At 64.9% G+C, this 54605-nt stretch carries 61 protein-coding genes and 4 tRNA genes (2 of these 65 only partly in view); 29 read left to right on the top strand and 36 right to left on the bottom strand.

The window, feature by feature from the left end:
* Window positions 1-374 carry the beginning of a DUF6541 family protein gene (locus AC5Y42_RS12595; RefSeq protein WP_499898493.1) on the bottom strand. The gene continues 1591 nt to the left of window position 1, outside the view, so 374 of the gene's 1965 nt are visible here — the first part of the coding sequence; it begins with the start codon at window positions 372-374; its stop codon lies beyond the left edge, outside the window.
* A gap of 110 nt (window positions 375-484) precedes the next feature.
* Between AC5Y42_RS12595 and AC5Y42_RS12590 the strand changes: the two genes are divergently transcribed.
* Window positions 485-1681 carry a cysteine desulfurase-like protein gene (locus AC5Y42_RS12590; RefSeq protein ID WP_499898492.1) on the top strand — a complete coding sequence of 399 codons (1197 nt, stop codon included), beginning with the start codon at window positions 485-487 and terminating at the stop codon, window positions 1679-1681.
* Between the two features lie 57 nt (window positions 1682-1738).
* Here the strand turns inward: AC5Y42_RS12590 and AC5Y42_RS12585 are convergent, their stop codons facing one another.
* The gene (locus tag AC5Y42_RS12585) at window positions 1739-2719 is read right to left on the bottom strand and encodes an NAD(P)H-quinone oxidoreductase (protein WP_499898490.1); all 981 of its coding nucleotides are present in this window, start codon (window positions 2717-2719) and stop codon (window positions 1739-1741) included.
* Between the two features lie 66 nt (window positions 2720-2785).
* Between AC5Y42_RS12585 and AC5Y42_RS12580 the strand changes: the two genes are divergently transcribed.
* Both AC5Y42_RS12580 and AC5Y42_RS12575 read left to right on the top strand, forming a co-directional pair.
* The gene (locus tag AC5Y42_RS12580; RefSeq protein ID WP_499898488.1) at window positions 2786-3283 is read left to right on the top strand and encodes a MarR family winged helix-turn-helix transcriptional regulator; all 498 of its coding nucleotides are present in this window, start codon (window positions 2786-2788) and stop codon (window positions 3281-3283) included.
* A 21-nt stretch (window positions 3284-3304) separates the two neighbouring features.
* Window positions 3305-3391 (top strand) — tRNA-Ser (locus tag AC5Y42_RS12575).
* A 41-nt stretch (window positions 3392-3432) separates the two neighbouring features.
* Here AC5Y42_RS12575 and lipE read toward each other — a convergent pair.
* Genes lipE through AC5Y42_RS12555 form a run of 4 tightly spaced genes read right to left on the bottom strand, consistent with a single transcriptional unit; the run spans window position 3433 to window position 6910 of the window.
* The gene (gene lipE, locus AC5Y42_RS12570; protein ID WP_499898486.1) at window positions 3433-4686 is read right to left on the bottom strand and encodes a lipase LipE; all 1254 of its coding nucleotides are present in this window, start codon (window positions 4684-4686) and stop codon (window positions 3433-3435) included.
* Window positions 4687-4709: 23 nt separating this feature from the next.
* Window positions 4710-5816 carry an Rv2629 family ribosome hibernation factor gene (locus AC5Y42_RS12565; RefSeq protein ID WP_499898485.1) on the bottom strand — a complete coding sequence of 369 codons (1107 nt, stop codon included), beginning with the start codon at window positions 5814-5816 and terminating at the stop codon, window positions 4710-4712.
* A 42-nt stretch (window positions 5817-5858) separates the two neighbouring features.
* Window positions 5859-6047 (bottom strand): hypothetical protein, encoded by a 189-nt coding sequence (locus AC5Y42_RS12560; RefSeq protein ID WP_065015757.1) that lies wholly within the window; start codon window positions 6045-6047, stop codon window positions 5859-5861.
* A gap of 38 nt (window positions 6048-6085) precedes the next feature.
* Window positions 6086-6910, bottom strand: coding sequence for a crotonase/enoyl-CoA hydratase family protein (locus AC5Y42_RS12555; RefSeq protein WP_499898484.1), 825 nt, complete (start codon window positions 6908-6910; stop codon window positions 6086-6088).
* 23 nt (window positions 6911-6933) lie between these two features.
* On the opposite strand from AC5Y42_RS12555, the gene AC5Y42_RS12550 reads away from it, so the two are divergent.
* Window positions 6934-7515 (top strand): TIGR03086 family metal-binding protein, encoded by a 582-nt coding sequence (locus tag AC5Y42_RS12550; RefSeq protein ID WP_499898483.1) that lies wholly within the window; start codon window positions 6934-6936, stop codon window positions 7513-7515.
* An 86-nt stretch (window positions 7516-7601) separates the two neighbouring features.
* Here the strand turns inward: AC5Y42_RS12550 and AC5Y42_RS12545 are convergent, their stop codons facing one another.
* Both AC5Y42_RS12545 and hisC read right to left on the bottom strand, forming a co-directional pair.
* Window positions 7602-8069, bottom strand: coding sequence for a DUF4334 domain-containing protein (locus AC5Y42_RS12545; protein WP_499898481.1), 468 nt, complete (start codon window positions 8067-8069; stop codon window positions 7602-7604).
* Window positions 8069-9121: a histidinol-phosphate transaminase gene (hisC, locus tag AC5Y42_RS12540; protein ID WP_499898480.1), complete on the bottom strand. Its 1053-nt coding sequence runs from the start codon at window positions 9119-9121 to the stop codon at window positions 8069-8071. Before hisC ends, AC5Y42_RS12545 begins: the two co-directional genes overlap by 1 nt.
* A gap of 87 nt (window positions 9122-9208) precedes the next feature.
* Between hisC and AC5Y42_RS12535 the strand changes: the two genes are divergently transcribed.
* Window positions 9209-9299, top strand: a tRNA-Ser gene (locus tag AC5Y42_RS12535).
* 74 nt (window positions 9300-9373) lie between these two features.
* Window positions 9374-9446, top strand: a tRNA-Arg gene (locus AC5Y42_RS12530).
* Window positions 9447-9591: 145 nt separating this feature from the next.
* Here the strand turns inward: AC5Y42_RS12530 and AC5Y42_RS12525 are convergent.
* Window positions 9592-9915, bottom strand: a complete 324-nt coding sequence (locus tag AC5Y42_RS12525; protein WP_499898478.1) for a protease inhibitor I42 family protein — start codon at window positions 9913-9915, stop codon at window positions 9592-9594.
* A 253-nt stretch (window positions 9916-10168) separates the two neighbouring features.
* On the opposite strand from AC5Y42_RS12525, the gene AC5Y42_RS12520 reads away from it, so the two are divergent.
* Window positions 10169-10741: a hypothetical protein gene (locus tag AC5Y42_RS12520; RefSeq protein WP_499898477.1), complete on the top strand. Its 573-nt coding sequence runs from the start codon at window positions 10169-10171 to the stop codon at window positions 10739-10741.
* A gap of 64 nt (window positions 10742-10805) precedes the next feature.
* Window positions 10806-11537 carry a sensor domain-containing protein gene (locus tag AC5Y42_RS12515; RefSeq protein ID WP_499898476.1) on the top strand — a complete coding sequence of 244 codons (732 nt, stop codon included), beginning with the start codon at window positions 10806-10808 and terminating at the stop codon, window positions 11535-11537.
* A 254-nt stretch (window positions 11538-11791) separates the two neighbouring features.
* Here the strand turns inward: AC5Y42_RS12515 and AC5Y42_RS12510 are convergent, their stop codons facing one another.
* Genes AC5Y42_RS12510 through AC5Y42_RS12485 form a run of 6 tightly spaced genes read right to left on the bottom strand, consistent with a single transcriptional unit; the run spans window position 11792 to window position 17628 of the window.
* Entirely contained in the window at window positions 11792-13048 is a 1257-nt protein-coding gene (locus tag AC5Y42_RS12510) for an amidohydrolase (protein ID WP_499898474.1), read from the bottom strand.
* A 3-nt stretch (window positions 13049-13051) separates the two neighbouring features.
* Window positions 13052-15292: a SpoIIE family protein phosphatase gene (locus AC5Y42_RS12505; protein ID WP_499898472.1), complete on the bottom strand. Its 2241-nt coding sequence runs from the start codon at window positions 15290-15292 to the stop codon at window positions 13052-13054.
* A complete protein-coding gene (locus AC5Y42_RS12500) occupies window positions 15289-15915 on the bottom strand; it encodes a SpoIIE family protein phosphatase (RefSeq protein WP_499898470.1) in 627 nt (208 codons plus the stop codon). Before AC5Y42_RS12500 ends, AC5Y42_RS12505 begins: the two co-directional genes overlap by 4 nt.
* Window positions 15908-16318: an anti-sigma regulatory factor gene (locus tag AC5Y42_RS12495; protein ID WP_499898468.1), complete on the bottom strand. Its 411-nt coding sequence runs from the start codon at window positions 16316-16318 to the stop codon at window positions 15908-15910. Before AC5Y42_RS12495 ends, AC5Y42_RS12500 begins: the two co-directional genes overlap by 8 nt.
* Window positions 16308-16694, bottom strand: a complete 387-nt coding sequence (locus tag AC5Y42_RS12490; protein ID WP_065015748.1) for an STAS domain-containing protein — start codon at window positions 16692-16694, stop codon at window positions 16308-16310. The genes AC5Y42_RS12495 and AC5Y42_RS12490 overlap by 11 nt, the downstream gene beginning before the upstream one ends.
* 31 nt (window positions 16695-16725) lie before the next feature.
* Entirely contained in the window at window positions 16726-17628 is a 903-nt protein-coding gene (locus AC5Y42_RS12485; protein WP_499898467.1) for an STAS domain-containing protein, read from the bottom strand.
* A gap of 177 nt (window positions 17629-17805) precedes the next feature.
* Here AC5Y42_RS12485 and AC5Y42_RS12480 point away from each other — a divergent pair, with 177 nt between their 5' ends.
* On the top strand, window positions 17806-18168 hold the full coding sequence (locus AC5Y42_RS12480) for an anti-sigma factor antagonist (protein WP_499898465.1): 363 nt from the start codon (window positions 17806-17808) through the stop codon (window positions 18166-18168).
* 14 nt (window positions 18169-18182) lie between these two features.
* Here the strand turns inward: AC5Y42_RS12480 and AC5Y42_RS12475 are convergent, their stop codons facing one another.
* Both AC5Y42_RS12475 and AC5Y42_RS12470 read right to left on the bottom strand, forming a co-directional pair.
* A complete protein-coding gene (locus AC5Y42_RS12475) occupies window positions 18183-19358 on the bottom strand; it encodes an acyl-CoA dehydrogenase family protein (protein ID WP_499898464.1) in 1176 nt (391 codons plus the stop codon).
* Entirely contained in the window at window positions 19351-20343 is a 993-nt protein-coding gene (locus AC5Y42_RS12470; RefSeq protein WP_499898668.1) for a phosphotransferase family protein, read from the bottom strand. Before AC5Y42_RS12470 ends, AC5Y42_RS12475 begins: the two co-directional genes overlap by 8 nt.
* A 63-nt stretch (window positions 20344-20406) precedes the next feature.
* On the opposite strand from AC5Y42_RS12470, the gene AC5Y42_RS12465 reads away from it, so the two are divergent.
* The 5 genes from AC5Y42_RS12465 (at window position 20407) to AC5Y42_RS12445 (ending at window position 23719) form a co-directional block, all read left to right on the top strand.
* Complete coding sequence (locus tag AC5Y42_RS12465) at window positions 20407-20793, top strand: nuclear transport factor 2 family protein (RefSeq protein ID WP_499898463.1); 387 nt, start codon at window positions 20407-20409, stop codon at window positions 20791-20793.
* A 186-nt stretch (window positions 20794-20979) separates the two neighbouring features.
* On the top strand, window positions 20980-21246 hold the full coding sequence (locus AC5Y42_RS12460) for a hypothetical protein (protein WP_499898461.1): 267 nt from the start codon (window positions 20980-20982) through the stop codon (window positions 21244-21246).
* The gene (locus AC5Y42_RS12455) at window positions 21243-21398 is read left to right on the top strand and encodes a DUF6131 family protein (protein WP_499898460.1); all 156 of its coding nucleotides are present in this window, start codon (window positions 21243-21245) and stop codon (window positions 21396-21398) included. Before AC5Y42_RS12460 ends, AC5Y42_RS12455 begins: the two co-directional genes overlap by 4 nt.
* A 112-nt stretch (window positions 21399-21510) precedes the next feature.
* On the top strand, window positions 21511-22215 hold the full coding sequence (locus AC5Y42_RS12450; protein ID WP_499898667.1) for a response regulator transcription factor: 705 nt from the start codon (window positions 21511-21513) through the stop codon (window positions 22213-22215).
* Window positions 22193-23719 carry a sensor histidine kinase gene (locus tag AC5Y42_RS12445; protein WP_499898459.1) on the top strand — a complete coding sequence of 509 codons (1527 nt, stop codon included), beginning with the start codon at window positions 22193-22195 and terminating at the stop codon, window positions 23717-23719. The genes AC5Y42_RS12450 and AC5Y42_RS12445 overlap by 23 nt, the downstream gene beginning before the upstream one ends.
* 12 nt (window positions 23720-23731) lie before the next feature.
* Here AC5Y42_RS12445 and AC5Y42_RS12440 read toward each other — a convergent pair whose 3' ends face one another.
* The 3 genes from AC5Y42_RS12440 to AC5Y42_RS12430 form a co-directional block, all read right to left on the bottom strand.
* The gene (locus tag AC5Y42_RS12440; protein WP_499898457.1) at window positions 23732-23935 is read right to left on the bottom strand and encodes a hypothetical protein; all 204 of its coding nucleotides are present in this window, start codon (window positions 23933-23935) and stop codon (window positions 23732-23734) included.
* 587 nt (window positions 23936-24522) lie between these two features.
* The gene (locus AC5Y42_RS12435; RefSeq protein WP_499898456.1) at window positions 24523-24924 is read right to left on the bottom strand and encodes a hypothetical protein; all 402 of its coding nucleotides are present in this window, start codon (window positions 24922-24924) and stop codon (window positions 24523-24525) included.
* A gap of 457 nt (window positions 24925-25381) precedes the next feature.
* Window positions 25382-25867, bottom strand: coding sequence for a lipoprotein LpqH (locus tag AC5Y42_RS12430; protein WP_499898455.1), 486 nt, complete (start codon window positions 25865-25867; stop codon window positions 25382-25384).
* Between the two features lie 158 nt (window positions 25868-26025).
* On the opposite strand from AC5Y42_RS12430, the gene AC5Y42_RS12425 reads away from it, so the two are divergent.
* Window positions 26026-27891, top strand: coding sequence for an alkyl/aryl-sulfatase (locus tag AC5Y42_RS12425; RefSeq protein ID WP_499898665.1), 1866 nt, complete (start codon window positions 26026-26028; stop codon window positions 27889-27891).
* Here AC5Y42_RS12425 and AC5Y42_RS12420 read toward each other — a convergent pair.
* The 5 genes from AC5Y42_RS12420 to AC5Y42_RS12400 are packed head-to-tail and all read right to left on the bottom strand — an operon-like array spanning window position 27881 to window position 32560.
* Window positions 27881-28861, bottom strand: a complete 981-nt coding sequence (locus AC5Y42_RS12420; RefSeq protein WP_499898453.1) for an NADPH:quinone oxidoreductase family protein — start codon at window positions 28859-28861, stop codon at window positions 27881-27883. The genes AC5Y42_RS12425 and AC5Y42_RS12420 overlap by 11 nt on opposite strands.
* A complete protein-coding gene (locus tag AC5Y42_RS12415) occupies window positions 28861-29502 on the bottom strand; it encodes a TetR/AcrR family transcriptional regulator (protein WP_499898452.1) in 642 nt (213 codons plus the stop codon). The genes AC5Y42_RS12420 and AC5Y42_RS12415 overlap by 1 nt, the downstream gene beginning before the upstream one ends.
* Complete coding sequence (locus AC5Y42_RS12410) at window positions 29450-30733, bottom strand: acyl-CoA dehydrogenase family protein (RefSeq protein ID WP_499898450.1); 1284 nt, start codon at window positions 30731-30733, stop codon at window positions 29450-29452. The genes AC5Y42_RS12415 and AC5Y42_RS12410 overlap by 53 nt, the downstream gene beginning before the upstream one ends.
* Window positions 30734-30747: 14 nt before the next feature.
* A complete protein-coding gene (locus AC5Y42_RS12405; RefSeq protein WP_499898448.1) occupies window positions 30748-31512 on the bottom strand; it encodes an SDR family NAD(P)-dependent oxidoreductase in 765 nt (254 codons plus the stop codon).
* Between the two features lies 1 nt (window position 31513).
* Window positions 31514-32560: a phosphotransferase family protein gene (locus tag AC5Y42_RS12400; RefSeq protein ID WP_499898446.1), complete on the bottom strand. Its 1047-nt coding sequence runs from the start codon at window positions 32558-32560 to the stop codon at window positions 31514-31516.
* Window positions 32561-32642: 82 nt separating this feature from the next.
* On the opposite strand from AC5Y42_RS12400, the gene AC5Y42_RS12395 reads away from it, so the two are divergent.
* Window positions 32643-33251 carry a histidine phosphatase family protein gene (locus tag AC5Y42_RS12395; protein ID WP_499898445.1) on the top strand — a complete coding sequence of 203 codons (609 nt, stop codon included), beginning with the start codon at window positions 32643-32645 and terminating at the stop codon, window positions 33249-33251.
* Between the two features lie 5 nt (window positions 33252-33256).
* Here AC5Y42_RS12395 and AC5Y42_RS12390 read toward each other — a convergent pair whose 3' ends face one another.
* Window positions 33257-33601, bottom strand: a complete 345-nt coding sequence (locus AC5Y42_RS12390) for a LapA family protein (protein ID WP_499898443.1) — start codon at window positions 33599-33601, stop codon at window positions 33257-33259.
* A gap of 149 nt (window positions 33602-33750) precedes the next feature.
* Here AC5Y42_RS12390 and AC5Y42_RS12385 point away from each other — a divergent pair, with 149 nt between their 5' ends.
* Complete coding sequence (locus AC5Y42_RS12385) at window positions 33751-34356, top strand: putative glycolipid-binding domain-containing protein (protein ID WP_499898442.1); 606 nt, start codon at window positions 33751-33753, stop codon at window positions 34354-34356.
* Here the strand turns inward: AC5Y42_RS12385 and AC5Y42_RS12380 are convergent.
* Window positions 34319-35263, bottom strand: a complete 945-nt coding sequence (locus AC5Y42_RS12380) for a prephenate dehydrogenase (RefSeq protein ID WP_499898664.1) — start codon at window positions 35261-35263, stop codon at window positions 34319-34321. The genes AC5Y42_RS12385 and AC5Y42_RS12380 overlap by 38 nt on opposite strands.
* A gap of 118 nt (window positions 35264-35381) precedes the next feature.
* On the opposite strand from AC5Y42_RS12380, the gene AC5Y42_RS12375 reads away from it, so the two are divergent.
* From AC5Y42_RS12375 to AC5Y42_RS12365, 3 genes are all read left to right on the top strand, one after another.
* Window positions 35382-35894: a tRNA adenosine deaminase-associated protein gene (locus AC5Y42_RS12375; RefSeq protein WP_499898440.1), complete on the top strand. Its 513-nt coding sequence runs from the start codon at window positions 35382-35384 to the stop codon at window positions 35892-35894.
* Window positions 35895-36000: 106 nt separating this feature from the next.
* Window positions 36001-36459, top strand: a complete 459-nt coding sequence (locus tag AC5Y42_RS12370; RefSeq protein ID WP_499898439.1) for a nucleoside deaminase — start codon at window positions 36001-36003, stop codon at window positions 36457-36459.
* Between the two features lie 29 nt (window positions 36460-36488).
* Window positions 36489-36579: transfer RNA gene (locus AC5Y42_RS12365), tRNA-Ser, on the top strand.
* A 229-nt stretch (window positions 36580-36808) separates the two neighbouring features.
* On the opposite strand, the gene AC5Y42_RS12360 is transcribed toward AC5Y42_RS12365, so the two are convergent.
* The gene (locus tag AC5Y42_RS12360) at window positions 36809-37993 is read right to left on the bottom strand and encodes a Fic family protein (protein WP_499898438.1); all 1185 of its coding nucleotides are present in this window, start codon (window positions 37991-37993) and stop codon (window positions 36809-36811) included.
* A gap of 478 nt (window positions 37994-38471) precedes the next feature.
* Between AC5Y42_RS12360 and AC5Y42_RS12355 the strand changes: the two genes are divergently transcribed.
* A complete protein-coding gene (locus tag AC5Y42_RS12355; protein WP_499898436.1) occupies window positions 38472-38750 on the top strand; it encodes a hypothetical protein in 279 nt (92 codons plus the stop codon).
* Between the two features lie 19 nt (window positions 38751-38769).
* Here the strand turns inward: AC5Y42_RS12355 and AC5Y42_RS12350 are convergent, their stop codons facing one another.
* Together AC5Y42_RS12350 and AC5Y42_RS12345 are read right to left on the bottom strand one after the other, a co-directional pair.
* Entirely contained in the window at window positions 38770-39090 is a 321-nt protein-coding gene (locus AC5Y42_RS12350; RefSeq protein WP_499898434.1) for a DUF4333 domain-containing protein, read from the bottom strand.
* Between the two features lie 484 nt (window positions 39091-39574).
* A complete protein-coding gene (locus tag AC5Y42_RS12345) occupies window positions 39575-40882 on the bottom strand; it encodes a neutral zinc metallopeptidase (RefSeq protein ID WP_499898433.1) in 1308 nt (435 codons plus the stop codon).
* 336 nt (window positions 40883-41218) lie between these two features.
* Between AC5Y42_RS12345 and AC5Y42_RS12340 the strand changes: the two genes are divergently transcribed.
* The 4 genes from AC5Y42_RS12340 (at window position 41219) to AC5Y42_RS12325 (ending at window position 45483) form a co-directional block, all read left to right on the top strand.
* Window positions 41219-42595, top strand: a complete 1377-nt coding sequence (locus tag AC5Y42_RS12340; RefSeq protein WP_499898432.1) for a DUF7159 family protein — start codon at window positions 41219-41221, stop codon at window positions 42593-42595.
* Between the two features lie 113 nt (window positions 42596-42708).
* Window positions 42709-44067 (top strand): WS/DGAT/MGAT family O-acyltransferase, encoded by a 1359-nt coding sequence (locus AC5Y42_RS12335; protein ID WP_499898430.1) that lies wholly within the window; start codon window positions 42709-42711, stop codon window positions 44065-44067.
* A 6-nt stretch (window positions 44068-44073) separates the two neighbouring features.
* Window positions 44074-44559 (top strand): NUDIX hydrolase, encoded by a 486-nt coding sequence (locus AC5Y42_RS12330; protein ID WP_499898427.1) that lies wholly within the window; start codon window positions 44074-44076, stop codon window positions 44557-44559.
* Between the two features lie 21 nt (window positions 44560-44580).
* Entirely contained in the window at window positions 44581-45483 is a 903-nt protein-coding gene (locus AC5Y42_RS12325; RefSeq protein WP_499898426.1) for a haloalkane dehalogenase, read from the top strand.
* Window positions 45484-45501: 18 nt separating this feature from the next.
* Here AC5Y42_RS12325 and AC5Y42_RS12320 read toward each other — a convergent pair whose 3' ends face one another.
* Window positions 45502-45975, bottom strand: a complete 474-nt coding sequence (locus AC5Y42_RS12320) for an Rv1443c family protein (RefSeq protein WP_499898425.1) — start codon at window positions 45973-45975, stop codon at window positions 45502-45504.
* A gap of 151 nt (window positions 45976-46126) precedes the next feature.
* Between AC5Y42_RS12320 and AC5Y42_RS12315 the strand changes: the two genes are divergently transcribed.
* The 3 genes from AC5Y42_RS12315 to AC5Y42_RS12305 are packed head-to-tail and all read left to right on the top strand — an operon-like array spanning window position 46127 to window position 48675.
* On the top strand, window positions 46127-47155 hold the full coding sequence (locus AC5Y42_RS12315; protein ID WP_499898423.1) for an ATP-dependent DNA ligase: 1029 nt from the start codon (window positions 46127-46129) through the stop codon (window positions 47153-47155).
* Window positions 47155-48183: a DNA polymerase domain-containing protein gene (locus tag AC5Y42_RS12310; RefSeq protein WP_499898421.1), complete on the top strand. Its 1029-nt coding sequence runs from the start codon at window positions 47155-47157 to the stop codon at window positions 48181-48183. Before AC5Y42_RS12315 ends, AC5Y42_RS12310 begins: the two co-directional genes overlap by 1 nt.
* A gap of 33 nt (window positions 48184-48216) precedes the next feature.
* Window positions 48217-48675, top strand: a complete 459-nt coding sequence (locus tag AC5Y42_RS12305) for a DUF5078 domain-containing protein (RefSeq protein ID WP_499898419.1) — start codon at window positions 48217-48219, stop codon at window positions 48673-48675.
* An 8-nt stretch (window positions 48676-48683) separates the two neighbouring features.
* On the opposite strand, the gene AC5Y42_RS12300 is transcribed toward AC5Y42_RS12305, so the two are convergent.
* From AC5Y42_RS12300 to AC5Y42_RS12290, 3 genes are read right to left on the bottom strand one after another with little or no spacing between them, the layout of a single operon-like run.
* Entirely contained in the window at window positions 48684-49367 is a 684-nt protein-coding gene (locus AC5Y42_RS12300; protein ID WP_499898418.1) for a TetR/AcrR family transcriptional regulator, read from the bottom strand.
* Window positions 49368-49424: 57 nt separating this feature from the next.
* Window positions 49425-52331 (bottom strand): MMPL/RND family transporter, encoded by a 2907-nt coding sequence (locus AC5Y42_RS12295; RefSeq protein WP_499898417.1) that lies wholly within the window; start codon window positions 52329-52331, stop codon window positions 49425-49427.
* The gene (locus AC5Y42_RS12290; RefSeq protein WP_499898416.1) at window positions 52328-52759 is read right to left on the bottom strand and encodes an MmpS family transport accessory protein; all 432 of its coding nucleotides are present in this window, start codon (window positions 52757-52759) and stop codon (window positions 52328-52330) included. Before AC5Y42_RS12290 ends, AC5Y42_RS12295 begins: the two co-directional genes overlap by 4 nt.
* Before the next feature lie 335 nt (window positions 52760-53094).
* Here AC5Y42_RS12290 and AC5Y42_RS12285 point away from each other — a divergent pair, with 335 nt between their 5' ends.
* Entirely contained in the window at window positions 53095-53427 is a 333-nt protein-coding gene (locus AC5Y42_RS12285; protein WP_499898414.1) for a DUF732 domain-containing protein, read from the top strand.
* An 18-nt stretch (window positions 53428-53445) separates the two neighbouring features.
* On the opposite strand, the gene AC5Y42_RS12280 is transcribed toward AC5Y42_RS12285, so the two are convergent.
* On the bottom strand, window positions 53446-54504 hold the full coding sequence (locus tag AC5Y42_RS12280; RefSeq protein ID WP_499898413.1) for an NAD(P)H-dependent amine dehydrogenase family protein: 1059 nt from the start codon (window positions 54502-54504) through the stop codon (window positions 53446-53448).
* Window positions 54505-54545: 41 nt separating this feature from the next.
* Window positions 54546-54605 carry the 3' portion of a lipid uptake coordinator LucA gene (gene lucA, locus AC5Y42_RS12275; protein WP_499898412.1) on the bottom strand. The gene runs 726 nt beyond the window's last position, so only the last 60 of its 786 coding nucleotides appear in the window; the start codon falls outside the window, past its right edge — the gene reads right to left on this strand; its stop codon occupies window positions 54546-54548.

Raw genomic sequence — 54605 nt, 5'->3', positions numbered from 1 at the left:
TGCCAGTGCGGGATGCCGCGCAGCGCTGCGTACCCAATCAGCAGCGCTCCCAGCAGCACTCCGGCAGCCACCGTCAGCGCCGGCCGGCCGGTGACCGCCCGCGATTCGCCCACCACGTCGCGGTAGCGGGCCAACCCCGCCCGCAAACCCGCAGCCAGTACCGCCACGACGACCAGCGCGGCCAGAGCTGTCCAAGCGTTCCAAGGGATTCCGACCGCGCCGAAGGGAATGATGGCCAGCGCGACGACGCCGTAGGTCAGCGCCGGGCCAACCGCCACGGCAATGGGCCAAGTTAGCTGAGCGCTGCGGGCGACGATTGCCCCCGGGACGATCAGCAAAAACAGTGCGATCAGCGTTCCGAACGTCAGCGCCACTGGACTAGTATGGCTGGCCGGGTGACCTGGCTCGGGACGGCGGGGACGCATCCGGGCGCCCCGCTACCGTCATGGTTTGCGGAATTTGCGGGATTCTTAAGGTGGCTGGCATGGCATACGACGTCGCCCGGGTGCGCGGACTACACCCGTCGCTGGGAGACGGGTGGGTGCACTTCGACGCGCCGGCGGGGATGCTGATCCCCGACTCGGTGGCCACCACGGTGTCGACCGCGTTCCGCGGATCGTTCCCCAGCGCCGACGGCCCGCATCCCTCGGCACAGCGCAGCGCCGCCGTCCTGGAGGCCTCGCGGGTTGCGGTGGCCGACCTGGTGGGCGCCGACCCGCGCGCGGTGGTGCTGGGCGCCGATCGCGCGGTTTTGCTGGCCTCGCTGGCCGATGCATCGTCCTCGCGGGCCGGCCTGGGTTACGAGGTGATCGTCAGCCGCCTGGACGACGAGGCCAACATTGCCCCGTGGCTTCGCGCAGCAAACCGATTCGGTGCCAAGGTGAAGTGGGCCGAGGTCGACATCGAGACTGGTGAGCTGCCGACCTGGCAATGGGAGAGCCTGATCGGCAAGTCCACCCGCTTGGTCGCTGTGACGTCGGCGTCGGGAACGTTGGGCACCGTCACCGACCTTCGTGCGGCAACCAAGTTGATTCACGACGTCGGCGGCCTGGCGGTGGTCGACCACTCCGCCGCGGCACCCTACCGACTGATCGACATCGACGAGATCGACGCCGACGTGGTGGCAGTGAACGCGGTCGGCTGGGGCGGTCCGCCGATCGGGGCGTTGGTATTTCGCGATCCCGCGCTGATCAATTCGTTCGGTTCGGTCTCGGCGAACCCGCTCGCGACCGGCCCGGCCCGGCTGGAAGTCGGCGTGCACCAGTTCGGGTTGCTGGCCGGATTCGTCGCCAGCGTCGAGTATCTCGCGTCGCTCGACGAGTCGGCTCGCGGAAGCAGACGCGAACGACTCGCGGTTTCGATGGAATCCGCCGCGTCGTACATGAGCCGGATATTCGATTACTTGATGACATCGCTGCGCTCGCTGCCCCTGGTGATGGTGATCGGCCGGCCAGAGACGCGGATACCCGTCGTCAGTTTCGCCGTTCACGAGGTGCCGGCCGAGCGGGTAGTGCAACGGTTGGCGGACAACGGGATTCTGGCTGTCTCTAATGCCAACTCGCGGGTACTCGACGTGATCGGTGTCAACGACGTCGGCGGGGCGGTCACGGTGGGTCTGGCGCACTACTCGACGATGGCGGAGGTCGACCAATTGGTGCGAGCGCTGGCGTCGCTTGGGTGAGCAGACGCAGAATCGCACGATTCGGTGCCCGAACGTGCGATTCTGCGTCTGGTCGCGCTACTCCAGCGTCAGCACGACCTTGCCGGTCACCCCGCCTGAGGTGAGCATCCGATGAGCCTCGGCGGCCTGCTGAATCGGCATGCGAGCACCGATGACCGGGCGGACGCGGCCGTCGGCAATCATCGGCCAGACCGACTTTCGCACCGCCTCGACGACGGTGCTCTTACCGCTGGGACCGGCCACCGGCCTGCCCCGCAACGCGGTGCCGATGACCCGGGCCCGTTTGCCGATCAACTTACCGATGTTGAGCTCGCCCTTGACGCCGCCCTGCATACCGATGATGACCAGTTGCCCGTCGGCGGCCAGCGCATCGATATTGCGGTCCAGATAGGCCGCGCCCATGATGTCCAGGATGACGTCGGCGCCCGCGCCGTCACTAGCCTCTTTCACTCGCGCGACGAAGTCTTCGTCGTGGTAGGCGATGGTGATCTCGGCGCCCAGTTCGCGACAGAGTTTCAACTTGGCCGGAGACCCCGCCGTGATCGCCACCCGGGCGCCCAGCGCGCGGGCGATTTGGATCCCGTGGCTGCCCACTCCGCTCGCGCCGCCGTGGATCAGGATTAGCTGGCCGTCGGTCAACCCGGCCGTCAGCACCAGGTTCGACCACGCCGTGCATGCGACTTCGGGTAGCCCGGCGGCGTCGTGCAGGTCGATACCGTCGGGGATCGGCAGAACCTGACCAGCAGGAGCAGCGACGTACTCGGCGTACCCGCCGCCGGCCAGCAAAGCGCAGACTTCTTGCCCGGCCGACCAGTCGGTGACCTCGTCGCCCACCTCGGCGACGACACCGGACACCTCCATGCCGAGCAGTTCGCTGGCGCCCGGCGGCGGCGGGTAGCGACCGGCGGCCTGGAGCACATCGGCGCGGTTGACGCCGGCCGCGCTGACCTTGATCAGCACCTCGCCGCGGCCCGGCTTTGCGTCGGGCACTTGCTGCCACAGGAGTTGATCGGCAGATTCAGCGACGATGGCGTGCATTCCCGACACGCTACTACCTGGGAATTCCTGCTGTTCCAAAGACGATGTGTCGCATAACATGACGTAATGGGCGGCCTCATCGCCGGCCGGACTGCCAGTGAGATGCCCGGGCTGGATATCGCCGAACAGAAGTCGTGGCAGAACTTCTTGGATTCTGCGCTGCGCTTGTATGCGACGCTCAACCGGCGACTGGTCGACGTTCATCAGCTATCCCTGATCGATGTCCGGGTATTGGACATGCTCTGCAACGCACCCGGCGGCTCAGTGCGGATGGGTGATCTGGCCGACGCGCTGCCGGCCTTGCCGAGCCGCCTGACCCGGCAGATCAGTCGCCTCGAGTTGCAGGGGCTGGTGCGGCGCGAGGCCAGCCGCGACGACCGGCGTGGCGTGGTGGCCACCATCACCGACAACGGCCGGGCGGTGGCGGCGCAGGCCCTGGTGACCTATGCCCAAGATGTACGGACCTATTTCCTCGGCCCGCTGTCGCGTTCTCAGATCGCCGCGACGGGAGAGAACTGTCGCCGGATCGCTGCCGCACTGAAGCTGTCGGGCGACCGGAGCTGACGTCCCGCTACCCTTATCGGCGGTGGCGTGGCAGAGCGGCCTAATGCACTCGCCTTGAAAGCGAGAGACGGCTAAAACCGTCCGGGGGTTCAAATCCCTCCGCCACCGCGTTGTGAGCTGCGGAAACCGTCCGTCGCGAGCGTTTCCGCCTATGCCGCAGCGCCGGCTACCCGCGGGATTTCGGCGGCAATGCAGTCCATCAGCGCGGTGTAGCGCTTGGGCGCGGAATCCCTGCCGGGTTTGCCGCTGCTGACCAGCCCGGCGGCCAGCCCGCGCCCGGGATCGGCCCAGATCGCGACGTTGACCAAACCCAGATGACCGAACGCCTGCGGTGCGTGGCGTCCGAACGGCCCGAACCTGTTGGAGCCCAACATAAATCCGGTGCCCCAGCGCAGCGGTGCCAGCCCGGTCGCGAAATCCGGTCGCAGTCGGCGGCATTCGCGTACCGCACCGCGCATCGTGTCGGGCTGCAGTACCCGCACCCCGTCGAGTTCACCGTCTCGGCGCCAGATTTCGGCAAACCGCGACAATTCATCAGCATTGGACACGGTGTTCGACGACGGGACAACCGTTGTCAAGAACAGCGGTGTGTTGGTGAGCGGGATGATCTGGTGAACCGTCCCGCCGATCGCCTTGCGAAAAGCCACCGCGATCGGGGCAGGTAGTTGCCTGCCGGTCGCGTGGCTGGGCGCAACCAGCGGCAGATCTTGTTCTGCCACACCGAAGTTGGTCCAGCGGAAGCCCAATGGGTCAAGGATCTCGGTGGCCAGAATTTCACGGATGTCCTTGCCCGTCGAGGCATAGACGATTTCGCGCATCAGCGGGCCCCACGTCAGCGCGTGGTAGATGTGCACCCGGCCCGGCCGGTAAAGCGGACGTAGCTTGCCGAGCTGCTCCTGCGCGTACTCGTGATCGTCTGCCCGTTTGAGGTCCGGCCGCGGTCCGGTCGGAAATGGCACCCCCGCGCTGTGCGTCAGCACATGCCGGATCGTGGTCCGGTCCTTACCATGGCTGGTGTAGCTGGGAATGTATTCGCACACCCGGTCGTCGAGCGAGAACTGCCCGCGCTCGGCCAGCATGTGCACGACGGTCGCGGTGATCGCCTTGGCCGACGAGTACACGCAGAACGGGGTGTCGGTTCGGACCGGGACCTTGTCGGCGTCCGGCGGGTCGGTCGGCGCATTGCCCCAGCCGTGCCCGATCGCCCGGTTGAGCACGACGCGGCCGTTATGACGCAAGCACAGCTGGATGGCCGGGTGCATGCCCGCCTGATACCAATACCGGGTCGCCGCCCAAATCCGTTCGACGGCTTTTGGGTCGATCGCGGAGTGGTCTTCCTCCCCCACCGCGGTGACCGCGTCGAGGTCGGCCGGCACCTGGATGCTGCCGTCAGAATTGTCCATCCCGCGAGGGTACGTGGAGTGGCTCAGTGCAGCGTCGGGGCGTATCGCAGCACCGCACCCACGCCGTCGGCCGGGTCGATGCGTTCGTCGGTGCGGACCAGCGACGCTCCGATCGAAACCGCGAGCAGTGGCAGCGCTTCGTCGGCCCGCAACGTCCGGGCCGGCGCAGCGCCCTGCTCGGAAAGCACGTCGGCGTTCGGCGCCACCGCTGTGAACTCCTCGTCGGCGACCACCGTCGCGTCGCCGATGTCACCGATGATCAACGTTTCCACCGCACCCTGACGCAGCGCCGAGCAGACCGGGCCGAGCCCCTCGGCGGCCAACCCGGATTGCCGGCCGATTTCGGCGGTGAAACGCTGCGCGGCTTCGTCGAGTACGGCCAACCGGCGCTTGAGCAGCTCCTCCTCGATAGCCTGCTGCACCTCGTCGAAGTCGTGCCCGCTGTGCCGGGCACCGACCTGCAGCGGCACCGCGAGGGCGCTCACCCGCGCGGCCAACGTCGCCAGCAGATCCGAGCGGGACCGGACCTCGCCGACCACGAAGACGGCGTCGGCCGACGCGTCGTCGACCAGTTCGGCGATACGGTCGGCGACCGCGCGGACGTTCTTGCGGCCGGCTTCGTCGGTGCGCAGTTGCGGATCGCCGTAGCCGGCGGTTTCAGCTCCCGACGCCTTGTGTACCGGATGACCGCCTCCGTCGACGGTCTCCGAGCTCAGCGTGCCGTCGACGTGCACGGTGATGTCGGCACCGGTGTGGTCCACCGCGACGAGCAGATAATTGGCGTCCTCGAAGCCCTGCTCGACGATCGGCACGATGTAGGGCAACTCGGACACTCGAACGACCGGCGCTGCGGTCGGGCGCAGCAGATGCTCGTTGAGCACGACGCCGTCGGCGCCGGCCACCACCGCGCGGCCGCTACGCCCGACCGGTGCGCGTAAATCCATCACGGCGCGTTCGATCTCAGCGGTCAGCGATTCGTCGAAGCCCTGTTCGGCGAGCTGGTCGCGCAGCCCTCGCCACTTGAGCTCAAGCTGAGTGGCGGCATCCTCGGTGTCGTGCGAGTCCTCGAAATACACCGATGCGAACGGGCCGCGGGTGGTCAGCAGCTGGCGGAAGCGTTCGGAATCCATGCCCGGTTGGGTTGCCCGCCGACTGGGCGGACAAACGCCACCTCAGGCGCGGTCGCCTTCGGTGTCGTCGAAAAACCGCCAGTCGCCGTCGATGTTGACCTCCATCCGCCAGCCGAGTTCGGTGTTATCGGCCTTGGCGTCGACGAACCACGCGTGCGCGTCGTCGGCGCTGGCGATGTCCTTGGTCGCAACGACGTCGCCCTGCGGGTTGAGCACTCGATAGGTAGACATAGCGGGAGGGTTCCCACCGCTGGCCGCGCCGAATCGTCCTACTCTCCGGTGAACTGCGGCGCGCGTTTGGCGAACGTTGCCGAGATTCCCTCGGACAGGTCCTTGGACGGCAGGAACGCCGAGTTCCACGCCGCCACATAGCGCAGGCTCGCCGACACCGTCGAAATACGTTGCTGGTCAAGGACATCCTTGATGCCATGCACCGTCAGCGGCGGATTGCCGGCGATCTCGGCGGCGGTGGCGTGCGCGGCGGACAGCGTGGCGTCGGCATCGGCGAATACGTCGTTGACCAACCCGATCTTCTCGGCGCGCGCGGCGTCGATGTCCTTGCCCGTCAGCGCCAGTTCCCGTAAGTGCCCGTCGCTCAAGATGAGCGGCAGCCGGGCGAGGCTGCCGACGTCGGCGACCATCGCCAGCTTCACCTCGCGGACGGAGAACTTGGCATCTGCGCTGGCATAACGGATATCCACCGCCGAGATCAGGTCGACGCCGCCACCGATGCACCACCCGTGCACGGACGCGATGGTCGGGGTGCGGCAGTCGGCGACGGCGCTGATCGTCTGCTGCATGCGCAGCACCTCGGCGTGAAAGTCGGCCCGCGGGCGCGCCGATGCGCCCTCGGACAGCACCGAGGCCAACGTCCCGCCCATTGCCTTGACATCCAGCCCGTAGCTGAAGTTGGCGCCCGACCCGGTCAGCACGATGGCGCGTACCTCGCGGTCGGCGTCCAGTGCGGCGAATACCTGGGGCAACTCCGACCAGAACGCCGGCCCCATCGCGTTGCCTTTGCCCGGGCCGATCAGCGTGACCTGCGCGACGTGGTCTTTGGTCTCGACAGTGACGGATTCGTACGGCTCACCCATGGCCAGACCGTACCGTGGAGGTCATGCCTTCCGACCTGCGGCCCGGCCCCGACTCACCGCCCACCGACGAACTGGCCAGCGCAGAAGCGACGTTGGGTGTGCTTCAACGCGTGCTGCATCCAATCGCGCGTGACGACCTGTCCAAGCGCACGCCGTGCTCGGAGTACGACGTGTCGCAGTTGACCGACCATCTGCTGAACTCCATCACCGTGATCGGCGGTGCGGTGGGCGCAGAGTTTCCCGACCGCGGCGCCGATGACTCGGTGGAGCGGCAGATCGTCGGCGCGGCGCGGCCCGCGCTGGACGCCTGGCACCGTCGCGGTCTTGACGGCACGGTGACCATCGGTCCTCACGAGTTGCCGGCCAACGTCGCCGCGGGCATTTTTTCGCTTGAATTCCTCGTCCACGCTTGGGATTACGCGAAGGCAACCGGTCACCCCGTCGAGGTCGCGGACTCCGTCGCCGGTTATGTCCTGGCCCTTGCCAAAAAGAACATCACGCCGCAGGGCCGCGCGACAGTCGGGTTCGACGACCCCGTCGACGTCGCCGACAATGCGCCGGCGCTGGACCGCCTGGTCGCCTTCACCGGCCGGGATCCCCGTTAGCCGCGCGCCCCTTGGCGCGAGCGTGCGTGTCCCCGGTGCGACACGCCGTGAATCAACCGGGAACACGCACCCTCGCGCGGAAACCGTCAGACCCGCTCTAAGTAGAAATAGAAGTAGCGGCCGTTATCGACGACGCCCTTGCCGTTCATGATGCCCATCACCGCGTCGTCGTCGATCCTCTTGAAGTGGTCGTGCACGGGTTGGCCGTCGTAGACCATGCTGGCGGTGACCTCGCCGCGGAATTCCTCCAACCACAGGCTGGCCTCGCCCTTGCCCATCTTGACGTTGGAATACTTGTTGCCGTCGTCGTCGAGACACACCAGCGGCTGCACGTCGGTGGCCGAGTTGAAGGACTTGCCGAACCAACGGGCCTTCTCCAGTTGACCATTCATCCGATGACCGGTGACGAACTCACCGCCCTTCCACTCGCCCAGCAGGCCGTCGACGGTCGCCGGCGGCAGACTCGCCCAGTAGTCGTCAAGCTCGGCGTCCTCGATAGCCCCGGTGCGCTCCTTGAACTCGGTGAACTTCTTGCGCGCCAACTCGTCGCTCATCAAACCCATCCTTTCGCGAACTTCAGCAGGGCGTCATTTTCCTCTGGCGCACCGATCGTGATCCGCACCCCGTCATTGCCGAACGGCCGCACCACGATCTTGGCGTCGGCGGCCTGCGCCACGAAATCCGGCGTGCGCTCGGCCAGCGGCAGCCAGATGAAGTTGGCCTGCGACGGCGGCAGGGTGAAGCCGGCATCGCGCAGTGCGCCAGAAACCCGCTCCCGTTCGGCCACTACCGCGTCGGTGCGGGCCAGCAATTCGTCGGCGGCGTCCAGCGAGGCGATCGCCGCCGCTTGCGACACATTGGTCAACGTGAACGGCACCACCACCTTGTCCAGGGCGGTGATCACCTCCGGGTCGCCTACCGCGTAACCCACCCGCAGCCCAGCCAGCCCATAGGCCTTCGAAAACGTCCGCAGCACAACGACATTGCTGTAGTCGCGGACCAAGCCGAGACTGTCGGGCAGCATCCCGTCGCGGATGTATTCGACGTAGGCCTCGTCGATGGCGATCAGGATGTCCGAGGGCACCGCCTCGACGAACCGGGCCAGCGCATCCGGGTCGACGACCGTGGACGTCGGGTTGTTCGGGTTGCAGACGAAGATCAGCCGGGTGCGGTCGGTGATCGCCGCGAGCATCGCGTACAGGTCGAATGTCTCGTCACGCAGCGGAACTTCGACGGGGATCGCGCCGGCCACCCGCACCTGCAGCGGGTACATCCCGAAACTGCGCCAGCCGTAGAGCACCTCGTCGCCGACCGACGCGGTGGCCTGGACGAGCCGTTGGCACAGCGCTACCGAACCGCAGCCGACGGCGATGTGCTCGGGGCTGAAGCCACAGTCCAGATGCTGCGCCAGCCGCAGCCGCAGCTCGACGTTGTGGTTGTCGGGATAGCGGTTGACATCGTCGACGGCCTGGGCGACGGCCGTCCGCACACTGGGCAGCGGCCCGTGCACCGTCTCGTTGCTGGCAAGCTTGATCGTGCCGGGGACCGTCTTGCCCTCGACGTAGGCCGCCAACTCGGCCAGCTCAGGGCGCAGGCGGGCAGTCATTTCGACAGCATATGAAACGACTGTGTACGCTGTGCTCCGCGGCGGTTCCGGGGCCGCGATCAGGGTCCGGTACCCTCAGGAATCCAAGGAGGCGTGCCAGAGCGGCCGAATGGGACTCACTGCTAATGAGTTGTCCTCTTACCGGGGACCGGAGGTTCAAATCCTCTCGCCTCCGCCACTGAGGCGATCGCGAGCGCGGCGTAAGCCGGGCGAAGCGGGTCGCCGCAAAGGTACGACAACAAGTGAACACAGGCGCCCGTAGCTCAACGGATAGAGCATCTGACTACGGATCAGAAGGTTGGGAGTTCGAATCTCTTCGGGCGCGCTCAGATCAAATGTATTGCCTCGTTTGCTAAGTGTTTTTGATCATCGACGGCAGTGGCATCGCCACTGCCGTTCGGCCGCCGTCCCCGCCTTGCCGGTAAGCAACGAACCCATGCCTGCCACGGCGTCACGCTCTACCTGCTCAACTAGCAAGAAAGGCCGCGTTGTTGAACTTGGGCCCTTGGTCTTCCACGAGACGGCCTCGATCCCGCTTTTGCCTGATGCACAGTGACATCGAGCGCAAAATGGCGAGCGACATGGGGCGGGTTCGCGTTGTTTTGCTGCACGAGTGTGACATGCACTGTTCCCGGACCTACAGCCTTAAACCTGCTCGTGTAGGTGCCTCCGCCGTTGTCACCGGAAGACGCCCGGCTGGGCTGATAGCGCGCCCCGAGGTATTTGAGGACCGCGACGTCGTACTTCTGCTCGTCGCGCCATTGACAGCCCGAGGTCAGGTAGTCGTCCTCCAAGCGATGTCGAAGGTCTGACCGCTGTTAATCTGAATACGCCGACCGTTGTCGGAATCATTCGCAGTTACGTCCGCCTCCGACGTGCAGCCAACCACCAACAACAGGCAGACCGACGAAATTGCCTGTTTCCAGCGCACGCCCAACACGCTAGCGGTTAGGTCGATCACCCTACACGCCGAGATCTAGCAAAGGAGCCAAGCAGCTGTGGGTGTTTCAACAGGCCCGCAGCAGGCTTTTCGACGACGAGGCGTGGTTGGGTCAAGCCGCCGATGCCGCCCACGCCAAACACCGCAAACAGATCGACAGGCTGCAATCCCACGTGCAAGGTTCGGCGACGGCCAGCAAGCTCTACCGCGATTGCGCCGCCGTGGTGGTCCACACCAAACAGCAGATCAGCGACAACGTGGAAAACACGCAAAAGCAGATCGCCCAAGTCGCCAACCACCCGCAGGCCACCGCCGAACAGAAGGACTACTTCATCGAAGGACTCGTCAACGCGACGCACAGGGAGAACGTGCAACTCGTCGAAGCCGGCGCCGCCAGGCTCGGCAAGCCTGGCGTATCCAACTTTAAGCAGGGACCAACACCAACTCCAAGCCCGTCTAAATGCGAAGATCCCACTGAGCTTTTGCACGATTGGGCTGATCTGCAAGCGGATATAAACGAGCACAACGCGAACCCGCCTGATCCCACCGATCTGGCCGCGGTAGCTGATTACGATGCAGAATACTGGCGACTCACCGCAAAGCTCACAGAGCTGTCGAGCAAGTTGCTGGACTGCGGAGTTCCGACGACCATAACCCCCGCACCCCCGCCGACTCGATGAGCCCGACAGGAGACAACTTTCCGCATAGCCAGGGATGAGAATCCGAAATTACACAGCTACGTCCATGCTCATCGCGTCCGCCACCGGATTCCTGCGGCCGCAGCGCCGGCAATCGAAAGCAGAGCGCATGTCAACACTTCCCAAAACCTTAACCACCGCTGCTACGGTAGCCGCACTCAGCTGCAGCACCGTAATGGCATTACCGGCTTGCAGCCACCCGAATACACGAGTGAACCCAAGCAGCAGCAAACCAGCGCCCGCGATCACCGCAGACTCACTAATCGTCAGCGTCGATGACGTGCGCCGCATTGCGGGAGTAAGCAACCTCGCCGCGGCGGCCGGATCGGACACGCACCAGCCACACCATAAGAGCTCGGACCTGCCGGCCCCATGCCAGGCAGTGTTTGACCAGCAGAGCGCGTTCGACGGTAACTGGAAACAATTTGCCTCGGCCACGTACAGCGCGGATATCTTCAAAGGACAGGGCCAAACTCAGGTCCGCGGAATTGCTGACGTCGGCCAAGCGGTTGCCGTCTATCCAGATGTGACCACGGCGCGTAACGCGTTTGACCGCCTGGTCACCAATCTGAAAGCTTGCCCCCCACTGCATGTGCGAAATTACGACTACACAATCGACAACACTGATCCCTCCGGGGTGGCGCTGAATAAAGAAGCATGGACAGTTATTTTTCAAGTGAAGTCCTCAACGCTTGTCAATGTCGCCGCGCTCGGTGTCGAACAGCCAGAGCAGACCGCTCGCACCGTCGCTCAGACAATCACCAACCGCATCAACTAGACGTATGGCGGGGCCAAATCGTGATCACCGCGCCGTGTAAATGCAGCCTGCCGATCAGCCCTGCGCGTAGCGCCAGCTGATTGTTCGGGTCTCGGCAGCCGGGCGCGGACGACCAGTCTGACGATAACGCTGACGACAGCCGGGCATCTCCACAACGCCAGCTACAGATCAGTAGGACTGCATCGTGCCAGGCCGTGAAACCTTCCCGTGCCAACGGATCAGAAGGTTGGGAGTTCGAATCTCTTCGGGCGCGCTCACTTCCCCAGCAGTTCCAGCATCATGTGACTCGCGATTTTCGTGCCGCACGGAATGGCGGCCAAGTCGACGACGTAGTCGGGGCTGTGCGGCGAATACGGAAACAACTTGCCGGCCGCCCACGCCTCTGCGCATACCTGCGGGTCGGCGACGCCGACCAGGAGATAGCTCAACGGAACGTCGGTGTGCGGACCCTTGAGCAGATGACAGTCCTCGGAACCCGCCAGCGGTGGGAAGTCCGTCACGACGTTCTCCGGGCCGATCACCCCGCCCAGCGCGGTGGCAATCCGCTCGCAGAGTCGTTCGTCGTTGACCAGCGGGGTGGATCCGCCCTTCATCGTGATCACCGGCAGCTGGTCTGCGGGCATCCCGTAGGTGCGGGCGATGCCCTCGCTGACCGCCCGCACGCCGCCGATCAGCTGCTCACGCACGTGCGGGCTGAACCACCGCAGATTGACCTTCACCAGCGCCTGGTCCGGGATGACGTTGTTGGCCGAACCGGCCTGCACCGAACCCACGGTCAGCACCGCGGTTTCCTGCGGCGCGATCGTCCGGCTGACGATCGCCTGGAACTCGACGATGGCCAGGGCGGCCATCAGGACCGGATCCTTGGTCAACTGCGGCATCGATCCGTGGCCGCCGACCCCCTTGAACACGATGTCGAGCTGGTCGGTGCCGGCCATTTTGGTGCCACCGGAGGCAACCAGCATGCCGACCGGGCCGGGCGCGGTGTGCATGCCGACCAAGAAGTCCGGCTTGGTCACGGTGTCATACAAGCCGTCGTCGACCATGGCCTGCGCGCCGGCGATCAACTCTTCGGCCGGCTGAGCGACCAACACCGCGGTGCCGCTCCAGGCATCTGTCGTTTTCGCCAGCACACCGGCCATTCCGAGCATCCAGGTCACATGGGCGTCGTGACCACACATATGCCCGACCGGTGACTCGCCGCCGTCGTCGCGACTGACCCGCACCGTGCTGGCATAGTCCAGGCCGGTGGCTTCTTCGACCGACAGGGCATCCATGTCCGCGCGATACATCACGGTCGGGCCGGGTCCGTTGCGCAAGACTGCCGCGACACCGGTTCCGCCGATGCCGGTGGTCACGTCGAAACCCAACGCGGTCAATGTTTGCGCGACGATCCCGGCGGTGCGCGTTTCCGCGAACCCCAATTCGGGGTGGCGGTGAAGGTCTTTGAACATCTCGACCAGACGCACGGTCTCGTCATCGACGAGCGTGTCGACGAACTCGGACGGCACTGGTCAGCTCCCCTCCGAGGCGGCATGGACGCGCTGCTCGGCCGGCAATCGGAAGGTCATCTCGACCGTCGTGCCCGACGGTGTGCAGTCCAGCTCGAGCCTGTCGCTCACCGAGCGGATCAGCAGCAGCCCCCGTCCGCGGTTACCCGGATCGGACGCGGCGGGTTTCCACGAGCCCGAGTCGGTGATCCGGATCTGCAACTCCGCCCCGTCAGATCCGGCATCTACCCGTACCTTGCCCGCCTGCTGCCCGCGGTAGCCGTGCTCGATGCTGTTCGCGCAGGCTTCGTTGACCGCCAAGACGACATCGGCGACCAAATCCTCCGGGACGGCGGAGTCCCGCATCCATGCCATGAGCCGATGCCGGATATCAGCCAATTCGTCTGCAATCGCCTCACTTTCGATGGCCAGCGAGGCATACGGGTGCCGATAGACCACGATCGCAACGTCGTCGTCGTACCCACCGGCCGGCGCCATCGCTGCCAGCGCGGCATCGGCGACGGCATCGACCGTCAGATTCATCCCGTCTGCCACGACGTCTGCGACGCGGGCGATTCCGTCGTCGATCGACGCGTCCCGCCGCTCCACCAAACCGTCGGTGTACAGCATCAACGTCGATCCCGGGTGCAGCACAGTGGATGCTTGGCGACGAGAACTGTTGCTGTGGACGGCGATTGGTAGCGACTGGGCGTCCGACAGCAATGTTGGCTCGGATTGCGGCGCCACCAGCAGGGCCGGCAGATGCCCGGCGCTGCTGTAACGCAACTCGCCCGATTCGGTATCGAGGATGCCGACAAACACCGTGGTACAGAAGGCGTCCGGGATGAACTCGGCGGCTGAATCGAGTTGTTCCAGCACTGTGGCTGGCTCGGTGTTGGTCAGCAGCAGAGCACGTGCAGAGCTGCGAAGCTGCCCCATCACCGCGGCCGCAGACAAGCCACGGCCCACACAGTCACCCACAATGATGCCGATTTGGTTTTCGCCAACCGGCAATACCTCATACCAGTCGCCGCCGATCTCCAGCGGCAGGACAGCAGGTTCGTAGCGCACCGCGAAACCTGTCGGAGGATCCATAGTCGGCAACATGACTCGCTGCAGTGTCAGCGAAGTCTCGCGGGCACTCTCGAACTGACGAACATGCTGTACTGCCAGACTGAGATGCCCGACCAGGACCGTGACCAGCAGCCGATCCTCTGCACTGACCCGGCGAGGTTCACGGAGTTCCAACCACATTGCCACGTCACCACTTCCGGAGAGCACCGCAACTATTCCGCGTGACTTGCCGGGGGTGTCGGCCCACTCGATCGGCTGCACGGTGAGCGGCAACTGGTGGCGAGCCTGCTGAAACGTCTCCTGCAGCAAGGGATCCAGTTCGTGCCACGATGAGGCGGCAGCTTCGGCTGCCACCTGGACGATCGGGTCTCCCCCGTCAGTGGGCCACGTGACGGCCACCACCCGCGTGACGTCGATCGCCGTTCGGCACTCGTCGAGGGTGATCGCAAGTACTTCGCTCACACTTTTCGCCACACCCACGGCGGTGGCCAGGCGCAGCACCGCGCTTTCCCGCGCAGCAAACGCACGCTCCGCAGTGATGTCGCGAATCGTTCCGACGTACACCACCCCATCGACACCTTGTCCCGCGACTCGGCTGATGTTTACCGCGACCCATGCCAGGCGGCCGTCGCAATGCCGGATCGGCGTCTCGTACTGGACATGACTCTCGGTGCCGAGCCGGGACTGTTGCACCCGCGCCGCCCTTTTGTCGACTAACCACGGATGCGGCCACTCATACGGCGCGTCATATGAGGGGTATCCGGTGATCTTGGCGAATGCCTCGTTGATTTCGATGACGGCGCCATTGTCGTCGGCGACGAAAAATCCCTCCTGCAGCGAATTGACCAGCGCATTGCGGAACTCGTCCCGATCGGCGAGGTCTTCCGCGCGGGCTCGCTGCTCCTCGTAACGCCTTGTGCCGTCGAGGAATCCGCGTGTCGCGACGTCCAACGGCGCAAAGGCTTGCAACAAGAATTCCAGAGCCGCCGATCTATCGACCGCGGATTCGCTCGCGAGTTCGTCGTTGACCAGCCGGAAGTGGTTCTCGATGATCTCGAGCATGCTGATGCTTTCCTGCAAGGCACGACGTCCGAGCTCCTCAGCGACGGCCAGGCTCGCCTCGGTGCGCACCGCCAGGTAAGACCGCAGCGCGGCGACATACTGGACGTGGAAGTCGTAGGCGTTCGTCATCCGGATGCGCCTCGGTGTCGCGCGGTGAGCACCAGCGCATCGTCGTTGTCTTTGCTGTATCGACTCAGAATCTGTTCGGCGATCGCCAAAGCAGGTGCGGCGAAATCGATCTCGTCGAGATGGTCATCGGTAATGCCGTCGCTGGCGATGACGAGCAAGTCACCGGGACGGATTGCGGCATCCTGGGGCTTAAGGATTTCGGGGAGCCGGTACCCGACGATGCCGCCGACCAGCCGCGCCGACGACCGCACCTCGACACCGCCCGGCTTTTTGGCGACAAGGTTGGCGCTGACGTTACCGATGCCGATCCAGCGGAGCGTGTTGGACGGAAAGTCGATCTGCGCCAATGTCATTGCGGCGCCTCTGGTGTCGGCTAGTGCGTGGTGGCAGCGCCGGACCAGGACATCGAGTGGCTCGGCGCAGGCATCGCGCAGGACTTCGACCCCGCACATCGCCGCTCTCGCCGCTTCTGCGCCGTGGCCAAGTCCGTCCAGTACGCCCATCAACGCCCCGGTTCCGTTGACCTGAACTGCGATCGGACGATCACCGCAAACCTGCTCGCCCGGCAGTGGGCGGCCTTTCGCCGCCCACTCGAACGGCCCGAGCCAGCCCTGCTCAGCCATTGGGCGGAATCCACTTCCACATCTCGATGGTGGTGCCCTCCCCGGGCGTGGACTCCACGATCAGCCGGTCCATCAGGCGGCGCGCGCCGGGCAGGCCCATGCCCAGACCACGACCCGTCGAATACCCGTCCTCGAGCGCCCTTTCGATGTTGACGATGCCCGGGCCGTCGTCTTCGGCGCGCACTACCAACGCCTTTCGCCCCTCCCGGTCGGCTACCATGACCCGAACCGCACCGCGACCGGCGTAGCTGGTGATGTTGCGTGCGATTTCGGAGATCGCTGTGGCGATCATGGTCACGTCGGTCAAGGAGAAACCCAGCTCGCGAGCCAAATGGTGGCCCGCCTGCCGCGCGGAGACGATGTCGTCCGGATTATCGATGCCGACTAGCACGTCATCCAGCACCGTCGGGTCCGATCGGTTTGCGCAGGCCCAGTTGCCGATTCAGCAGCGCGAGGCCTTCTTCCAGGTCCAGCGCGGTGTACATGTCGTCGAATACCAGCCCAAGCTGGACCATGGCGAATGCCACCTCCGGCTGCAGGCCCACAATCACGGTATCCGCACCGCGCAGCCGGGTCATGTGCGCGATGGTGCGCAGCGACCGAGCGGCGAACGAATCCATCACGTCAATGGCGGTGACGTCGACGATGATGCCCTGTGCGCGGAACCGGCTCACGCGTTCCATCAGGTCTTCGCGGAGCCGTTCGGTGTCGGAGTCGGTCAGGGCGGCCTGCACCGAAGCGATGAGGATCGCGCCCTGTTTCAGGATGGGTACCGGCATGGGCGCTCTCAATTGCTCTTAATTGCTGTGCTCACCCGCTCTTCTCGCCGGTGCGAGTGACTTCGTAGCCCAGCAGGCGTTCGGCTTCTTCGATGCCGCCCTGCAGGTCACCGACCGCGTTCATCTTCGAAAGGTCCAGGCCGATGGTCACCAGGGTCAGCGCGATCTCCGAAGACAGCCCGGTGATGATCACGCTGGCACCCATCAGCCCGGACGCGTCGACCGTCTGCACCAAGTGGTTGGCCACCGTCGAGTCGATGGTGGGGACACCGGTGACGTCGATGACCACGACCTTGGCCCGGTTGGCCCGAATCGCGCGCAGCAGCTGCTCGGTGACCTGCCGGGCGCGTTGACTGTCAAGGATGCCGATGATCGGCAGAATCAGCAGCTGTTCACGCACCTGCAGTACCGGCGTGGACAGCTCGCGGATGGCCTCCTGCTGCTGCCGGATGATGCGCTCGCGCTCCTGGACGAAGCTCACCGCGACGGTGTTGGCGATCCGGTTGGCGGCCGGCTCGTAGGCATCCAGCACTTGGTTGAGCAGGTCGAAGTCCGACTGGTACTTCTTGAACAACGAACGGGCAAGCACGTCGCGCAGCAGCAGTACGATGCCGACGACCTCGTGCGTTTCCACCCCGCGCGGAATGATTCGTTCGGACAAGTCGCGCGCGTAGTCCTGCAGCGCCTCAACGCTTCCGGTCTCGAGCACTTCGACGTAGTTGTCGTAGACGGCGGTGGCTTCGGAGAAGATCTCGTCTGGGCCCATTGCGGTGAGCAACTCCGCCTCGGTGATGCGGCCGGCCCATTCCTCGCGCAGGGCGGTGCGGTTCTGCCGCAGATGCTCAACCAGTTGCGGCAGCAAACCCTCGCTGGAGACCGCCACCGTCTGTGTGACGGCACTGGCTCCTGCAAAACCTAGCGATGGATCCGACATCGAACCTCCCGCTCTCGGCGATACCCGGCGGCAGCCCGCACAATATTTGGGGCAAGAGTAACTTAGTCTCCGCGGGGCATCCGGTGAAGTACTATTTCAAGCAGATTGCGACGGCGGGTCATGGGTCGGCACCGTCCCTGCCACGAGCGATACCACGCCACACAATAAGGATGGCCGTTGTCTGCTCCAGTTCCGATTACCACCTCTATTGGGCACCGCAACGGTGTCACGGTGGTCAGTATTGGCGGTGAAATCGATTTGAGCACCGCGGCCGCATTCGAGGCGGCGATCGCCGGGGCGATTGCCGAGGATCCGACGGTGCTCGTCATTGAACTGTCCGCGGTGCAATTCATGGCGTCGGCGGGGCTCCGGATCTTGGTGGCCACTCAGGAGAAGGTCAGCAAATCGGCTCAAGTGGCGGTGGTGTCGAACAACGCCGCGACCAATAGGCCGATTCAGTTGACCGGTCTGGACAAGGTCTTCTCGATGTACCCGACGCTGGATGACGCGTTGACGGCGGTAAAACTGATCGCCGACTAGACGGCGCGCCTCATCTACGGTGAGCGCAGCACCCGTCGGGCGATCGCGTACTTGTGCACCTCGGTCGGGCCGTCGTAGAGCCGGAAGGCTCGCATGTCGGAGAAGATCATGCCGACCGGCGTCTCATCAGAGATGCCGATGCCGCCAAGAATCTGCACACAGCGGTCAGCGACCTTGAACAACTCCTCGGACACGTAGGCCTTCACCATCGAGCTTTCATGCCTGCCCTTACTGCCGCTGTCCAGCGTCCAGCACGCCCACCAGATCGCCAGCCGGCATTGCTGCAAAGCGATCTCGTTGTCGGCGATCATGAAACTAACCCCTTGGTGCTCGCCGAGCGGCTTACCGAAAGCGGTGCGGGTGCGGGCGTGCTGCACTGCGATCGACTGTGCGCGCGTCGCGGCTCCCAGCCATCGCATGCAATGCGTCAACCGGGCCGGGGCCAGTCGCAGCTGCGCATAGCGCAGCGCCTGACCCACTTCCCCCAGCACCGCCGATGCCGGCAACCGCAGGCCGGCGAAGCGCACCACGCCGTGGCCCTCGACGTAGTTGCGGTCCATTGTCGACATCACCCGTTCGAGCTCGATGCCGGGCGTTTGCCCGTCGCATAAGAACAGGGTCGGTCCGTCGGGGCCGTGCGGGTTCGGCGCGACCCGCGCCATGACGATCCAGGTGCGCGCGCCCTGCGCCCCGGTGATCAGCCACTTGAGTCCAGTGATGACGTACTCGTCGCCGTTGAACTCCGCGGTGGTGGCCAGTTGGTCGGGGTCTGAGCCGGCGCCGTCGGGTTCGGTCATCGCGAACACCGACCGCTGCCGGCCGTCGATGACCGGCACCAGGAACTGCTCTGCCTGCTGCTGGCCGGCGACCTTGCCGAGCAGGTACATGTTGCCCTCGTCCGGGGCCGCACAGTTGAGGGCCACCGGGCCCAGCGTCGACCAACCAGCCGCTTCGAACAGCACCGCCTGCTCGCGGTGTGACGGCTCGCGTCCGCCGAAACGCTTGGGTGCCTGGAAGGTCAGGAGGCCGGCCGCGCGGGCCAACTCGACCAACTCGGCGCGCAGTTCATCGTTGGGACCGTGTCGGGTGAGGCGGGGATCGGACTCGTACGGAACGATCTGCTCAGCGACAAAGGACCGGATCTCAGCGCTCAGTGCGGCCAGGTCAGCCGGAATTTCGAAGTCAATCACTCATGAGCTCCAGAGCCTGCTCGAACAGCTTCACCGTCGCCGCGTGGAGTTGGTCGCCGACCTCCCGCGGTGCCATGCCGGCACAAGCGCGCGCCAGCGTGCCCTCGATCACGATGCCGAGCTTGAAGCAGGCCAGCACGGTATACCACGTGATCTGCGTCAGGTCGCGGGTGGTGTTGGCCGCGTAGCGCTCGATCAGGTCCTCGGCGCTGGCCAATCCGCCCACCTCGGTGAGCGTGTGCGCGAACACGCTGGATCCGTCAGTTTGCCGCCAGGTGGCCAGCAGCCAGCCCAGATCCAGCAGCGGGTCGCCGATTGTGCACATCTCCCAGTCTACGATCGCGACGACGTCCGGGCCGGTCCGGGAAAACATCACGTTCGCGGCGTGGTAGTCACCGTGCAAGATGCCCGGTTTCCACTGCGACGGCCGGTGTTGATCGAGCCATTTCGCGACGTCGTCGACGCCGGGAATGTCGGGGCCGGGGTAGTTTTCGAACTCGCTGTAGGACTCCAGCTCCGAAAGCCACCGTGGTACTTGGCGTTCCAAGAACCCCTCCGGCTTGCCGAAATCGGCCAAGCCGACAGCAACATGGTCGACGGCACCCAGCCTGGCCAACGCGTCAGCCATCGACAGGCCCATCCCGAACCGCACACTGGGATCGCCGGCGTGCAGCGCCGGCAGCTCTTCGCCAGCATTGAATCCGTCGATGGGTTCCATCAGATAGAAGACGGCATCGCCGAGCACGCTGGTGTCATCGCAGGTGGCGATCAGGCCGGGGTGGGGTACATCGGATCCGGCCAGCGCAGCCAATACCCGGGTTTCCCGCAAAATCACGGTATTGCTGCGCGGGCGCAGGTGTTGGGGCCCGCGCCGCAGCACATACGACCGTCCGGACCGGGTGAACCGCAGCATGATGTTCTGCGTCCCACCGCTGAGCTCGGAAACGTCCTCCAGCGCGCCTTCGCCTAGCCCCTGCTGCGACATCCAGTCCGCGACCGCTTCCAGGTTCTCCACGTTGCTGAAGCTACCGTCTGCAAGGATCGCGCTATGACGCCACCCGTGATGCAGCGTTGGACCGAAATCGTCGAGGCCGGCCGGTTCGACGAAATCGGCGAATTGCTGGCCGAGGATGCACTCTTCTACTCACCGGCCGTTTTTACTCCGCAGGAAGGCCGCGCTAAAGCCGTCGAGTACTTGACGGCGGCAGGAAAATTGTTCGCGAACAGCGACTTTCACTATGTGGAGCAATGGTACAACGACAGCTCGGCGATCTTGGAATTCGCGGCGAATATCGACGGAGTCTACGTTAACGGCATCGACATGGTGCACTGGAATAGTGATGAGAAGATCGCCTCGGTCAAGGTCATGATTCGGCCATTCAAGGCGCTGCAGGTGGTCATCCCGAGGATGGCCGAGCTGCTCGGTTACCGATGACGATGGTGCCCGCGCTGTTAGCAAGCGCGTGCGCGGGCCCTGCTCGGATTGAAAGGGGCGGTTAGAGATACGGACCTCGTAACTTGCTGCTCAACCGACCATCGCGCGCCACGGCCGGCTGAGGCCAGGTTTTGAAAACCGGGCGGCAGGGTAAACACGGGTCCAACAGTGCATTGTGTGGACACAATGGAGGTCGCAATGCGGTATAGCGGAGCTATCAGCACGCTTGTGCTGGTATGGCTGATCATCGGAGTCATTGCTGCTTGGCAGCGCGACTACTTCAAAGGCGGTGACACGAGTTGCGCCTCTGCGGGGACCATCGCCGTCACCGTAATTGCCGGACCGCTGAACTACGCCGGCATTAACCCGAAGGTGGCGGACTGTCATCTGCCGCAGCCCAGTTCGATGCCCGCAATTGACATCGAACACCTCGTTGAAATGGAGATGTCATGATCGTCCTCGGAATTATTCTCTTGATCCTCGGATTCGTATTCGGCATCCACTTGTTATGGGTGCTCGGAATCATCTTGCTGGTCGTCGGTGCGATTCTCTGGATCCTGGGCAGCGTCGGCCGGCCGGTCGGCGGCCGCCGATACTGGTATTAATCCCGCCGTCGGGCTCACAGCCAGCGCATAGGCTTGGCACAGTAACGGCTCATTCCTGCGCGCATACTTAGGTGTTGTGAGCCAGCCCCCGGCACCGGTCGAGCGTGTCGTGATGCGCCGCGCCGACGGCAACCCGATCAATGTGCTGGTGGTCGATGACGAGGCCGTGCTGGCCGAAATGGTGTCGATGGCACTGCGCTACGAAGGCTGGAACATCGCCACCGCCGGCGACGGGGCGTCAGCGCTCGCGGCGGCCCGCGCACAGCGTCCTGACGTTGTCGTCCTCGACATCATGCTGCCGGACATGAGCGGGCTCGACGTCTTACGCAAACTGCGCGAACACAATCCCCAACTTCCGGTGTTGCTGCTTACCGCCAAGGACGCGGTGGAGGACCGCATCGCCGGGTTGACTGCCGGCGGCGACGATTACGTCACCAAACCCTTCAGCCTGGAAGAGGTGGTGTTGAGGCTGCGTGCGCTGTTGCGCCGCACCGGGGTGACGACGGTCGACAGCGGTGCCCAGCTCGTGGTCGGCGACCTGGTTCTCGATGAAGACAGTCACGAGGTGACCCGCGCCGGCCAACCGATCTCGTTGACGTCCACCGAGTTCGAGTTGCTGCGGTTCATGATGCGTAACGCCAAGCGGGTGTTGAGCAAGGCGCAGATTCTGGACCGGGTATGGAGCTACGACTTCGGCGGCCGGTCCAACATCGTCGAGCTCTACATCTCCTACCTGCGCAAGAAGGTCGACAACGGGCGCGAGCCCATGATCCACACGCTGCGTGGCGCGGGCTATGTCCTCAAGCCGGCCGGCTAGCGCTCGGCGAACCTGGTCACTCCGGGTTCGGCTGTTGGTTGGCCAGGTCATCGTGCTGGCTATCGCGTGCGTCGGGATCGGCGCGGTGACCGAGCTCGCGTTGCACCAGTATCTGGTCGGCCAGGTCGACCAAGAACTGCGCAAGGTCGCGCACCGCTCGGCGGACATGTACAGTGCGCGACCGCCGCCGCCGCTGCCCTGGCGGCGCGACCACCGCCCGATCCACCGCCCTGGCCCCGGCCCGCTGTTCCTCGACGCGCCCGGTCAGCCCGTCGGCATCGTGGCGGCGGTTCTCGGTGACGGTGCCACGGTCGACGCGGGCTATCTCACCGGTCAGGGCGAGCGGGGAAATTTGACCGACACCGCCAAGGCTCAGCTGCGCGATGTCGCCCCCGACCGCCGGCCAGTGACTCGTGATCTCGACGGTCTGGGGCGCTACCGGGTGGTCGCCGCCTATGCCCGGCACGGTGGCAATGTCATCATCACTGGACTGCCCCTGACCACCGTCGACAACACCCTGATTCAGGTGCTGTTGATCTTCGGGGTCGTCACCATCGTTGCGGTCGCCGCCGCGACGACCGCCGGCGTGATGATCATCCGCCGTGCCCTGGCGCCGCTGACCCGGGTCGCACAAACCGCCGGGCAAGTGGTCAACCTGCCGCTGGACCGCGGTGAGGTGGCGCTGCCGGTGCGGGTGCCTGAACCAGACGCCAACCCGCACACCGAAGTCGGGCGGCTCGGGCTGGCGGTCAACCGGATGCTCGACCACATTGCGACCGCGCTCTCGACACGGCAGGCCAGCGAAACTCGAGTGCGCCAGTTCGTCGCGGACGCAAGCCATGAGCTGCGTACCCCGCTGGCTGCCATCCGTGGCTATGCCGAACTGGCGCAACGCATGCGACCAAGCGAGAGTGACAGCGATGCGGTGGCGCATGCCTTGAGCCGGGTGGAATCCGAGACCGAACGGATGACGTGCTTAGTGGAAGACCTGCTGCTGTTGGCCCGGCTGGACTCCGGCCGGCCGCTGGAGCGCGAGCGGGTGGATCTGTCCCGGCTGGCGGTCGACGCGGTCAGCGATGCGCACGTCGCCAGCCCGGATCATCAGTGGAAGCTCGACCTGCCCGCCGAGCCGGTGATCGTGGGCGGCGATGCCGCACGGCTGCAGCAGGTCCTGGGCAATCTGCTCACCAATGCGCGCGTGCACACCGGACCGGGCACCGTGGTGACGACGCAGTTGGCCGCCGACCCCACACACGCTGTGCTCAAGGTCATCGACAACGGCCCCGGGATCCCCGAGCAGCTGCAGTCCGAGGTGTTCGAGCGGTTCGCTCGCGGCGACACCTCGCGTTCCCGCAAGGGCGGCAGCACCGGCCTCGGCCTGGCGATCGTGTCGGCGGTGATCCGGGCCCACCACGGCACGATTGCGGTGCAAAGCGCACCCGGCCACACCGAATTCACCGTGCGCCTTCCCCTCGCCGCCGATGATGCATTAACAACCGGTTGAAGCAAGCCACCCCTACTCAGGTACCTGTGGTGTGATCTTTCGGATGAGATTGACGGCGGCCGAATTCGCTTGGTCCGCCGACAGCAGCCTCAGCACCGCCACCTGGACCGTGTTAGACCTATTGCCGGCGGCGAACTCGACTTGGCCGCCGCCCATGAAACGCATGCCATCGGGTCCGGGTTCGGGTTCGGGGAAACCCGCTTGCAGCGGGGGCAAGGTGTTATCGGGGGCCGTACCGGGGCTTCCGATTTCGATAGATACCGATTCCTCTGTCGTGGGATTCTTCCATCAGCAGTCACCCATCTCGGGATTTGCGAAGGCTGACTTACCTGGCACGACAGTCCCCAGTAGCCCCGAGATATCCTCCGAAGTGAGCATCGAATACACATCGATCGGCTTGGCGGCGTGCGTCGCGGCCCCGCCGGTCCTGGTTGGCCCACTTGGGCTGTCCTGATGGGATTGACAACCCGTCAGACAGCTCAAAACGATTGCAGCACAAGCCAGCCGAGCCAGTCCGATAAGCACGAATCGAGTGCCGATCCGTGCGGGGGTCTCATCGGACTGGCCCAGAATATGATTGAGTGTGTTCGCCATGAGCGTTCCTAATTTTTGGTTACGGATCATTTCCAAGCTTCGACGGTCGAAACAGGCGTTGTCCTATCCTTTTCGACATCCCGAGCGACCACATCGCTAATCACGGCTCGTTCGCGTGGCTAGCCGTCCAGCATTCAAAAGGACTTGACGTTCCAAACGTTGACGAACATGCCGTGACCGGTGCGGTCATTGGTGAACGTCGTGCCCTCCTAGTTGGCGGCGATGGCCCAGCCGTGTGCGCTGTAGAACGCATAATCCAACGTGACACGGCCCTCGAGTACGCCGAGATTGGCTTCGACCCAGTGGAAGTCGCCAGCTGCGCTGACACTAGCGACGTGAAAGGGCAGCCCGCGCGGCCCACGGGGCCAGTTGTTCGCTGAGGTTTGGCAGGCAACCAGTTCGGTCGTGATGGAACAGCCCGTTGCCCTCGATTTGGTTTCGACACGAACGTATCCGTGATCGTTCGGCGCCAGCGGAATCGCCGGCGGCGTGCGCGCTGTCGACGTCGAGATCAAGCTGTGATCGAGCCGCGTGGCGCACGACATTGAGCCCATCAAACAGGCCATCACGGCGATGGAGCCGACCACGCCGAATATTCCGATTGACAACATCTGCCGCCGTGCCTCGTGCGCGATGGGTCGCGAAACTTCGCGCGAGATCAACGGACACATACATCGACGTTGGAATCACTCACATTCGCTGGCGGTAAGAGCGCCGGAACGGCATGGGCCAAACCGGCCATCACCGCGGTCAGCGGTAACGGTGCCGAATCTTTGGCCGTGGTTTTCACGACTCGATCCTCTGCTCTCAGATTGCAAGCTCGCGGCTTGTCAAAAGCCGAGCCCCTGAACCCCTGCGACATTAGGCGCCCGACGCGCAGAGAGATATCCGACGTTTCCCTATCTTTTCATCGAAGCAATGCGACCTCGCTGGATAGCGGTTTGGCACTGACGCGCAACCGGTCCGCGGCGACCGCGGGCCGGTTGATGATTGACGTAGTGGCCGAGTCTCATACTGCAGACGGTTTCGGCGGCGTCGAGCGCCGCCGAACTCCGTCTGCCAACTGGGTCAGGAACAAGTCACGTCGATCTCGAAAGGCTTGTTCACCGGCTGCATCGGGTTGGCCATGTCGACTCCGGTCGCCGTCCCGCTGATCTTGTAGGTGTTGCCCTCCTTGCTCGCCGTCGCGTTGCCCTGCCCGGTACCGGGCGTGTAGCCGAGGGTGACGCCGTTGACGTTGCCCAGACCCACCGACTTCACCTCGGGTGGGTTGGCATCAGTGAGAACCGCGGCGATACCGGTCGCTTGCCCACCGATGGCAATGTTGACGTTGCCGCCCGCGGTGCTGCACACCGTCGTGCCTTGGACGTTCTGGTCCTTGCCGTCAATGGTGACTTTCGTGGTTGACGCGCCGGCTGTGCTCTGCGCCGACGCGCTGGACCCCTGCGACGAGGATTCTGTACCGCCCGTCGTCGACTTGTTACTCGTACAGCCTGAGAGACCCACGATTACGATCGCCGACGCTGCCGCAGCGATTGTGACTGACCGGTTCACCTGTACTCCTTCGTCATGTGAAAGACCCGTCGACTGCTGACGGATCGTTTCGGCAGTATGCGGGGTGAATCGACCGAAATAGTGAAATTGGCAGAATTGATTCTCGGAGAATTGCCTCAGAGCTCGCTGAATGCGGAGTAACCCTGCGGACGCGGCGGATCAGTGGCAGCGTCGTAACTGTGGAACCGCAGCCTTCGACCCCGCCACTACCCTTGGACGACACAAGAGATTTCACCGACGCCGACCGGGGATTCGTCGCGGCGTTGACACCCTGCATCATCAGGGCTGCCGACGGCCGCGTGGTGTGGGACAACGACGCCTACTCGTTTCTCAGCGGCGACGCACCGGCATCGGTACACCCCAGCTTGTGGCGACAGTCCACGCTGACCGCCAAACACGGCCTCTACGAAGTGGTCCCAGGTCTCTACCAAGTCCGCGGATTGGACCTCTCCAACATCAGCTTCATCGAGGGCGACACCGGCGTCATCGTCATCGACCCGCTGGTGTGCACCGAAGTCGCTGCCGCCGCGTTGACGTTGTACCGCGCCCATCGTGGTGACCGTCCAGTGATCGCGGTGATCTACACCCACAGTCACGTGGATCACTTCGGCGGCGTGTTAGGTGTCACGTCGCAAGCGGAGGTGGACGACGGGAGGGTGGCGGTGCTGGCACCGGCGGGGTTCACCGAGCACGCCGTGCAGGAAAACGTTTACGCCGGAACGGCGATGGCACGACGCGCGACCTACATGTACGGCACTTTGCTCGCCCGCCATCCGCAAGCACAAGTCGGCTGCGGGCTGGGTCAGACACCGTCAACCGGCGAGGTCGCCCTCATCGTTCCGACGATCGACATTCGGTCGACCGGCGAGATCCACACCATCGACGGCGTGCAGATTGAGTTCCAAATGGCGCCGGGCACTGAGGCTCCCGCCGAAATGCATTTCTACTTCCCACAGTTCCGCGCATTATGTATGGCCGAGAACGCGACCCATAATCTGCACAACCTGCTGACCCTGCGCGGCGCGCTGGTGCGAGATCCACACGCCTGGTCGGGGTACCTCACCGAGGCCATCGATGCCTTTACCGACCGCACCGACGTGGTATTCGCCTCGCACCACTGGCCGACCTGGGGACGCGATCGGATCCAGGAATTCCTGTCGCTGCAGAGGGACTTGTACGCCTACCTGCACGATCAGACACTGCGACTACTCAACCAGGGTCACACCGGCGCGGAGATCGCCGAAATGCTCGAATTGCCGCCTGCACTGGAGCAAGCGTGGCACACCCACGGCTACTACGGGTCGGTCAGCCACAACGTGAAGGCGATCTACCAGCGCTACATGGGCTGGTTCGACGGCAACCCCGGCCGACTGTGGCCGCATCCTCCCGAGGCGTTGGCCAGCCGCTACGTCGACGCGATGGGCGGGATCGACCGGGTGGTCGAGTTGGCCCAGCAGGCCTTCGATGCCGGCGACCTCCGTTGGGCGGCAACGTTGCTCGACCACGCGGTGTTCGCCGACAGCACACATTTTGGAGTCCGAGCGCTCTATGCCGACACCCTCGAGCAGTTGGCATACGGTGCCGAAAACGCGACCTGGCGGAATTTCTTCCTGTCTGGTGCGGTCGAGTTGCGCGACGGCAACGTCGGCACCGCGACCCAGACGGCCTCCCCGTCGTTACTATTGCAGCTGACACCAGAGCAGGTTTTCGATAGCTTGGCGATCACCGTCAATGGGCCACGTTCCTGGGAACTGGACCTTGCGCTCGACATCACCTTCGCGGATCTGGACACCAACTATCGGGTCACACTGCGCAACGGTGTGCTGGTGCACCGCAGGGCTTCCCCCGATGCCGCGACAGCCTCGGTGACGGTGCGGCTGGAAACCAAGTCCCGGTTGCTGGCAGCCGCCGCAGGCGATTTCACCTCACCCGGCCTGGAGATCTCCGGAGATCAGCAGGCGCTGCAAGCCTTCTTGGGCTCCCTCGATCGCCCCGACCCGGGGTTCAACATCGTCACGCCATAGCGTCGACGTCGATGACGACCTTGCCGATCGCCTTGCGCTCGGCGACGTGCCGTAACGCCGCTGCCGTGTCGGCCAGCGCGAAGCGTGCGCCGATGTAAGGCCGGACCCGACAGTCGGCGAACATCTGCTCCAGTTCGCGCATGTCGCGCATCGCCTCCTCGGGGTGATCGGCGATGAACGTGCGGATTTCCATGCCGCAGATCGTGATGCCCTTGAGCAGAACGAGATTGAGCGGGATAGCCGGAATGGCTCCGGCGGCGTAGCCGAGCGTGACGAAAACCCCGCCGCGAACCAGACCGCGCAGCGCCGGTTCGGCATACGCTCCGCCAACCGGGTCGATGACAACCCGGGCGCCGCCTTCGGTGACCTCACGGATCCGGGTCTTCAGATCCTCGCGGTCGTAGTCGACTGTCGCTTCAGCCCCGCGCTGTCGGCACAGTTCGAGCTTTTCCGGCGTCGACGCCGCGGCTAGTACCCGGGCGTTCATGGCGACTGCCAAGTCGAGGGCCGCCGAGCCGACACCGCCGGCGGCGCCGAGCACGACGACCCAATCCCCTTCCGCGACTGCGGCAACCGAGCGTAGCGCGTGATAGGCGGTGCGATACGTGACGCCGAATGCCGCGGCGGCAGCATAGTCGGCGCCGTCGGGTATCGGCGATACCAACTCGGCTCGAAGCAGGGCCTGCTCGGCGAAGGCACCGACGAACGTCGTACCGACCACCCGGTCGCCGGGTGCCAAGATGACACCCTCGCCAACGGCGAGCACGTCGCCAGCCAGCTCACTACCGGGTGTGAACGGCACCGGAATCTGAACCTGGTAATTGCCGCCGACCAGCAGCACATCGGGAAAGTTGACTGCCGCGGCCCGCACTCGCACCACCAGCTCGCCCGGCCCCGGCGTCGGGTCGACAACCTCCTCGAGGACCAGATCTTCCGGCTGACCGTAGCGTCGACAGACGACCGCCCGCATCAGACGCCCAGCCCGCCCAGACAAAACCGCACCAAATGCGCGACGTCGTCGGCGCCGGGCCGCTCGGCCGAATCCAGATAACGGCGCATGGTCGTCGCGGTGCAGTAGAACACTGCGTCGGCGTCGCGCTGAACGTCTCTGCTGCCCAACGCCGCAACCGGTTCGGTCAGCAGATCACGCATCGGCCGCATGATCTCCTCGGTGACATTGCCGCCGGCAGACATCTGCCCGGCGGCTGCCCGGCTCATGCTGATCAGGTGCGGGTCGGCGACCTGGGCCAGTGCACCCTCGATCCAGCGCGCGATCTTGCCGTCCGGGGACGGCGCCTTGGCCATCTGGTGCTGAAGGTAGGAAACGACGATCGCCACGCCGCGTTCCATGACCGCCAGGATGAGGTCGTCCTTGCCGGCGAAATATCGGTAGAACGCCTTGTTCGACGATCCGGCTTCGGTCACGATGTCGCTGACGCGCGGCGGCTCGGGTGCCGCCCGCTCCATTACCCGCACGGCGGCCGCCAAGATCCGTTCAACCTCCTCGGTGGCCTCGCGTTGTCGATCATCGAGCGCACGCTCGACGGCTGCGGTCACCCTACTGGTCAACGAGAGCACCGTATTTGGCGCGCAGGGCCTCGCGACGAACATCCAGCATCTCGCTGGGCCACTCCGCGCTCTCGGCCTCGACGCCCTTGAGCAGCATCCGGGCCAGGTTGACCTTGTGCGCTTCGGTCGGTCCGTCGGCCAGACCGAGCGCGATACCGCCGAGCAGGACGTTGACCAGCGGCAGCTGATCGGTCAGGCCGAGGGCACCGTGTACCTGAATTGCCCGCAGCGCAATCGATTTCAGCACCTGAGACGCCAGGATCTTGCACGTGGCAATTTCGGCACGAGCACCGTGCTCGTCACCGCTGTCGATCAGCCATGCGGCGTGCAGCACGGTCAGCCGGAACGGCGCTAGCTCGGTGTAGGAGTCGGCGACGAACTCCTGCACCAACTGCTTGTCGGCCAGCAAAGTCCCTTGAGTGAAGCGGCTTTTTGCCCGCCGGGCCATCATCTCGACGGCCCGCTGTGCCATGCCGATCGAGCGCATCGCGTGATGTAGTCGGCCGCCGGCCAGCCGGGTCTGCAAGATCAGGAAGCCCTGTCCGGGCTCACCGAGCAGCGCGGCGGACGGCACCCGCACGTCGTCGTAGTGCACCAGCGAATGGCCGGGCTCGTGCGGGTCGGCGCCGACCAGGTGGTGGTTCGCCTCGACCTTGAGGCCGGGAGTGTCGGCCGGGATCAGGAAAGTCGACGCCCCGTGATGCACCGCCACGTCGGGGTTGGTGATTGCGACCACGATGAAGAACGACGCGACAGAGGCATTGGAGGAGAAGTACTTTCGTCCGGTGATCACCCAATCGTCGCCGTCGCGGACGGCGCGAGTGGTGAACACCCGCGGGTCGGCGCCGCCCTGGGGCTCGGTCATCGAGAAGCAGGAGAAGATTTCGCCCGACAGCAAGCCGGCAAGGTAGCGATCCTTTTGGTCCTGCGTGCCGAACCGAGCGATGATCTCGGCGTTGCCGGTGTCGGGCGCCTGGGTTCCGAACACGATCGGCGCCCACGGGCTTCGGCCCAGGATCTCGTTGATCAGCGTCAGTTTGACCGCGCCGAAGCCCTGCCCGCCGAGTTCGGGCCCCAGGTGCGGCGCCCACAGTCCCTGGTCGCGCACCTGCTGTTTGAGCGGGTCGACGATGCGGCGACGCTCGTCGGTCAGCGGCAGGAACTCGCAGCCCGGAAAGAGCACCTCAAGCGGTTCGACCTCCTCGCGGACGAATTCGCGGATCCAGTCGAGCTTCTTCTCGAACTCCGGCTCGGTGGAGAAATCCCATGCCATGTCGAAACCTCCGCTCAGGGGATGCCGCCATCGGCCCGCAGAATCGAGCCGGTGGTGAAGCTGGACGCGTCAGAAGCCAGAAATAGTGCGGCACCGACAATTTCGGCGGGATCGCCGGCGCGCTGCAGCGACAGGTGCGAAAACGGGTTCTGCGTCGCCTGCTCCAGATTCCACGCCTTGCTGACGTCGGTCAAAAACGGGCCGGCCATCAGGGTGTTGACCCGCACCGCCGGCCCGAACGCTTTGGCCAGCGCCTCGGTCATCGCGTTGAGACCGGCCTTGGCAGCCGCGTACGGGATGATGTCCGGAGTGGGGCGCAGCGAGCCGGCGGTGCTGACGTTGATGATCGAACCCCGGCCGGCGGCCACCATGCGCTCGCCCACCAACGCCGACAACCGGAACGGGCCCTTGAGGTTGAGGTTGAGCACCGCGTCGAAGAGCTTCTCGGTGACGTCGGTGAGCTTGTCGTAGATCGGCGACATGCCCGCGTTGTTGATCAGTGTGTTCACCTTGCCGAACCGGTCGTAGACCGCATCGACGAGCCCGTCGAGCTGATCCCACCGTCCGACATGCACCTGGTATGGCATTGCCGTACGGCCGGTTTTCTTTTCGATCGCCGCGGCGGTGGCCACGCAGTTGTCGATGTTGCGGCTGGCGATCACCACGTCGGCGCCGCAGCGGGCGACGGCGAAGGCCATCTCACGCCCCAGGCCCCGACTCCCACCGGTGATCAAGACCACCTGGCCGGTCAGGTCGAAAAGCTGGTCGGCGTAACCCATGTCAGCGCGTCGCCGATAGCGACCGGGACAGCCCGGCAGCGGTGGCGATCAACTGCGGGACCATCGCGCCCATCGCCGCGCCCACCTTCGGATCGACCTTGTCGGATTTCACCGAAGCAGCGTAAGTCTTTTCCAGCACGATGCCGAGCTTCCAGTTGGCCAACACCAGGTAGTAGTCGATGTTCTGCGTCGAGAGCCCGCTGACGTTCTCGTAGTGCTCGAGCAATTCGCTGCGGGTCGGCATGCCGGCCATGTCCAGATAGAACCCGTCGGTGCGCGGATGCTCGCCGTCATAGCCCAGCAGGCACCAGGCCAGATCCAGCAGCGGATCGCCGACCGTGGTCATTTCCCAATCAACAATCGCGGCAAGGCGAGCCGGGGTGCCGTGGGCGAACATCACGTTGGCGAATTGGTAGTCGCCGTGCATGATGCCCGGCGTGTACTGGGCGGGCCGGTGCCGACGCAACCAGTCAGCAGCCTCGTGCAGGCCGGGAAGATCGCGCACCTGAAAAGCCTCGAGAAAGGCCAGCCAGCGGTCGACCTGCCGCTCGTGAAATCCATCCGGACGGCCGAAGCCCTCCAGGCCCTGCGCGCGCCAGTCCACCCGGCCGAGTTTCGCCGCGCCGTCGACGAGTTCAAACGCCAGACCCCGCCGCTCAGACACGTCGGTATCGAACGGCGCCGGCCAGCCGCCGTCCATCGGGCTCCACCCGTCGATCGCACGCATGACGTAAAAAGGCATGCCGAGCTGATCGCCGGCATCGTCGGCGGCGATCAGCTCGGCATGTGGCACATCGGTGCCGGACAACGCCCGCACCAGCCGGATCTCGCGCCGCAGACCGTCGATCCGGGCAGCGTCGGCTCGCGGGCCCGGCATGCGCAGCACCATGCGCTCTTTCCCGCGCGCAATCAGATAAAGCGTGTTTTGGGAGCCACCGGACAACTGCTCCAGCACCGGCTTTTCGCCGCTGCCCGGCGCACCGTTGGCATCCAGCCAACGGCCCAGAATGTCTGCGTCGAGTCGCTTGCCGCCACTGGCCTGCTTCACTGGCACACCTCACTCTCTGTGCGGAGAATAGCATTCTCCGGCTGCCTGCTGGGTACCGCGGGTGACGTGCGAGGCTGGGCAGATGCAGTTGCTGCTGGTCCGGCATGCCTTGCCGCTTCGTAGTGAGCCGGGTCAGGGCTCCGACCCAGACTTGTCCGATGACGGCGTAGCGCAGGCCGCGCGCCTGCCCGAGGCGTTGGCGAGGTTTCCGATCTCTCGGATAGTCAGCAGCCCGCAGCGCCGCGCCGTCCAAACCGCGGAGCCGGTCGCAGCGGCCCGCAACCTGGCGGTCGAGGTCGACGAGCGATTCGCCGAGTACGACCGCGACCTACCGGTCTATATCCCCATCGAGCAGATCCGTGCGGAGAACCCGCAGGAGTGGGCCCGAATGGCTGCCGGGCACCTGCCCAGCTCGGTCGACGAGGCCGGTTTTCGTGCTCGGGTCGGTGCCGCCGTCGACGACGTCGTTGGCGCCGGCGATCCGGACGACACCGTGGCGGTGTTCAGCCACGGCGGAGTGATCAACGTGCTGCTACACGAGATCCTGAATACCGGGCGGCTGCTGTCGTTTCCGATCGACTACGCGTCGGTGACCCGGCTGCTGTTCTCCCGATCCGGGCAAGCCACCGTCGCCGCAGTCAACGGCACCGAGCACGTGTGGGACCTGTTGCCCCGCAACCAACGGCTGTAGACCGGTCAGCGCCGGCTCGCGTGCTTCTTTGCCGCGCGGCGCAACTGGTAGATCCGCGCGGTACCGGCCAGCACGGTAATCAGCCCGCCGCACACTGCAGCCAACAGGATGGCGACGCCCAGCGGCAGGCTCCAGTGCCAGCCGAGAAATTGAAACTGTGCCGATGCGGTGTTCTGGGTGATGAAGATCAGCAGCACGATGAGAATCAGGAACCCGATGGTCAGCGCGGTCCAGATGGCGCCGGCGCGAGTGAACATCACCGACGAATCCGGCCGTTCGGTGGCGGCTTCGGGCTGCGGTGCGGGCACCGGGGGTGGCTGATCGGGCGATACGGGTGGATCGCTGGTCATACTGCCATCTTGCCCGTTCGGGTGCCGAACAAAACCACATCCGGAAAACCCGTCCGCGAGCAGCGATCAACGCGGCGCGGCGGTTGCGCCGGCTTGAGCAAGGTTGACCAGGCTGCAAAACCCGGCTGGCCGTCGCCTACTGTGTACCGGTGAGTCCAGCCCCATCGGATACAACGCCGAGCGCTTGGCCGGCGATCTTGACGTGGCGCTCCCCCGATTGCGCTCGGATGGAGTCGGCGCGAGTGCAGTTGTCCGGCAACCGAATCAAGGCTAATGGCCGTATCGTGGCTGCCGCCGCCGACAACCACCCGGGCTTCAGCGCCTACTACGACCTGCAGACCGACGAGACCGGCGCCAGCAAACGGTTCGGGTTGACAGTGACATTGGCCGAGCGGGAACGCCAGCTCTCCGTCGCACGCGACGAGGAGAACATGTGGCTGGTGACCGACCAGCGCGGTGAGTCCCGCGCCGCATTCGACGGCGCCCTGGACATCGATGTGGTCTTCAGCCCGTTTTTCAACACGTTGCCGATCCGCCGGCGGGGGCTACACGAACGGCCCGACTCGGTGACGGTGCCGGTCATTTACGTGAGCTTGCCCGATATGTCACTCACGTCGGCCGTCGTCAGCTACAGCAGTGCCGGCTCGGCAGGCCCAGACAGCGTCAAGGTGCACTCCCCGGTGTCGGACGTCACCGTCACCGTCGACGCCGACGGCTTCATCGTGGACTATCCAGGCTTGGCAGAGCGGATCTGATCACCCCGCCTGCCCGGCCGGCGGCAGCCAGCTCGGCACGCCAGTTTTCCGCGCCGACGAAGACGGTGACGATCTCTGGCCGGGAAAAACTGTCGTAGCGGGTGCGGGCGGCATGCCCGGTTTCGACGAGCTCGGCCACAGAGTTGTTGTGCGCCAGCGACTCACGCGCACTCGTGAGCAGTTCCATGAACCTGTCGACGGCCGGCAGCACCTGGTCGGCGTTGGCTTCACACATGGCCCGCACCAGGTCGGGCGCGGTGACCGCCACCCGGGTGCCGTCGCGGAACGATCCGGCCGCCAGCGCGAACGCCAGCGGGATCTCGGCGGCGGTGACGGCCAGTGCCTCGGCGAGCAGATGCGGCAGATGGGAAATCGCCGCCGCGGCGGCGTCGTGCTCGTCGGACCTGGCGGGGACGACCACCGAACCGCAGTCCAACGCCAGGGTCATCACCATCGACCACACCGCAGGGTCGACGTGGTCGTCGACGCTGACGACCCACGGAGCGCCGATAAACAACCGCACGTGACCGGCGGCCCAGCCCGAATGCGCGGTGCCCGTCATCGGATGACCACCAACGAAACGCGCCTGCAGACCCGCTGCGGTGACCTCCTCGAGCACCGCACTTTTGACGCTGGTGACATCAGTCAGCGGGCAATTTGGGGCCAATTCGCGGATGTAGGTCAGCAAGGACGGGATTGCCGGCATCGGGACGGCAAGCACGACCAGCGCGTCGACATCGGCGGCGCGGGTCAGCACTTCGGTGAGTTCGGTGGTCGCGTCAAAGCCGTCGAACCGAGCCGCCTGCACCCCTTCCACCGACCGGTTGTAGCCAAAGACCTCGCGGTTCGCCGCCGCCGCGGCGCGCATGATCGAGCTGCCGATCAGTCCCAGCCCCAGCACACACACCGGTGTATTTGCCACCCTCCAAGGTTGACATATTCGCCAGAACAGCGGCGTCCGACGGTCGCTCAAGCAACAGCCGATCGGCTGGTCAAGGGGCTGGCCACCGACTAGCGTTGCGCGCATGGCACCGCAGCGGGCTTCCGCGCAGGCAGATACGCCGGATGGCTTCGGTGTTGCCGTGGTGCGCGAAGACGGGCAGTGGCGCTGCGCTCCAATGCGGCGCAAGGCCCTGACGAGTTTGGCTGAAGCCGAGACTGAACTGCGCGAGTTACGCAGCGCCGGAGCCGTTTTCGGGCTTCTCGATGTCGATGACGAATTCTTCGTCATCGTACGTCCCGGGCCGTCGGGAACCCGGCTGTTTCTCTCGGATGCCACTGCGGCCCTCGACTATGACATCGCCGCCGAAGTGCTGGACAAGCTCGACGCCGACATCGAGCCGGAGGACCTCGAAGACGCCGACCCGTTCGAAGAGGGCGACCTGGGGCTGCTGTCCGACGTCGGGCTGCCCGAGGCAGTGCTCAGCATCATTCTCGACGAGACCGACCTGTACGCCGACGAGCAGTTGGGCCGCATCGCCCGGGAGATGGGCTTCGCGGAGCAGCTGTCGACGGTGCTCGACCGTCTCGGTCGGTGATCGCAAGCGCGGCCGTGGCGATCGCAAGCGCGGCGCAGCCGGGCGCGGCGGGTCGCCACGAATGACGCAGCCGGGCGCTGCGGGTCGCCGCCATCAAACTCGGTCGGTGATCGGCGACGAAGACCTGATCCGCGCCGCGCTGGCGGTTGCCACTACGGCGGGCCCGCGTGACGTCCCGGTGGGCGCGGTGGTGGTCGGCGCCGACGGCACCGAGTTGGCCCGTGCGGTGAACGCCCGCGAAGCGCTCGGTGATCCGACCGCGCATGCGGAGATCCTGGCCATCCGGGCGGCCGCCGAGGTGCTGGGTGACGGCTGGCGGCTGGAGGGCGCCACCCTGGCGGTCACCGTCGAGCCGTGCACGATGTGCGCGGGTGCGCTGGTGATGGCCCGGGTCGCGCGACTGATCTTTGGGGCGTGGGAACCCAAAACCGGTGCCGTCGGCTCGTTGTGGGACGTAGTGCGCGACCGGCGGCTCAATCACCGGCCCGCCGTGCGGGGCGGGGTGCTGGCCGGCGACTGCGCCGCGCTGCTGGAGGACTTCTTCGCCCGGCAGCGATTGGGGTGAGCGGGCGTCGGTTCGGTAGGCTGTCCGGCGGTGGCGTGTCCGAGCGGCCTAAGGAGCACGCCTCGAAAGCGTGTGACGGGTAACCCCCGTCCGAGGGTTCAAATCCCTCCGCCACCGCCAAAAATCTTCTCCACACCTCTTCGCAGGTCACAGAGATTCCTCCTCAAGCGGGAAAGGCCGCTGACGGCGGCCGCATTCGAACATGAGATGCGCTGGCCGAGCCTCGGGATATGAGACGTTACGGCTCCAAGCAATTCACGCCAGACCACGCCGTGCTGATCAGCAAAGACGTTGTGCGAACAGTCGAATCACAGCCGTCGAGCATTGCTGCGCCGCGGCGTCGCGACGGTCACGGTCGATTCAAGACCTCCATCACTGGATCGCATCTGTATCCCTTCGCGCCATAGGCGAACAATCGCCCGGGCATCTCCCGCAACGCGCCGAGCTCTACCAGCGTTTGTATTGCCTTCTTGGCGGGCGGATAGGTGACTTTGTGAAGTTTCGCAGCCTCGGGAATCGTGATGATCGGATACCCGAGGAGACTGTCTGCGACCGCGTTGACGACACCCCGGGCTTGCTTCTCAGCCAACCGATGGCGCAGCTCAGACTGGAAAGCCAAAAGTTCTTCGATTCGCTTGACTCCGTCCTCTGCTTGGTGGCGCACCGCCTCGCAAAAGAATCTGACCCAGGGGTCGAAGTTGCCCGTCTTGCTGATCCCCAACAGCAAATCCTTGTACTCGTCTTTCCGTGGCTCAAGCCAAGGAGACAAATTCAACAACGGGTAGGTAAGCGCACCTTCTGTGACGAGCTGTAGGGTCACGATGAGCCGGCCAAGTCGGCCGTTGCCATCCGAAAATGGATGAAGTGTCTCGAATTGATAGTGAGCCATCGCAATCTTGATCAGCAGTGGGTAGTCATCGTCCGCGTGGATCCACCTTTCCCAGTCAGACACACCCTCTTTGAGGTATTCGCCAAAAGGCGGCGGCACGAACCTCGAGGCTTCGATACCCTTTGATTGCTCGCCTATGTATACGTTGGATTCTCTGAGCCGTCCCTTGTCCCAGCTGTCACCGCGCGTTCTGTCCACCAAGGTCGCTTGGAGTGGAGCAATGACGTTTAGACAGATTGGTTTCGTCTCAACTAATTTGAGGGCTTGTTCTGCAGCCCGAACATAGTTGAGGACCTCGCGAACTTCGGCCGTGCGGTTGGCTTCCTCGACGTAGTCAGCCTCCAGAACCTCTTCCAGCGTCGCGTATGTGCCTTCGAGCGCGGACGTGCTGCGTGCTTCACGGCGCAGGGCCGGCCGCACGAGTAGCCCAGGGTCTGGTAGTCGCTTGACGGCGAAGTCCAGGCGACCGACCGATAAGCTGGCTTGATCCGCCAGCTTGTGTGCCCCCAGGCTCAGTTGAATCTCTGCGGGGAGGGGTGCGGGCACGAATGCGTAGTGGCTGTAATCGCGTCCGAGGTAGGCATCGTGGCCGGAGATGGGGACTAGGCCACCCGCCGGGGAGTCTTGGAAGACTTCGAGCTGCACAAATATACCTTTCCGGCGGTTTCTATAGTCGCCTGCCTGCCTGTTAAATCCGCCTACCAATGATCCCACGCGAATTATAGGAAATCGTCAAAAGCTATAGTAGCTGTAAGAACCGGTATAGTTTCGCCGCTTGTGGCCAGAGCTGTAGTTCGGGTTCAAATCCCTTCGCCACCGCGCCTGATGTGCGATCTTCCGTCGTTGTGTGAAATCCCGTTCTGGTGGTCCGTTCCGCTGTCTTAGCCGTTACATCTAGTCAACTGGACGTCTGTGTAATAAAGTGCGCTTCTATTCGCGTCAAGGTGCCTAGCAGGGGTGACGCTGTTACAGAGGGAGGAGCCGACATGCCAGCGAGCGGTCCTCCACCTGACAGTTACTCGCCTTCTGGTGGCCCGACATCCCTACGGCTGTATTCCACCAGGCATGCCTCGGATTGGAGAACAGCACATTGGCAACGCCACGCGAACCGCACATCGGGGTCATGGTTTCGATCGACACCTTTTTTGCCGCCCGACTCGACGTTGGCAGTGAGATTTCGCTGTTGTTGGGACGCCCGCTATCCGATTGCAAGGGGCGTTTCGATTACGGGCGGCTGCCTGTCAGCCTGGCAGAGCGGCTGGTCTGTCACCTCGATACCGTCGTCGGAAGCCTGGAAAACATCGGCCACCCGAACTGGGACGACAAGACCCTGGCACTGATGATCGGGGCCGTCCGCGACGACCAGCAGCGTATCGACAAGCAGATCGCGGAACAGTCGTGAGCCAGGTGCTACCAACATTTCACCGGGGACGGTCAACCTCGTAGGTTCCGTTGTCGTCGCGGAACACCACCGCCACTTGGCGTTTGGTTCCATTGATGTGCACCTCACAGGTGAAGGTGACGCCCTTCTGCACAACCGGATTGCGGCCGTCGTTGCACCTGACCGTCGAGACGTTGTTGCGTCCGTACCCGGATACGGGATCGGTGAGGATCTGCCGGACACCGACCTGAGCCTTGTTGACATCGAGTTCGTTGCCGTGGAACGACCCGAGCTGCCACACGCCCAGAATCAGCGCCACCACTGCAAGGCACACCACCGCAATGCCCGCTGCTATCAGCAAGCGACGCTCAGAGGTCTTGCCCTGCCCAAGCCAGACGTTACGAATATGCGTGCCTGGCGAGGGCTTTGCTTGTTCTGGCGGCGGCGCTTGCCCGGCACGGCCTGCGACCGGGTAGTTGGGGGGCGGTTGGCGATAGGGCGGAGGCGGTACGGGCGGAGGAGGGGGCGACCGCCGAGGCCGGAGATCGGGCTGCGGCGGCACCGGGTAATTCTGCGCGACCGGCCTGCGCGGGTTTACTTCATACCACTTGGGCGCGTTCGGGCGTCGCGGCTGCAACGGCCGCTGTACTGTTCGCTCTTCCGGCCTGCCCCTTGGCCTTTCGTCTCGACGCGGCGGCACCGGCTGCTGCCACCGGCGACTGGGCGGCGGACGAAAAGGCTCGGGTGGGTCTGACCCGTGCGGACCGCTCATTGCACCTCTTCTCCTGCGCCACCAACCATTATTGAACTGGCTCGCGGCACGTAGGGCACTAGAACCACACCCATCAGGAGAATCGCTGGTAGCACTGGCCGGCACCACTCAGCAACCCGGAGTGGAACGCAAAAATGCGGGAGAAGCCGGCCGGCACCGGGGAGCCGTTCACATCGCTGGCGGCCAGCCCGTTGGTCAGCAGGCCCGAGATGGCTTCGTCGAGGTCACCAGCGCCCAGCACGAGCATTTTGCCCGACGGCAGGGAAATCGGCTCGGCCATGTTGCGCTGCGCAACCCCGGTCAGGCAGGCTGCGCGCATGCCCGCCAGAGCCGAATCCAAGGGCAGGCCCCGCTCGCGCTGCAGCGCCAACACATACCGTGACGTGAAAACAGACAGGGCGGTGTTGTCTCCCTGCGGCAAGCCCAGCTGCGATTCGTCTGATGGCGCTCCCATCCGTTGCAACACAGGCATATTGACCGAAAGCGTGTTGGTCGAGGGACAGTAGACGACGGCTTCGGACCCGGCCGCGGGATTGCAACTGGTACCGGCCGACGACAGCGTCGGCGGGTCGGTCGGGGCGAAGATCTTTCCCAACAACTCCATCATCGTCGACAGGGCGTCGTCGTCGATCCCGACGTCGCTTTGCTGGCTCTTCGACTCAAACAACGAACTCGGAAGGTCGCCGCGGCGCTGCTGGATTTCGTCACTGTCGATCTCACCGCACGCTTCGGCACCACTGTCGAAACCGCGCTGCAAGGCGGTAACGCGGTCAAGGGCCGTTCCATGCGGGTCTCCACTGGACGACGCCTCGGTCGGCGACGCGATCGGATCACGGATGACGATCGCGCCGGCCAGAATATGGCTGAGATCGTCGCCCGTGCTCAGCTGAAAACGCGGTGATTCACCTCCGGCGACCCAGCGGAGGTAGACGCCCGACAGGCAGTCGGCCTGCTGCTCACGGACGAGGGTCGGGGTCCAGTGGTGGATCAACTTCGCCATCCGCTGGACGGCGTGCCCGTATTCGTGTGCGAGCAGCGCATTGACGGCCATGTCCCCGAAGTACTTCCGGGCTGTCGGGATCAAGCTGCCGCGGTCCCATGCCAGCGTGTTGTTGCGGTGGCAGTACATCGCGTTGGTGTTGCCGTAGGTCTCGTTGCCACACACCGCAGGGCCGAACCGGTCATTCGAGTCGTACGACAACAGCGTGGCGACCGGGCTGAAGGTGCGTGAAAACGAGTCGGAGTAATGCCGTTGCCAAAAGTCTTCGATGTCGTCGATCGCCAACAGCGCGAGACGGTCGTCATCACCGCCGTCGGTGTTGTGAACCCGATCGGTGACCGGCGGTGGGACGCCGCGTGGACCGCTGGGACCATCTGACACGGCTAACCCACCGACGCGGTCTGGGTCGTAGAGCATCGATACAGCCCGGCCGGACAAAACCGCGTGACCGCAGCTTGCCAAAAGCAGAGCCGAGAGCGCCGCGCAGATCGCCGCTCTAAGTGTGATTGCCAATGAGATCCTCGGCGGTCCTCGATGAAGCGTGTTGTGCGCCGCCCCAACGGTTGCTGCCTGAACTCTACAATCCGCTGCCGCACGTGAAGCTTGGCCGTCGCGCGCTTGCCCGACCGAGTAGGGTCGAAGCACCGGGGGCCTGCACGCGGTGGATCGCTCCCCGCGCAGACTCCTCAGCGGCCAGCAAACTGCTTTGGAGGCGCTGTGGACATCGTATTGGGCATGTCGATGGCCCCGACGACCGTCCGCATGGTGCTGGTCGAGGGCGAAAACGGCCAGGGTGCCACCGTCGAGGAAGACAACTTCCAGATCGCCACGAACGGGGACGCCCAGAGTCCCCCCACCCCAAGCGCAGCCGATCAAGTGGTCGCGGCCATCCTGGGCACCCGCGAAAGCGCCGTCGAGGGCGGGTACCGGCTGGCGTCGACGGGCGTGACCTGGACCGATCCCATCGAGGCAAGCGCGCTTCGCGATGCGCTCGCCTCCCGCCGGGTCGAAAACGTCATGCTGGTCTCGGCCTTCCTGGCCGCGGCCGCGCTGGCCCAAACGGTCGGCGCCAGCCTCGGCTATGCCCATACCGGCCTGCTGTTCGTCGAACCGGACTGCGCGACGCTGGCCGTCGTCGACTCTGCTGATGGTTCGGTCGGCGACGTACATCGAGAACCCTTGCCTGAGGACGACACCGACGCCGTCGCCCGGCTAACCGCGATGACCGGGGCCGCCGCCGGCCTCCAGTCGGGCCCGGAGGGGTTGTTCGTCGTCGGCTCCGGTGTCGACGTCGGAATGATCAAGCCCGAGTTGGATGCCGCGACATCGCTGGCGGTCAGCGCAGCTGACGACCCGGAAACGGCGCTGGCTCGCGGGGCCGCGCTGGCGTCGGCCCACGCGCCGCTGTTTGACTCGTCCACCGCCGCACTGGCATATGCCCAAGATCCCGGCACCGGTGTCGTGGACCCGGAAATGGCCCTGGCCGCGGGTCTGGCGGCGGCGGAGCCGGCCGCCGACGAGCAAGCTCTGGCGTACAGCGCCGACCCCGGCCATGACGCCGACGCGTATACCGCGGACGCGCTCGCCGCAGATCCCGGCGAACCCTTCTTTTCCGACGAGGACCGGCCCGAACGCAAACCATTCCTGGTCGCTCTGGGCGTGCTGACGATCTTCGTCGTTGGTGTGGCCGCACTAGCGATCGCACTGGCGCTCGACATCCGCCCGCACGTCAACCAGCGGCCTAACCTGGGACAAAGTGTCGTTGCGCCGACCCAAAAGGCGCCGCCCCCCGCGCCCCCGCCGCAAGCGCCCGCGCCCGCACCCGCTCCGGCGCCCGCACCCGCGGCGCCCGCACCTGCGCCGGCAGCACCCGCGCCCCCGCCGGCGCTTCCGCCGCCTCCGGCACTGCCTGCACCACCGATACCGGCGCCGCGGGTGCCGGGCCCGGGGATTCCGGGACCGGGAATCCCGGGTCCAAAGCTTCCGGGTCCAAAGATCCCCGGTCCTGGAATCCCGGGTATCGGCGGGGGCCACGGTGGCGGCGGACCGCACATACCCGGCCTTCCCGGCATCCCGGGCATCCCCGGGCTCTGATGCCCTGAGCCAGTTACGGTTTGGCGCTTGCACTGCCGCGCCCGATCCCGCCTGGGTCTGCTGGCCCGGCTGAATCCGACCGACATTGCTGCCCACCGCGCTTTAATGGGTTGATGGAGCTGATAACGCCCACCGATTCGATATTCTTGCTGGGCGAATCCCGCGAGCACCCCATGCACGTCGGCGGCCTGGCTTTATTCGAGCCGCCGGAAGGTGCCGGACCGGATTTTCCGCGCGAGACCTACGAGGCCCTCGTCGCCAACCGGGAGTTTCAACCGACCTTCCGTAAGCGCCCGGCCCGGCTTCTCGGCGGTATCGCCAGCATCGGGTGGGCCTACGACGACGAGGATGACATCGACATCGACTACCACCTGCGGCGTTCAGCACTGCCCGCGCCCGGGCGGGTGCGCGACTTGCTCGAGTTAACCTCGCTGTTGCACGGCAGCCTGCTCGACCGGCACCGGCCGTTGTGGGAGGGCCAGTTCATCGAAGGGCTGAACGACGGCCGGTTCGCGTTGTACACCAAGTTTCACCATGCGTTGGTCGACGGTGTCTCCGCGATGAAGCTGATGCAACGCACGCTGTCCAACGACCCAAATGACCAGGAGATGCGGGCGATCTGGAATCTGCCCCGTCGACGACACTCGGCTGGCCGGTCGCGCTGGCAAGCGATCAGTCAACTCGCGGGATCGGTTGCCGCCCTTGGCCCGTCGGCGTTTTCATTGGCCCGCGCGGCGCTGCTCGAACAGCAATTGACCCTGCCGTTCGCCGCTCCCCGCACCATGCTCAATGTTCCGATCGGTGGCGCCCGCCGGTGCGCGGCACAGTCGTGGTCGCTGGACCGCATCAAATCCATCAAACAGGCCACCGGGGTGAGCTTCAACGATGTCGTGCTGGCGATGTGCGCCGGCGCGCTGCGGTACTACCTGGCCGACCAGGATGCGCTCCCGGACACGCCGCTGATCGCGATGGTGCCGGTCAGCCTGCGCAAGGAAGACGACGCCGACGGCGGCGGCAACATGGTCGGCACCATCCTGTGCAGTCTGGCCACCGACCTCGACGATCCGGCGAAGCGGCTCGAGGCGATCAACGAATCGACGCGTGGCAACAAAAAGGTGTTCTCCGAACTGCCCCGACTGCAGGCACTGGCGTTGTCGGCGTTTCTCATGTCACCGATGGCTCTGGCCGTAGTCCCGGGAGTGGGCACGTCGGCGCCGCCGCCGTTCAATATCGTCATCTCGAATGTGCCCGGACCCACCGAACCGATGTACTGGCGCGGCGCCCGCCTAGACGGCAACTACCCGCTGTCGATCGCCTTGGACGGGCAGGCTTTGAACATCACCGTCGTCAACAACGCCGGCAACCTCGACTTCGGTCTGGTCGGCTGCCGACGCAGTGTGCCGCATCTGCAGCGGTTGCTCGCAGACCTGGAAACCTCCCTCAAAGACTTGGAACGTGCGGTCGGGGTTTAGGCGCGCATGCCCAAGCGGAGCGCCGGGCTGCTGCTGTACCGGGTGCGCGACGACGTGGTGGAAGTCCTGATCGTGCACCCGGGCGGCCCGTTTTGGGCGCGAAAGGACGAGGGCGCGTGGTCGATCCCCAAGGGGGAGTACATCAACGGTGAGGATCCTTGGGATGTGGCACAACGCGAATTCGTCGAAGAACTCGGGCTTGCGGTGCCGGCTGGCGCGCGTACCGACTTCGGTTCGCTGAAACAGCCGGGCGGCAAGGTTGTCACGGCGTTTGCGGTGCTGGCTGATCTCGACGTCACCGGTGCAGCCAGCAACACCTTCGAGCTTGAGTGGCCCAAGGGTTCGGGGATGATCAAAGAGTTTCCCGAAGTCGACCGAGTCAGCTGGTTCACGGTGGCACAAGCCCGAGTCAAGCTACTCAAGGGCCAACGGCCATTCCTGGACCGGCTGATGGCCCAGCCCGCGTTGACGAACCTACGCGAAGACGCCTGATCCGACGGTATGTTCGCACCCATGCAGACATTGCGGACACCAGACGACCGGTTTGCCGAGATCCCCGAATTCTCCTACCCGCCAAGGTATTGCGATGTTCCTGACGGCGACGGTGGCACGTTGCGCATGGCGTGGGTCCAAGATGGTCCCGATGACGCCGACCCGATACTGATGCTGCACGGCGAGCCGTCGTGGTCTTTTCTGTACCGCAAGATGATCCCGGTGCTGGTCGAGGCCGGGCATCGCGTCGTGTGCCCGGACCTGGTCGGGTTCGGCCGTTCCGACAAGCCGACGCAGCGCGAAGACCACACCTACGCCCGTCACGTCGAGTGGGTACGCACCCTGGCGTTCGACGTCCTGAATCTGCAGCGCGTCACCCTGGTCGGCCAGGATTGGGGCGGGCTGATCGGGCTGCGACTGGCCGCCGAGCATCCTGACCGGTTCAGCCGGATCGTGGTGGCCAACACCGGGCTGCCGACCGGTGACATCCCGATGCCGAAGATCTGGTGGCAGTTTCGCGAGGCGATTCAGAATCAGCCGTTGCTGGACATCGGCCGATTCGTGCAGGGAGGCTGTCGCCGGCCGATGAGCGATGGCACCCGCGCGGCCTACGATGCGCCTTTTCCCGACGACACCTATTGCGCTGCGCCGCGCGCCATGCCGGGCCTGATCCCCACCTCGCCCGACGATCCCGCCGCCCCGGCCCAGCGGTCGGCGTGGGCGACGCTGTGTGTCAGTGAAACGCCGATGCTGGTTGCGTTCAGCGACGGCGATCCGATCACCGGCGCGATGGCCCCGATCTTCCAGCGGGAGATGCGTGGTGCTCAGGGAATCGAGCATCCGGTCGTCCAGGATGCCGGGCACTTCGTGCAGGAGGACGCCGGCGAAGAGCTCGCCGGTTACATTGTCGATTTCCTGCGCTGACGCCGCCGGGCTGAGCAGCTAAGTTGCGTACGCCGGTCCCTCGGGCAGCAGGTGCTGACGGACCAGCTTGCGCCAGCGTCGATGCCGGTGCCGGAAAATGCCTTTCGCGAGCGTCGCAACCACAGCGGTAGCGCGCCCCGCGTCGATGGCGATCGTGTCGGTGTAGTGACAGCTGTGGTCGTCGACCGGCGCAACGTGCAGTGTGTGATCCCAACTGGCGATGACGCCGCCGTGTTCATGGGTGCGGATGGTCCGAGTGCCGTGGTCGACCGCGGTCACTTCGATGGTGTGGCGGTAGGCCGGGACGAGGTGGAACGCCCACAGCCAGCCGGTGCCGCGTTCACCAAGGCGCAGCGATTCTGCTCTACCGTTCAATGCCGGCATCCCGAAGAGGCCCCGGCAAACGTACAGCATCGTCGCCGGTGACTGTATCGCTTGCCAGACCCGGTCCGCGCAGGTGGGCAGCGTCGTTGTCCGCTGTATGGTCTGCACGTTTTCGACTCCTGAGGCCTTCGTCGGATGGCTAGCTACCAGCGCCTTTTCGCAACTTTACGGGGTCGATGGTGAGAAGTCAGTCGCATGTTCGTCGCGTGCCCGCTGCCCGCGACCGGTAAACACCGGCCAGTGGTGTCAAGATGAACGCGTGGACCTTCCCATGCAGCCGCCGATCGAACCGATGTTGGCCAAGGCGGCCGGCAAGGTTCCCGCCGAACTGGGTGTGTGGTCCTACGAACCGAAGTGGGACGGATTTCGCGCATTGGTATTCCGCGACGGCGATGAGGTGATGCTGCAGTCGCGCAACGGCAAAGACCTCGGTCGCTACTTTCCGGAGCTGCTAGAGGCGATTCGCAGTGAAGTGTCGCCGCGCTGTGTGCTCGACGGCGAGATCGTCGTCCCCCGTGACATCGACGGACGGATCCGGCTGGACTGGGACTCACTGTCCCAACGCATTCACCCTGCCGCCAGCCGCATCAACATGCTGGCCGAGCAAACACCGGCGCACTTCATCGGCTTCGATGCACTGGCCACCGGTTCGGCGTCGCTGCTGGGCGAGCCGTTTCGCATTCGCCGCGCGACACTTTCGGAGCTGGTCGACGCGATGGACTGGTGTCATGTCACCGGAACCACCGAGGATCCCGAACTCGGCGCGCACTGGCTGACCACCTTCGAGGGCGCCGGGCTCGACGGCGTTGTCGCCAAGCGACTCGACGGCGCCTATCTGCCGGGCAAGCGAGAGATGGTGAAAATCAAGCACGCCCGCGACGCCGACTGCGTAGCGATGGGCTACCGCATCCACAAAAGCGGCGAAGGCATCGGATCCATCCTGTTGGGCCTGTACCGCGATGGCCGGCTGCACATGGTCGGTGGCGCAGCGTCATTCACCACCAAGGATCGACTGAAGCTGCTCGCCGAGTTGGAACCGCTGCGCGTCGGCGATGACGTGGTCTACGACGGGGAGCCCAGCCGGTGGAATGCCACGGCCGACAAACGTTGGGTGCCGATCCGGCCGGACCGGGTCGCCGAGGTCGCCTACGACCAGATGGAAGGAGACCGCTTCCGGCACACCGTCCGCTTCGTGCGCTGGCGCGCCGACCGCGACCCGGAAAGCTGCACTTTCGACCAGCTCGACGTGCCGCTGAACTACGACCTCTCCGACGTCTTGGAGTCGTAATGGCAAGCCCCGCTGAAGAACTCGACGTCGACGGAATCGCGGTCCGGCTGACCAACCCGGATAGGCCCTACTTCCCGAAGCTGGGCTCCGCAGGTACCAAACGCAAGCTCGTCGAGTACTACCTGGCGGTGGCCCGCGGCCCGATGCTGACCGCGCTGCGGGATCGGCCCACACACCTGCAGCGTTTCCCGGAGGGCATCGACGGCGAGGAGATCTACCAAAAGCGAATACCGCAGCACCATCCCGACTACTTGGAGACCTGCCGTGTCACGTTCCCGTCCGGACGAACTGCAGACGCGCTCAAGGTGACTCACCCCGCTGCAATCGTGTGGGCGGCCCAAATGGGCACCATCACCCTGCATCCGTGGCAGGTGCGCTGTCCCGATACCGAGCATCCCGACGAGTTGCGCGTCGACCTGGACCCGCAGCCGGGAACCGGTTTTGCCGAGGCGCGCACGATTGCGGTCCATGTGCTCAAGCCGCTGCTCGAGGAACTCGGGCTGGTCGGCTACCCCAAGACGTCCGGGGGTCGCGGCGTACACGTATTTCTGCGGATCAAAACGGACTGGGATTTCATCGCCGTCCGCCGTGCCGGGATCGCGCTGGCCCGCGAGGTCGAGCGCCGCGCGCCGGACGCGGTGACGACGTCGTGGTGGAAGGAGGAAAGGGGCGCCCGGATCTTCGTCGACTTCAACCAGAACGCCCGCGACCGCACGTTCGCGTCGGCGTACTCGGTGCGGCGCACTGCGGTCGCCACCGTGTCGATGCCGCTGACCTGGGACGAGCTTGCCAGCGCCGACCCGGACGACTACACCATCGGCACTGTGCCCGACCTGGTGGCCCGCCGCGACGACCCGTGGGCCCAGATGGATTCGGTCCAGCAGTCGATCACTCCGCTGCTGGAGGTGGCTGCTGCCGACGAGGAACGCGGGCTCGGCGATCTGCCCTATCCGCCCAACTATCCCAAGATGCCCGGCGAGCCCAAACGCGTTCAGCCCAGCCGGGACGTCGATTATAAGTCAAACTAACCACGATCGTTACGAGCGCGTTATAGTGTCCGCATGCTTCGTTCTCGTCTGGGCCCTGTGATCCGCGCCGGTGTCGCGGTACTTGCGCTTGCTGCTGCCGCGACAGCCTTCCCTCGAGTCGCCTCGGCCGATTCCACCGAGGACTATCCGATACCGCGGCGGATCATCCAGACCACCTGCACGCCCGAGCAGCTGCTGGCCGCCGCGCGTGATTACGCGCCGGTGTATTACGAGCGATACATGAACGACTACCACAACCATGCCAACTTCCATCAGGCAGTTCAGGACAAGGCTCACTGGTTTTTCTCGCTGTCGCCGGCAGAGCGCAGGCAATACTCCGACCACCTCTACGAGGGCGACGTCGCCGACCCGATGACCAAGGCATGGGTCAACAACTTCAAGATCTTCTTCAACAACAAGGGCGTCGTCGCCAAAGAAACCGACCACTGCGCGGACTATCCCCCGAACGACATGTCCGTGTGGGATTGGTGAGCAGTAGCTCAGCTTGATTGTGCGATCAGCCCGACGCAGGTCGCGGTGAGCAGCCGGGTCAGTGCGGACACGAAGTCGATGTTCCACTCGGGTGAAGCCTGGGCTTCCTCGGCGTAGGCGTCGCTGAGCCCTTCTGGCGGGTGGGCGATCTGCCACAACGGCGCCGCCAACGAGTAGGCCGCCAGCAAGACGTCGAGCGCGCCCGATCGCCCCAACGCCGGCAAGGCTTGCTCGATGGCATCCGCAAGCGACATCACGGCGCCGTCGCTGATGCGCTTGACCTCGATAACCCGGTCGATGTCCACTTCGTGCTCGAGGTGCAGATGCAGATTGGCCAGCAGATCGCAGAACAGCGGGTCGGCGGCGAGGCTTTGGGCCAGCGTCTCCGCCACCCGCGCGGGTGACATCGGACCCGGCTGGCGCAGCCGCTCAGTCACCGTGTTCGCCCACGTCACCCAGCCTTCCGCCGCCAGATGCAGCAGCACCTCTTTGTGCGAGGTGAAGTAGCGACGCACGGCCGAGTAGTGGATTCCGGCACGTGCGGCCACGGCGGTCAGCGTCACCGAGGCGACACCGATTTCCAGCGCCAGCGAGCGCGCGGCCTCCACCAATGCGTCCGCACGCTGGCGCTTCTTCGCTGCGGTGCGGGCACGCTGGAAGGTCAGTTGCGCCACGGCCAGAGAATAACGCACGCCGCGTGATTTCCGACCTGATCGGCAGAGGTCACGCAGGCACGCGCGCGGTCCTGGTCAGCGCCGTTGATCCACCAATTCGCGTACTACCGGACGAGGCGGGTACGGCCGAAGCAGCCCACTGGCCGGACGGGTGCGTACCCGCTGTGGCCACCAGAACCAGCGGCCCAGCAGCGCGGCGATCGACGGCGTCATAAACGAGCGCACCACCAAGGTGTCGAACAACAGGCCCAGGCCGATCGTGGTGCCGACCTGGCCGACGACAGCCAAATCGCTGACCGCCATCGTCATCATGGTGAAGGCGAACACCAGGCCGGCCGAGGTCACGACCGAGCCACTGCCGCCCATCGCGCGGATGATGCCGGTGTTCAGTCCGGCGTGAATCTCCTCTTTGAACCGCGCCACCAGCAGCAGGTTGTAGTCCGACCCCACCGCCAACAAGATGATGACCGACATCGCTAGCACCATCCAGTGCAGATTGAGTCCGATGAGGTGCTGCCAGATGAGCACCGACAGACCGAAGGCGCTACCCAGCGACAGCGTCACGGTGCCCACGATGACCGCGGCGGCGATGACGCTGCGGGTGATGATCAGCATCACAATGAAAATCAGGCACAGCGACGCGATCCCGGCGATGACCAGGTCATAGGCGGACCCGGTGGCCAGGTCTTTGTACATCGGCGCGGTGCCACCGAGGTAGACCTTGGAGCCTTCTAACGGCGTGCCTTTGATGGCCTCGTGCACGGCGTGTTTGACCGGCTCGACGCGCGAGATGCCCTCGGGAGACGCGGGGTCGCCTTCGTGGGAGATGATCATTCGCACCGCATGGCCGTCGGGGGACAGGAACATCTTCAGCCCGCGCTTGAAATCGGGGTTGTCGAATGCTTCGGGCGGCAGATAGAAGGAGTCGTCATTTTTGGCCTCGTCGAAGGCGTGGCCCATCGCCGACTGGTTTTTCATCATTTCTTCCATCTGATCCTGCAGCCCACCCATGGTCTGCTGCATGGTCAGCTGCATGACCCGCATGCTTTTCATGGTCTCGATCATCGGCGGCATCACCGTGAGCATCTGCGGGATCAGCGTGTCGAGGCGGTCCATGTCGGGCATCAGATTGCTGATGTCATCGGTCATGATGTCGACGCTGTCGAAGGCTTCGAGGACCGAGCGCAACGACCAGCAGATCGGAATGTCATAGCAGTGCTTTTCCCAATAGAAGTAGCTGCGGAACGGGCGCCACATGTCTTCGAAATCGGCCATGTGCACCCGCAAATCCTGGATGTGGGCTTCCATGTCGTGCATCTTGGTGACCATGCTGTGGGTGGTCTCGGCCATGCCGCGGGTGATCTCGAGCATCTGTTCCATGCTGGTGATGGTGCGAGCCATGTCCTCACCCATCACCAGCATGTCTTTCATGCGGTCTTGCATGTACTGCATGTTCAGTTGCTGGGTGGTGCCCTGCATGCTGATCGCAAACGGGATCGACGCGTGGTTGATCGGGGTGCCCAGTGGCCGGGTGATGGCCTGCACGCGTCCGATGCCTGAGGTGCGGAAGACGGCCTTGGCGACCTTGTCGATGACCAGGAAGTCGGCGGGGTTGCGCATGTCGTGGTCGGTTTCGACCAGCAACAGATCCGGGTTCATCCGGGCCTGGGAGAAATGCCGGTCCGCGGCCGCATAGCCCTCATTGGCCGGGATATCGGTTGGCAGGTAGTCGCGGTTGTCGTAGCCGGGTTTGTAACCGGGCAAGGTGATCAGCCCGACCAGCGAGACCAGCACCGTCGCGACCAACACCGGCCCCGGCCAGCGCACCACGGCCGCGCCGATCTTGCGCCAACCCCGAATCCGCATGGCCCGCTTGGGCTCCAGCAGCCCGAACCGACTGCCCACCACCACGACCGCGGCACCCAATGTCATCGCGGCCGCGACCATGGTGAGCATGCCGATCGCCAACGGGACACCCAGGGACTGGAAGTAAGGCAGCCGGGTGAAGCGCAGGCAGAACGTCGCGCCGGCGATCGTCAGCCCCGAACCCAGGATCACATGGCTGGTTCCGCGATACATGGTGTAGAACGCGGATTCTCGATCCTCGCCGGCGCTACGCGCCTCCTGATATCGGCCGATCAGGAAGATCGCGTAGTCCGTCGAGGCGGCAATCGCCAGCGTCACCAGCAGATTGGTCGCGAACGTCGAGAGCCCAATGAGGTTGTGGTAGCCCAGGAAAGCCACCACGCCGCGGGCCGCGGCCAACTCCAGGAAAACCATCCCCAGCACCAACAGCACCGTGCCGATGGACCGGTAGACGAACAGCAGCATGACGATGATCACCAGGAAGGTCATCCCGGTGATCAGCTTCAGGCTGCGGTCGCCGGCGATGTGCTGATCGGCCAGCAGCGGCGCCGCCCCGGTCACATACGCCTTGACCCCGGGCGGTGCCGGGGTGTCCTTGATAACTTTCTGGACAGCCTCGACGGACTCATTGGCCAGGCTCTCGCCCTGGTTACCCGCGAGATAGACCTGGACGTAGGCGGCCAGGCCGTCCGGGCTTTGCGAACCCGCCGCAGTCAGCGGGTCGCTCCAGAAGTCCTGGACGTTCTCGACGTGTGTGGTGTCCGCCCGCAGTTGGGCGACCAGCTCGTTGTAGTAGTGGTGGGCCGCGTCGCCCAGTGGCTTCTGGCCTTCCAACACGACCATGGCTGAGCTGTCGGATTTGAACTCTTTGAAGTCGGCGCCGACGCGCTTGGTGGCGATCATCGACGGCGCGTCCTTGGGGCTCATGGACACTGTGCGCATCTGTCCCACCACGTCTAACTGGGGGACGATGACATTCAGCAGCACCGTGACCGCGATCCACGCGAGGATGATCGGCACCGCCAGCCGGTGGATCCACAACGGCAAGCGCTCCCGCACCGCCTGGACCGGGGCCGGCAGGGTGTCGGTCGGCGCCTCGGTGACGTCGGCGCTCATGCGGACTTCACCAAGCAAAAGGTCTGGGCGTTCACGCCGCTGCGGATCCTTTCGTCTTTGACGACACCGTCGACGGTGATGCGGCAGCCGATGGTGTCGCTGTGCCCCTGCGCCACGATGTTGGGGCTGACCGCAGGGTCAGTAGTCGACAATTTGAGCGACCACGGCAGGGGTGCCGAGTCGACCCGCTTGGGGTCAGCGTTGAGATCGAGGTAGTTGATGTCGGCCACGGTGCCGTCCGGGCTGAAGATCTCGTAGACCACGACCTTCGGGTTGAACGGCTTGGTGTCTTCGAACACCTGTGACGAGCCACCCGCGTTGCCGTGCGCACCGAAGTAACCGTGCACTCGGTAGACCGCGAACCCGCCGACAGCGATGACCACTACGACAAGCAACGGCAACCACACGCGTTTGAGAAGCTCAAACATCTGAAAACCTTGCCCCGCTTTCCGCTAGCTGCTCGCTCGTGATCTCCTCCGCATCCCGAGCCATTCAATGGCACGGCGCAGCGGTGCGCATCGGCTGAGTCATCGGCTCGGTCATGGTCATGGGTGGCTCCATCCTGAGCGGGGGCCAAGAGACTCAACTAATTAGCTTGTGTGTAACCTTAGCTACTCTAATCGGAATAGGCCGATAGACGGAAACCGGGTGGGAAGGGCATGCAATGACCTGGACAGGCTCGCGGATCGGTGGCGGCGACCAAGCGTGTCGGCGTACTCCAGATCGGTCTCCAAGTCCGACACGGGGCGGTACCATCCAGCTCATGAAGGTAGCAAGGTTCGCCTCGATCGCCGCCGTCGCCGCCGCAGTCGGCCTGGCCGCCCCGGCATATGCCGACCCCGACACCGATTTCGACAACCAGCTCAACACCTACGGCCTGTACGGCCCTCACGACTACAACCCTTATCTGGCCAAGATCGCCTGCCGACGGCTGGGCGACGGGGTCGACCCCGATGCTGCCGCCTCCGCTCGGTTCGTGAAGAACAACCTGGCCAGGGGCACCACCCAGGTGCAGGCGTACCAGTTCCTCGGCACCGCCGTCAGCTTCTACTGCCCTGAGCTGGCGCCCAAGCTGCAGAACATCCCCGCGAGCTAGCATTTCGCTCCGCGCCCATCAGGTCGCCGGCACGACTACGCGAGGCAGCGTCAGCGGCAGATCGGTGTAGGTCGCAATACCCGGCGCCGCAGCCACCACCGCCGGGATGGCGTTGATGGTGGGCATCGCCGTCATGATGTGGCCGAGCGTCATGAAGTCGGCGATCGTCTCCGCCTGAAAATCCGGTGGCGGCAGGAAACTCACGGTGGTTTTTACGCTCGGCCGTCCGTCGACCTGGATCACCCAGCCGTCCTGGTCGATCTTCCAGTCCGGCTCCAATGTTTGGCCCTTGCGCCACCGCACGTTGAGCTCCACGACGGTTTTGCCACCGATGACGCCTTGCCAGCTGGCGTAGACGCCGGCGACGCACCCCGCCGGGATAGTCCATGAGCCGAGGTCGAGATCGGCTGTGGTTTGGGCATATTCCGCCGCGCAGCGCACCTCGTCGAGTTCGACGCCCAGCGCGTCGGCAACCAGCCGCACCGCCTCGCCGAATACCGCGGTGCCCTGAGCCGTCATCGTCGGCAGCTCGGGGTCGTCGATCGGTTTGCCGAAACCCACCGGAAGCTCGGTTGCCGGTGAATCGTAAAAGGTGGTGTCGGCGGCTTCGTTGACGGTGATCTTGTCGACCCGATCGCAGACCATTGCCGACACCACCGCCAGCAATTCGGCGAAGCCCGGGCTGACCCCGGACCCGAACATCGTCGAGCCGCCCTTTTGGCACGCCTCGGCGATGCGATCGCGGCCGGCGCCGAGATTGTGGCCGGTGATGAACGACGCGGTCGCAACGACGTTGGCGCCGGTCGACAAGATACGCACCAGCTCGTCGACATCGACCCACATCGGGTTGTAGACCACGCAGTCGGGTTTCAGCGCAAGCAGCGCGTCGACGTCGTCGGTGGCGGCTACGCCAAGCGGCGCGGTGCCGCACAACTCGCCGACATCACGGCCCACCTTGTCACGCGACCAGGCGTAGCACCCCACGAGTTCGAGCATGGGGTTCGCGGCGATCGCCTGAACCGAGCTCTTTCCGACGTTTCCCGTTGTCCACTGGACGACCCGATAGTTATTTGGCACTCGCTCAGCATAGGAAAGGACCGGCGCGGTTGATAGCCCTACTAATCCTCGACGGTGACTCCACCGCGCGAACGCTTACGCCGGCGTGACGATGACTTACC

The organism is Mycobacterium sp. NGS48, assembly GCF_059812585.1.
Note: the sequence above shows the minus strand (reverse complement) of the source record. Positions and strands in the feature narration are given on the sequence as shown.

Excerpts from the sequence above, each read along its gene's own strand:
- lipE (WP_499898486.1), bottom strand. The coding sequence starts at position 4,686 with ATGGACAATTCTGACGGCAGCATCCAGGTGCCGGCCGACCTCGACGCG.
- AC5Y42_RS12355 (WP_499898436.1), top strand. The coding sequence starts at position 38,472 with ATGGTTTCGATCGACACCTTTTTTGCCGCCCGACTCGACGTTGGCAGT.
- AC5Y42_RS12415 (WP_499898452.1), bottom strand. The coding sequence starts at position 29,502 with ATGTTCGTCGCGAGGCCCTGCGCGCCAAATACGGTGCTCTCGTTGACC.
- AC5Y42_RS12405 (WP_499898448.1), bottom strand. The coding sequence starts at position 31,512 with ATGGGTTACGCCGACCAGCTTTTCGACCTGACCGGCCAGGTGGTCTTG.
- AC5Y42_RS12465 (WP_499898463.1), top strand. The coding sequence starts at position 20,407 with ATGACGCCACCCGTGATGCAGCGTTGGACCGAAATCGTCGAGGCCGGC.
- AC5Y42_RS12565 (WP_499898485.1), bottom strand. The coding sequence starts at position 5,816 with ATGGATTCCGAACGCTTCCGCCAGCTGCTGACCACCCGCGGCCCGTTC.
- AC5Y42_RS12375 (WP_499898440.1), top strand. The coding sequence starts at position 35,382 with ATGGCACCGCAGCGGGCTTCCGCGCAGGCAGATACGCCGGATGGCTTC.
- AC5Y42_RS12550 (WP_499898483.1), top strand. The coding sequence starts at position 6,934 with ATGCCTTCCGACCTGCGGCCCGGCCCCGACTCACCGCCCACCGACGAA.
- AC5Y42_RS12310 (WP_499898421.1), top strand. The coding sequence starts at position 47,155 with ATGGCAAGCCCCGCTGAAGAACTCGACGTCGACGGAATCGCGGTCCGG.
- AC5Y42_RS12460 (WP_499898461.1), top strand. The coding sequence starts at position 20,980 with ATGGAGGTCGCAATGCGGTATAGCGGAGCTATCAGCACGCTTGTGCTG.
- AC5Y42_RS12325 (WP_499898426.1), top strand. The coding sequence starts at position 44,581 with ATGCAGACATTGCGGACACCAGACGACCGGTTTGCCGAGATCCCCGAA.
- AC5Y42_RS12445 (WP_499898459.1), top strand. The coding sequence starts at position 22,193 with ATGTCCTCAAGCCGGCCGGCTAGCGCTCGGCGAACCTGGTCACTCCGG.
- AC5Y42_RS12545 (WP_499898481.1), bottom strand. The coding sequence starts at position 8,069 with ATGAGCGACGAGTTGGCGCGCAAGAAGTTCACCGAGTTCAAGGAGCGC.
- AC5Y42_RS12455 (WP_499898460.1), top strand. The coding sequence starts at position 21,243 with ATGATCGTCCTCGGAATTATTCTCTTGATCCTCGGATTCGTATTCGGC.
- AC5Y42_RS12560 (WP_065015757.1), bottom strand. The coding sequence starts at position 6,047 with ATGTCTACCTATCGAGTGCTCAACCCGCAGGGCGACGTCGTTGCGACC.
- AC5Y42_RS12335 (WP_499898430.1), top strand. The coding sequence starts at position 42,709 with ATGGAGCTGATAACGCCCACCGATTCGATATTCTTGCTGGGCGAATCC.
- hisC (WP_499898480.1), bottom strand. The coding sequence starts at position 9,121 with ATGACTGCCCGCCTGCGCCCTGAGCTGGCCGAGTTGGCGGCCTACGTC.
- AC5Y42_RS12290 (WP_499898416.1), bottom strand. The coding sequence starts at position 52,759 with ATGTTTGAGCTTCTCAAACGCGTGTGGTTGCCGTTGCTTGTCGTAGTG.
- AC5Y42_RS12450 (WP_499898667.1), top strand. The coding sequence starts at position 21,511 with ATGCGCCGCGCCGACGGCAACCCGATCAATGTGCTGGTGGTCGATGAC.
- AC5Y42_RS12505 (WP_499898472.1), bottom strand. The coding sequence starts at position 15,292 with ATGACGAACGCCTACGACTTCCACGTCCAGTATGTCGCCGCGCTGCGG.
- AC5Y42_RS12485 (WP_499898467.1), bottom strand. The coding sequence starts at position 17,628 with ATGTCGGATCCATCGCTAGGTTTTGCAGGAGCCAGTGCCGTCACACAG.
- AC5Y42_RS12500 (WP_499898470.1), bottom strand. The coding sequence starts at position 15,915 with ATGGCTGAGCAGGGCTGGCTCGGGCCGTTCGAGTGGGCGGCGAAAGGC.
- AC5Y42_RS12420 (WP_499898453.1), bottom strand. The coding sequence starts at position 28,861 with ATGCGGGCGGTCGTCTGTCGACGCTACGGTCAGCCGGAAGATCTGGTC.
- AC5Y42_RS12435 (WP_499898456.1), bottom strand. The coding sequence starts at position 24,924 with ATGTTGTCAATCGGAATATTCGGCGTGGTCGGCTCCATCGCCGTGATG.
- AC5Y42_RS12410 (WP_499898450.1), bottom strand. The coding sequence starts at position 30,733 with ATGGCATGGGATTTCTCCACCGAGCCGGAGTTCGAGAAGAAGCTCGAC.
- AC5Y42_RS12590 (WP_499898492.1), top strand. The coding sequence starts at position 485 with ATGGCATACGACGTCGCCCGGGTGCGCGGACTACACCCGTCGCTGGGA.
- AC5Y42_RS12395 (WP_499898445.1), top strand. The coding sequence starts at position 32,643 with ATGCAGTTGCTGCTGGTCCGGCATGCCTTGCCGCTTCGTAGTGAGCCG.
- AC5Y42_RS12285 (WP_499898414.1), top strand. The coding sequence starts at position 53,095 with ATGAAGGTAGCAAGGTTCGCCTCGATCGCCGCCGTCGCCGCCGCAGTC.
- AC5Y42_RS12470 (WP_499898668.1), bottom strand. The coding sequence starts at position 20,343 with ATGTCGCAGCAGGGGCTAGGCGAAGGCGCGCTGGAGGACGTTTCCGAG.
- AC5Y42_RS12390 (WP_499898443.1), bottom strand. The coding sequence starts at position 33,601 with ATGACCAGCGATCCACCCGTATCGCCCGATCAGCCACCCCCGGTGCCC.
- AC5Y42_RS12515 (WP_499898476.1), top strand. The coding sequence starts at position 10,806 with ATGCTCATCGCGTCCGCCACCGGATTCCTGCGGCCGCAGCGCCGGCAA.
- AC5Y42_RS12305 (WP_499898419.1), top strand. The coding sequence starts at position 48,217 with ATGCTTCGTTCTCGTCTGGGCCCTGTGATCCGCGCCGGTGTCGCGGTA.
- AC5Y42_RS12490 (WP_065015748.1), bottom strand. The coding sequence starts at position 16,694 with ATGCCGGTACCCATCCTGAAACAGGGCGCGATCCTCATCGCTTCGGTG.
- AC5Y42_RS12580 (WP_499898488.1), top strand. The coding sequence starts at position 2,786 with ATGGGCGGCCTCATCGCCGGCCGGACTGCCAGTGAGATGCCCGGGCTG.
- AC5Y42_RS12330 (WP_499898427.1), top strand. The coding sequence starts at position 44,074 with ATGCCCAAGCGGAGCGCCGGGCTGCTGCTGTACCGGGTGCGCGACGAC.
- AC5Y42_RS12585 (WP_499898490.1), bottom strand. The coding sequence starts at position 2,719 with ATGCACGCCATCGTCGCTGAATCTGCCGATCAACTCCTGTGGCAGCAA.
- AC5Y42_RS12555 (WP_499898484.1), bottom strand. The coding sequence starts at position 6,910 with ATGGGTGAGCCGTACGAATCCGTCACTGTCGAGACCAAAGACCACGTC.
- AC5Y42_RS12295 (WP_499898417.1), bottom strand. The coding sequence starts at position 52,331 with ATGAGCGCCGACGTCACCGAGGCGCCGACCGACACCCTGCCGGCCCCG.